Below are 56,371 nucleotides of genomic sequence, written 5' to 3' on the forward strand. Positions count from 1 at the left end.
GAAGGCCAGGAGAGCTGTGCTCGACTGGCTGCTCGAATGGCGGGGCAACGTGTACCGCAAATTCGCCAGGCGATACCTCTCCCTTTGGGGAGAGGTCGACGGCGCAGCCGGCGGGTGAGGGGGCCTTGGCCGCGCACTCGCAACACCACCGGTCTCGCCTCCCTTCCCATCCTCAATCCAGCGTCTGCCGATAGCGCAGCATGGCCATCAGGCTGATCACCAGCACGATCACGCCCAGCGCCACCAGTTCTGCCGACACGTCTATGGTGCCGGCACCCTTGAGCATCACCTTGCGGATCAATCGGATGAAATGGGTGGCCGGAACGCCGGTGCCCAGGGTCTGCGCCCAGCCTGGCATGCCGGCAAAGGGGAACATGAAGCCCGAGAGCAGGATGGACGGCAGGATGGTGAAAAAGCTCAGCTGCATGGCCTGCATCTGGTTGTGGGCCAGCGTCGAGATCAGGAAGCCCAGCGCCAGATTGCCCAGAACGAACAGGTTGAAGCCGTAGAAAAAGGCCATGAATGTGCCGGTAAAGGGCACGTTGAACACCGCAAAGGCGGCCACCATGAACACCGCCGTCTGCACATAGCCCACCAGCACATAGGGCAATATCTTGCCCAGCATCACCTCGGCCGGTCGCACCGGGGTGGAAATCAGCATTTCCATCGTGCCCCGCTCGCGCTCTTTGACGATGGCCACGGCGGTGATCATCACCATGGTCATCGACAGGATGATGGCCAGAAGGCCCGGCACGATATTGGTCGAGGTGCGGCCCTCAGGATTGTACTCGCGATGCACCACCACTTCGAACGGGGCTGGGGTGCCCGCCGCCTGCGCCAGGGGGCCGGTCAGCGTCTGAGCCATGGCATTGCTGACAATGCCGCTCATCGCCGCCGCGGCCCCGGCAACGGCCGATGGATCGGAGGCATCGGCGGCGACCAGCACCGTGGGCCTGAGGCCTCGCACCACATCGCGGGCGAAATCGTCGGGAATGACAATGACGAAATTGGCTTGGCCGCGGCGCAGCGCCTCCTCGCCCGCTGCCGGGCCGCGCACCTGGCCGACAAAGTCGAAATAGCCCGAGGTCTGCATGCCCGCCAGCAGCGCTCGGGTCAGCGGTCCCTCGTCATTGACCTCCACCAGCGTGGGCAGGTGCCGCGGATCGGCATTGATGGCAAAGCCGAACAGCATGAGCTGGATGATCGGCAGGCCGATCATCATGGCGAAGGTCACCCGGTCGCGCCGCATCTGGATGAATTCCTTGAGCAGCACCGCCAGGAACCGGTTTACGGAAAATCCCATGCTCATGCCGCATCGCGCGAGAAATTGTCCCGCGCCCCCGCCATCAGGTGGATAAACGCCTCTTCCAGCCCCGCCGGCACCTTGCTCCAGTGCTGGCCGCCTTCCGCCTCAAACCGGCGCACGGTGGCTTCCAACTGCGTGGCATCGGTCCCCGAGACATGCAGCGCCGAGCCGAACCGCGCCACCTGGGCGACGCCGGGCTGGCCCTGCAGTGCCGCCTCCAGCGCCACCAGATTGGGCCCCTCGGCCCGCCATGTGCTGAGGCCCACAATGGTGGGAATCTGGGTCGCCGGCCCGTCGATCAGCTTCTTGCCATAGGCGATATAGGTGATGAAATCGCACTGAATGGCTTCGTCCATGTAATGGGTCGACACCAGCACCGTGACGCCCGCCTTGCTGAGTCGCCGAATTTCATCCCAGAAATCGCGCCGTGCCTTGGGGTCGACGCCTGCAGTCGGCTCATCGAGCAGCAGCAGCTTGGGGTCGTGGATTAGGCAGGCGGCCAGCGCCAGCCGCTGTTTCCAGCCACCCGAAAGCGTGCCGGCCAATTGTCCCGAACGATCCGCCAGTCCCAGGTCCTCCAGTGCCCGCGTCACCCGCTTGCGCCGGTCGGCCACGCCATACATGCGCGCCACGAAATCGAGGTTTTCCCTTATGGTCAGGTCCTCATAGAGGCTGAACCTCTGCGTCATGTAGCCCACCTGGGTCTTGATGCGGGGCGCCTCGCGCCGCACATCGAATCCCAGGCATTGCCCATCCCCCTCGTCGGGCGTCAGCAGCCCGCACAGCATGCGGATGGTGGTGGTCTTGCCCGAGCCATTGGGGCCGAGAAAGCCATAAATGGCGCCGCGCGGCACCGCGATGTCGAAATGGTCGACCACCGTCTTGTCGCCGAAACGCTTGGTCAACCCCCGCACGTCGATGACCAGCGGCGCGCTCATGGCAGCACCGTTACCGGTTGCCCGGGCTGCAGCGTATTGGCGCTCTCCAGCCGGGCCTTGACCAGGTAGATCAGGCGGCTGCGTTCCTCGCGCGAATAGATCACCGGGGGCGTCGTCTGCGGTTCGCTGGCGATGTGGGTGATCGAGGCCGTCTGCCCGCTAAGGCAGCCATCGCATGTTACCGTCACCTTGGCACCCACCGCCATGGCGGCGCGCTCGACCTCCGGCACGAAGAACCACACCTCGAGCGGCCCCTGGGGCAGCATGGCGATCACGGGCGCGCCGGTCCCCGCAACCTCGCCAACCCGGAAGAACACCTGGTCCACCATGCCCGCCACCGGCGCCTCTATGGTCCGCTCATCCACGTCCTGCCGGGCGCGCTCGGCATCGGCCTCGGCGGCGCTCAGATTGGCTTCTGCGGCCACCTGCTGGGCATTGCGTGCCGGCAGTCCGGCCACCGCCAATTGCGCCCGCAATTGGTTCACCTGCGCCTGGGCCGAGGCCAACGCCGTGCGGTCCTGCTCCAGCCGCACGCTGGGCACGGTGCCGGCTTCCACAAGGCGCTCGCTGCGGCCCAGGTTGGACTGCGCCTGCCCCAGGTCCGCTTCGGCCTTGGCCAGCGTCGCCCGGATCACGTCCAGCTCTTCGCTCCGGCCGCCGGTTTCGAGGTTTTCAAGCGTTGCTCGGGCCGCCGAAACCCGCGCCATGGCCGCGTCGAGCAGGTTCTTCTGCTGCGTTGCATCCAGGGTGAACAGCGCGTCGCCTGCGGCCACCGTCTGTCCTTCCTCGGCGTCGAGCGTCATGATCCGCCCCGCGCTCACCGGCGCCACATAGACATAATCGGCTTCGAGATAGCCGCTATAGCCGACCGGCTCTGCCACAGGGGAAAACACGGACAATACGGCGGCTATCAGCCCTGCAAGAAACTCGTTCATGGCGTACCTTCCGATGGGTTCGCCGAAATCCCGCCAAACAGGATGTCGAGGTGGTTGTCTATGAGCCGCTCGAGCGCCAAACCATCCTCGGGGCGAATGCCGAAAATTTCGCTCAGCGCCACATGGGCGATCAGCGGCCCAATGATCGAGCGCACCGTCAGCTCGGGGTCCACCGCCCGCAGATGTCCCGATGCGACCCCGCGTTCCACCAGGCCCGTCAGCACTGGCATGGCCTTGTCCAGTACGTCGCGGCGGTAGATGTCGGCCATGCCGGGGATATTCATGCCCTCGCGCAGGAACAGGCGCGGAATGGCCAGTCGGGCCGGGTCGCTCAACAGCCCCGCTATGGTCTTGAGCAACATGGTGATGGGCAGGCGCGGATCGCCCTCGAAGGCGGCGAGCTGGGGCAGGGCGCCACTGGCAATGGGCGCTACGGCGCGCTGCACGATGCCCTCGATCAACGCCTCCTTGGAGGCGAAGTAGAGATAGACCGTGCCTTTGGAGATGCCCGCGCGCCGGGCGATATCGTCCATCTTGGCACCGGCAAAGCCCCTCTCCGCGAACACCGCCATGGCCGCGTCGAGCACTTCGTCCGGCCGCGCCTCGGCCCGTCTGCTGAATTTCTTTTCGCTCTTCATGTCGCCACTATAACTGACTGACTGGTCAGTTATCAAGAAGAGTCTGTGCGCCGCTCTGCACAGGCGCATTGCCCCATGGCCCGCAAACTTGTAGATCGGGAGTGTCGTGACCAGATAGGGTCGACCATTATCCCAACAGGGCCTCGCTCATGACCGATCTCAAGCTAATCGCGCTTGATACCGAAGACCTCGAAGTCGTATCCGCCCACGCGCAGGATGCCATTATCCGTGTTGCCGACATGGGCTATGCCCGGCGCGACCGACGCTTTGCCCTGCTGATGAACCGGTTCGACTGGGAAAGCGACAAACCCCGCGCCAAGGGCCTGCGCAAGCGCGCGGCACTGCATTTCAGCGGCGTCAGCCATGCCGCCTTTGCCGGGTTCGATCCCACGGCACCCGAGGGCGTGTTGAACCTGCTCTCGATCAGCTTCCTGCCTGGTGACGCGCCGGCCGGCATTGTCGAGCTGCGCTTTGCCGGCGGGGGCACGGTGCGCCTCACCGTGGATTTCCTCGAAGCCCGCCTCGCCGATATGGGCGCGGCCTGGGCCGCCTCGGCCAAGCCCTCCCATACTCTGGACTGAAAGCCCGCCATGCCTCTTCGCCTCGATAGCGCCCAGGCCGATTTTGAACTGCGCTTTTCTCAACTGCTGGCCGGCAAGCGCGAAGCCAGTCAGGACGTCAATGACACGGTCGCCGGCATCATTGCCGATGTGCGGGCGCGAGGCGATCTGGCCGTTGCCGAGCTGACCAATCGGTTCGACAAGGCCGGTGTCACCCCCACGACGCTGACTTTCTCACCCGACGAAATCGCAGCCGCCGCTGCCCAGGTGCCGGCCAATGTGCGCGCCGCTTTGCAGACCGCGCATGACCGCATCAAGGCGCACCATGAAAAGCAGAAGCCGCAGGACAGCGTCTATACCGACGATCTGGGCGTGACCCTTGGGTCGCGCTGGACGCCGGTTGACGCGGTGGGCATCTATGTTCCGGGAGGCCTGGCCTCCTATCCTTCTTCGGTGCTGATGAACGCCGTGCCCGCCCATGTGGCCGGGGTCAAGCGCATTGCCATGGTCGTGCCCACGCCCAATGGCGAGATCAACCCCACCGTATTGGCCGCCGCCCAGATCGCCGGCATCACCGAAATCTACCGCATTGGCGGCGCCCAGGCCGTGGCCGCGCTCGCCTATGGCACCGATTCCATTGCCCGCGTCGATAAAGTCACCGGTCCCGGCAATGCCTATGTCGCCACCGCCAAGCGTCAGGTCTTCGGCCAGGTCGGCATCGATATGATCGCCGGCCCCTCCGAAGTGCTGGTTATTGCCGATAGCTCAGCCAATCCCGCCTGGGTCGCCGCCGATCTCATCGCCCAGGCCGAACACGGGGCAGGGGCCCAGTCCATTCTCGTCACCACCGATCCCCGGCTTGCCGACGCCGTGGAGCGCGAGGTGGATCGTCAGTTGTCCCTCTTGCCCAAGCAAGCTCTCGCCCGCGATGGTTGGGATGAATTCGGTGCCATCATCACCGTCGCCTCGCTCGACGAGGCCACCGAGCTGGCCAATCGCATCGCCTCCGAACACGTCGAAATCGCCACCGACGACCCGCAAGCGCTGGTCTCGAAAATCCGCCATGCCGGCGCGATCTTTCTTGGTCATCACACCCCCGAGGCCATTGGCGATTATGTCGGCGGCTCCAACCATGTGCTGCCCACCGCCCGCTCGGCGCGCTTCGCCTCGGGCCTGGGCGTGCTCGATTTCATGAAGCGCACCTCGCTCCTGGGCTGCACGCCATCCGCGCTGGCGGCGCTGGCCGAACCCGCGGTGACCATTGCCGGGGTCGAAGACCTCGACGGCCATGGCCGCTCGATTTCCATCCGGCTCAATCGGTGAGCATAACCATGGGCACAGAGCCGGTGACGACCGACAGCAATAGACTGGTCACCGTCACGCTCGACCCCAATACCATCACCTCGATCAATCCCGACGAGGTGCATGAATGGCGCATCGCCATTTATGATCTGCTTGAGGACAATGAGTTCAGGCCCGCCCGCGTCAGCGCCACCGGGCCATTTGCGCTGCATATCTCGATCATCGGCAATTACATCCTGCTCGATGTGCGCCACCCCGAGACCTTCCAGCCCATTGCCGCGCACTATCTTTCGCTCACCCCGTTCCGCCGGCTGATCCGCGATTATTTCCGCATCCGCGACGCCTATTACGAGGCCATCCGCTCGGCCCAGCCGTTCCAGATCGAAACCGTCGACATGGCCCGGCGCGGCATGCACAACGAGGCCGCCGAACTTTTGCGCTCGCGGCTGACCAATAAGATCATCATCGACCTCAACACCGCCCGGCGCCTGTTCACCCTGATCTGCGCCGTCCAGCCCTATGCCTCCCGCATCGACGAGGCGACCAGTCAATTGCCCACGGTGCTCTTCGTGTGCTCGATGAATTCGGTGCGCTCACCCATGGCCGCGGCCCTGGCCCGCCAGGCTTTTCCCGGCCGTGTCATCGCCCGTTCGGTGGGCGTCAATGGCGGCAAGGCCGACCAGTTCGTGCATGAGGTGATGGAGGAGGTGGGTATTGATATGAGCGTCCACACGCCCCACATTCTCGATGAGCTGGTGGCCAACCATTTTGACCTTGTCATCACCCTGTCGGACGACGCCCCCGAGGCGGTCGAACGCAAGGGGCTCGAGGCCGGGGCCATCGAGCAATGGCAGGTGGACGACCCTTCGCTGGTCGAGGGCAATCGCGAGCTGGTGCTCAATGCCTATCGCGACCTGCGCGACAGCTTGCGCAAGCGCGTCCGCGCCCGTTTGGAGCCACTGGTCGCCTGAGCCTTGGCCGGTTCAGGCTCTGACAAAACAATCACTTGCGCCTGCCTGCCGTCACTTTATGACAGCGCATGGGGCAAGTGGTTCACAAAACCAATGAATTGAAGTAGGTTCCGCCCGATTTTGCGGTCTCGGCCAGCCAATGATGGCGCACGAGACCTTCTCAGGAGAAAGTATGGCCAAGGAAGAAGTGCTCGAGTTTCCGGGCGTGGTCACCGAATTGCTACCCAACGCGACGTTCCGTGTGAAGCTTGAAAACGAACACGAGATCATCGCGCATACCGCCGGCCGCATGCGCAAGAACCGCATTCGTGTTCTCGCTGGCGACAAGGTGCTGTGCGAAATGACCCCCTACGACCTCACCAAGGGTCGCATTACCTATCGATTCAAGTAAGGCGCGACCGCCCTTCGGGGCGGGCAAAACAATCCAGTGGATCGTTTTGAGCAACGAACGCCCTGAGCCATGCGAAGGGCCGGGGTTATCCAGGAGCATGATCTAGATGGCCGGACGTCCCGACCTGATTCTGGCCTCCGCTTCGCCGCGTCGGCTGGCCCTGTTGAACCAGATTGGCATCGAGCCTGAACATCTGGTGCCGGCCCATGTCGATGAAACTCCTGAAAAAGGCGAACTGCCGCGCAAGCTGGCGCAGCGTCTGGCTGACCTGAAGGCGCTCACCGCGCGCCACAAGGCCAGCGTCGCCGGCTTTGGCGCCAATTCCATGGTGCTGGCCGCCGATACGGTGGTTGCCGTTGGTCGCCGTATCCTGCCCAAGGCCGAGACCATGGAAGAGGCATCCGATTGCCTCCGCCTGCTCTCGGGCCGGGCCCATCGCGTCTATACCGGGGTGACCCTTATTACCCCCTCGGGCGCCCGCCGCCACCGCCTGGTCGAAACCCGCATCCGCTTCAAGCGCCTCTCCTCGCGCGAGATGGAAGCCTATCTCGCCAGCGCCGAATGGCGCGACAAGGCTGGCGGCTATGCCATCCAGGGCATCGCCGGCGCCTTTGTCGTCAAGCTCTCGGGCTCCTATTCGGCCGTCGTCGGCCTGCCGCTGCACGAAACCACCCAGCTCCTCGCTGGCGAGGGCTATCCGGTGCATTTCAACTGGCTCAACCAGTCGAGCCTGTCGGGCGTCTGATGTCCCAGTCTCCAAAAAAATGCCCGATCTGCGGCAAACCCATGGTGGAAGAGTTCAAGCCTTTCTGCTCGAAGCGCTGCGCCGATGTCGACCTCAACCGCTGGCTCACCGGCAATTACGTCATCCCCGCCCGGGACGACGAACCGCTCCCGGACACGGACGAAGAAAACTAGATCATTTCGCAGTCAGGCGGACGCGGTTCCATCGCCTCCCTCCCCCTTGTGGGCTTCGACCCGTCCCGAAGGGCAAACCTCTCCGGTGGAGAGGTTTGAGAAGAGAAGGACCGAGGGTGGGGGTGTCGGCATGCCCTCTTGCTCGGAGCCTTTGGAGGTCGCGTCACCCCCACCCCAGCTCTGCTATGGCCTGTCGGCCTAGCGTCGCTACCATCCCCACAAGGGGGAGGGAGGAAAGAGGGCAGCGCGTTCAGCTAAACGTGAAACGGTCTAGCCTTCACCTCTCCCTCTGGGGGAGAGGTCGGCGCAGCGCGCCGGGTGGGGGGGCTTCCTGCAGTCTGCGAACTCCCTTTATCCACACCACCTTTTCCCGCTTGCGCGGCAAAAACCGTTCCCCTATAAGGCCCGTGGCTCGCGGCCAAAGTTCGCGAAAGCCCTGATGCCCAGATAGCTCAGTTGGTAGAGCAGCGGATTGAAAATCCGCGTGTCGCTGGTTCGATTCCGGCTCTGGGCACCACCACTTCCCCAATGAAATCAGTAACTTGATTGTAGGCCTCTGCTGTCTCGGTCGCGTTCCATGTCGCGCATGTTGCGTCCAGCTAAGTCATTGAGAATCCAGCGCCGTCCGCTATCGTACGGCTGCGCCACGCGACAACGGCGCGACCTGGGAGAACCAGAGTGCGGCTGAATACGATATGATCAACCCTGCTCTTCACGCCTTTCCGAGTGAAGCATCTCTCATCGGCCAAATGGTGGTCGGTTACGGGGAGATCGACATCTCCATGGTCTCAGCTGTTGGCAAGGCCATGGGCATGATGTTCCAGCTGCTTGACGCGCTTGAGGAAGTGCAGTCGGAAATGCGGCGCATCGTCGTGGTTCAAAAGCTTGCACGCGGTAAATTCGTGGCATTGGGGCTTGCAGACGAATTCGACCAGGCGATCAGCGCTATGGAGTTCTGTCGCGAGACCAGAAACTATTTTGCTCATTGCCACTACGGAGACTTTGGGGACGGCGTGTTGGTCACCGTTAAGGCCAAGGACATGTTCGCGATGCCTGGAAGCATCGACGATCTCAATTGGCGACGGCACACGGTCGAAACGCTCACAGCGCTAGAGCAGTATTTTACGCACTGTCGCGCCTATTGGCTCTGGCTGGATCAAAAGATCACGCACCCTGATCACTTCTCCATACTCTGGCCGGGCGCCGTTGCAAGGCCGCCAAGGGATGGCGGGCGATGGGAACGGCAATCCCGGAAGCGGGAGGCCTCTATGGTCAGAGTGCCCAGCGGCGAGTGAGGCCAACTGACAGGACTAGGTTTTGCAGTTCGCACCCCGGTTCGCAGTGCGAACTCGATCATGAAGCCGCCCTGCCCACCTTCTGAAGCCATGTCCCAGAACAGCCGCTGCGCGTATGCCCCAGAAACATCATTTTTCGATTTGAACCAATTGGCCGCCGAACTCTTGTCCTTGTGTTCAAAGGCAGGAGGCCGCCATGACCAAAGAGAAACCGAAACCAGCGCCGCTCGAAACCGGCACCGGCGAACAGCAGGACGACAACATCGATGATCTGGGCCGCAAACAGGATGGCTCCAAGCAGGAACAGCCCGGTACGACTAAGCCTTCGAAACCCTGATCCTCGCTCCTGGCATCGGCGCAATGGCAGGCCTTTGGGACGCCACGAGGACATTTGATGCTTTTGGAGGCCGAATAGTGGAGACGTTCAAAAGCCAATAGGCATGCCGGAAAGCGCTCATCATGACCGCGGTCCGAACCTCGCGCGAAATATTTCGTCAAATTGTCGAAAATTTTATTCGTCTGCAAACACTCCCTTTACATGGCCAAGTCTAGATTGACCGCTCTGCACTTTGGGGGCGGACTATGTTGGCGGGCGATACAGAACTATTGCTCCGCGTTCAGACGGAAGTCTTGGAGGCCGTTGCGCGTGGAGAACAACTGGGCGAAGTCGGTGCCATCTTGTGCCGTCGCGTCGAAAGTTTTGTCCCCGGGGTCACCTGCTCCATTCTGCTCATAGACGACAATGGAAAGGTCCGCCCGCTGGCTGGCCCCAGCTTGCCGCCCCAGTTTTCGAGCGCCGTTGACGGCCTGTCCATCGGCCCCAAGGCGGGGTCCTGCGGCACTGCGGCCTGGCGCAAAGAGCCGGTTATCGTCACCGATATCGCCACCGATCCGCTCTGGGAGGATTACAAGGGCCTGGCCCTGCCGCTTGGCCTGCTCGCCAGCTGGTCGAGCCCCATCCGCAATGCCGATGGCCAGGTGATCGGCACCTTCGCCTTCTACTATGGCACCAAACGCGGCCCCACCGATCTCGAACGCCAGATCGTCGAGACCTGCGTGCAGCTCTGTGCCCTCGCCATCGAACACGAGCGGGTTCAGGCCAGGAACCATCACCTCGCCTATTTCGATGTCCTGACAGACCTGCCCAACCGCGCCCATTTCAACGCCAAGCTGGCCGAGCGGACCCTGCTGGGCGAGCCCTTTGGCCTCATCCTCCTCGACATCGACCATCTCAAGCTGGTCAACGACAGCATTGGTCATGCCGCCGGCGATGCGCTGATCCGCACCATCGCCGCGCGCCTGTCTGCCTGCCGCCCGGAAATCCTGCCCTGTCGCCTGGGTGGCGACGAAATTGCCATGCTGGTCGATGGCTGCGCCGATCATGCCGCGCTTGAGGCGGTGGCCAACAGGGCGCTGGCGGCGGTGTCGGGCATGGTCCTGGTGGGCGACCAGAGCATCGATGCCCATGTGACGCTGGGCGGCGCGCTATATGGCGTCGATGGCCGCGACGCCGACACCATCAGCCAGAATGCCGATTTCGCGCTCTACCAGGCCAAGCAGACCCATCGCGGTGGCTATGTGGGCTTCCGGCCCGGCCTGCGCACCGCCATGGTTGAGCGCATCTCCATGGTGCGCCGGCTCGATGCTGCCATGGCCGAGGGCAGCGTTGTGCCGCACTACCAGCCCATCGTGCGGCTCGAAACGGCCGAGATCGTCGGTCTCGAGGCCCTGGCGCGGCTGGTCCTGCCCGATGGCACCGTGGTGCCTGCCGGTGCTTTCCACGCCGCGCTCGATGACCCGCGCATCGCCTACCAACTGACCGGGCAGATGCTCGATCACGTCGCCCGCGACGTCCGTGCCTGGCTCGATCAGGGCATTCCCTTCCAGCATGTGGGCGTCAATGTCACCACCGGCGATTTCCAGCGCGGCGATCTGGCCGAACGCGTCGGTTCGCTCTTTGCCGCCCATAATGTGCCCCTGAGCCATGTGGTGCTTGAGGTCAACGAATCGGTATTCATGGGCGGCAGCGATCAGGCCGTGCCGCGCGCCGTCGAGTGTCTGCGCGATCAGGGGATCCTGGTGGCCCTGGACGATTTCGGCACCGGCTTTGCCTCGCTCACCCATCTGCTCAGCTTCCCCGTCGACGTCATCAAGATTGACCGGTCCTTCGTCGAAAAGCTGGGCTCCGACCAGCCGAGCGAAGTCGTGGTGCGTGCGCTCCTCGATATTGCCAGCCGGCTCGATATGCGGGTCATTGCCGAGGGTATCGAAACCGCCCAGCAGGCCGCGGTGCTGCGCCAGTTCGGTTGCCTCATGGGGCAGGGTTACCTCTTCTCCCGTCCGGTGCCGGCCGACGATGTCACCCAGATGCTGCGCCTGTTTGGCCAGAAACACCCCGTGCCGCGTCACGCCCGGGCCATCGCCTGATCAGGTCATCCACCATGAAAAAGGCCCGGATACCGCCATTTGGGGTATCCGGGCCTATGAGCTCTGGCACTGTGCTGCGCGGGTCGTCGAGGGAGGGACCGCGCCCCACGCGCATGTTATGTGCCGAGCGGTTGGGAAGCGCATTGGGGGGAGTGCTGCTTCCTTGCCCTTCTAGATAGGTCGGTGCGCAGCCGGTTCAAGGGCTGGCCATCGCGCATCCGCTTGGGGCAGGCAGGTTAGATCAGATACGCCAGCACGGTGGCCATCACCGCGACCATGCCGAACGCGCAAGCCCCCGAGGCCACCAGCATGATCCGCACCCGCTGGGCCCTGGCACTGCGGCCAAGGGTCCGTTTCAACGTCACGAGGTCTGCGCCGAACTGCTCTGGATAAAGGTTTGCCATGGGTCCGCCCTACCACATCCGGCGTTCGCCTGAACGCCCCTGGTCTTGCCGGGCAGCCGCCTTGCTGGGCCGTTTCTCACCCTTTTCAGCCCAAGCCTACGTCCATTCACACCCATGCTGAACGACTGCCTTGCAACGCAGTTAATTTGTTTCAAACGCTATCCGTCTGCATCTTGTATGGAAGATATTGAAACCGCCGGGCGAACATGCCACAACCACGCCCATGACCCAGCCAAGCCATTTGCACCCCGAGCGTCTCTTCCCCGCCTCCGAGCCGGCGCGTTCCATCGCGCGCGATCTCTATCCGGCGGTCCGCGACCTGCCCCTCATCAGTCCCCATGGCCACACCGATCCGTCCTGGTTCGCCCAGAATGGTCGCTTTGCCAGCCCCACGGCGCTGTTCCTCACGCCTGACCATTATGTGCTGCGCATGCTCAAAAGCCGCGGCATCAGCTATGACGCCCTCGGCATTCCCCGCAAGGATGGCCAGTGGTTCGAGCCCGACCAGCGCAAGGCCTGGCGCCTGTTTGCCGAGAACTATTATCTGTTTGCCGGCACGCCCTCAAAAACCTGGGTCGATCACTCGCTGCACGCCGTCTTCGGCATCACCGAAGAACTTTCCGGCGCCACGGCCGACAGCATTTTCGATGCCATCGACGCCAAGCTCGGCACCCCCGAGCTGCTGCCCCGGGCGATCCTCGAGCGCTTCAAGGTCGAGGTCATCGCCACCACCGAATTCGCCCTCGACCCGCTGGTCCATCACCAGTCCATGGCCGATCAGGGCCTCATCGGCCAGGTGCGCACCACCTATCGCCCCGATGACGTCACCGACCCCAGCCGCCCCGCCATTGTCGACAATCTCAAAAAATTCGGCGACCTGACTGGCGAGGACATCAGCAAATGGGATGGCCTGATCAACGCCCACCGCAAGCGCCGCGAATACTTCCGCCGCTTCGGCGCTGTCGCCACCGATCATGGTGTGCCCACCGCCAACACCGCCGATCTGCCGCTTGTCGAAAAGCAGGCCCTGCTCGACAAGGTGCTCGCCGGCAAGCACGACGCGCATGATGCCGAGTTGTTCCGCGCCCAGATGATGACCGAAATGGCGCTGCTCTCGGTCGAAGATGGCATGGTCATGCAGATCCACGCCGGCTCCCGCCGCAACACCGATCCGCTTCTGTTCACCGAGCGTGGCGCTGACCTTGGCGCCGACATTCCCGGCCCCACCGATTATGTCGGGGGCATGAAGGCACTGCTGAGCCGTTGCGGCAACGAGCCGAACCTCAAGCTCATCATGTTTGTCCTCGACGAAACCACTTATGCCCGCGAACTGGCCCCCATGGCCGGCTATTGGCCAAGCCTGATGATTGGCCCGCCCTGGTGGTTCCACGATAGCCCGCAGGGCATCCGCCGCTACCTCGACCAGGTGGTGGAAACCGCTGGCTTTTACAATCTCGCCGGCTTCAACGACGACACCCGCGCCTTGCTCTCCATTCCGGCGCGCCACGACGTCTGGCGCCGCGAAGTCTGCGGCTTCCTCGCCAATTGGGTCGCCGAACACCGCCTCAGCAAGTCTTCGGCCGAAGACATCGCCAGGCACCTCAGCTACCAGGCCGCCAAGGACGCCTACAAGCTCAAGTAGGCGAAGCGCGCCCCACCCGGCCTCCCCCTGACAGGGGGAGGGGGAGCCTTGAGATGGGCTTGATATCGAAGCCAAGCGCGATCGGTCCCTCCCCCCTATCAGGGGGAGGTTAGGTGAGGGTATCCAACGAAATGATTCCCGCCTCACTTCCATCACCTTTGCGCGCCACCTCACGGAACCCGTCGAATCCCGCTCCGGCTTCTGCTTTAATGGCGCCATGGTGAATCACTCTCCCGTCGAAACGGCCTTGAGCCGTGCCATGATCCGCTGGTCTCTGACCAAGTCCACGCCGGTTGCCGAAACCGATCGCAGCTGGATTTTTCGCGTCGAGCAGAACGGCCGCAATTTCGCGGCGCTGAAAATCCTCAAATCCGTCGTGGCCGAGGAAGAGGGCAGGGGCGCCCGCCTCCTGCAATGGTATTCCGGCGATGGCGCCGCCACGGTTTTTGATATCCACGGCGATACCATTTTCATGGAATGGCTCGATGGCGGCACCCTGGGTGATGCGGCGCGCGCCGGTCGCGACGACGAGGCCACCATCGCCATCGCGACCTTGGTTGCCAATCTCCACCGGCCCCGGCCAGATCAGCCCGAGGGCTTGCAGGACCTGCGCCAGCGCTTCGAGGCGCTGTTCAAGACCGACGTGCGCGCCTGGCCGCACACGGCGCGCGATCTTTACGCGCGCTCTGCCGGTATTGCGCTCAAACTCTTCGACAAGCCCATGCCCGAAACCCCGCTGCATGGTGATCTGCACCATGACAACATCCTCTCCTCGGATCGCGGCTGGCTGGCCATTGATCCCAAGGGGTTGATCGGTGATCCGCATTACGAATTGGCCAATGCCTTCCGCAACCCGTTCGGCGCCACCAAATTGGTTGCCGATCCCAAGCGCATCAACGCCATGGCCGATGTGTTTTCGGCGCGGCTGGGGCTCAATCGCAAGCGCCTGCTGGGCTTTGCCGCAGCCCATTCGGGCCTCTCGGTCTGCTGGGATCTGGCCGCCGGCAATCCCATAACCGCCGATCTTGCCATCCTGCCCAATCTGTTGAGCGCATATGATCAGGCCTGACCGAATGCCAAGTTACACCCGCCGTGCTGTTCTGGCTTTGGGGGCGACCGCGCTGCTTTCGGCCTGCGCGTCCACCATTCCACCGCTCCCGGCAAAAACGTCGGATCGCCCCGAGGACTTGACCCGGGACCAGATCATTTCGACCATCAACGCGGTGCGCCGGGCCAATGGCGCCGGCGCCTGGTCTTATAACGGACAGCTCGAAGCCGCTGCCCGCTCCCAGGCGCGCCTCATGGCCAGCAAGGATACGCTCAGCCACAATCTCGGCGTCACCCTGCGCCAGCGCGTCACTGAAGCCGGCTATGTCTACGCCGTCGGCGAAAACGTCGCCAAGGGCTACAAGACCCTGCCCACCACCATCGAAGGCTGGCTGGCCTCCCAGGGCCACCGCAACACCCTGCTCTCCAACCGCTTCACCGAATTCGGCCTCGCCTTCGCCCGCACCAATTCAGGCAAACTCTACTGGGCCCTCATCGCCGGCGGACCATTCGAGGCCTGGGCACAGGCTTGACGCCGGCCCGCAGGCACCAGGACGCAGACTGGCCAAAACCCCATGTTCATCGTCTCCCTCCCCTGGATGGGGAGGGACCAAGGGTAGGGTGGGGCAAAGGGCTCAACGGCCCGATTCACACCCACTTTCTGGACTTCCCACAAGGGGGAGGGAGGCGCTGTTGCATTTCCTCCGCCGCTCTGGACGGTCAATTTCGCGGAAGCGGATGTTCATCGTCTCCCTCCCCTGGATAGGGAGGGACCAAGGGTGGGGTGGGGCAAAGGGCTCAACGGCCCCTCCCTTCATCCCCGTCCAAACACCAGCACCGTCTCCACATTGCCGTCGCCCCCGGCGATCGGTGACACCACCTGGGTGCGCAGCGAAAGTCCGGTGCTCTCGACAAACGCCACGACCTCGGCCATGGCCCGCTCCATCGCCGCCCGGTCGGTAACGATGCCGCCCTTGCCGACATGCTCGCGCCCGACCTCGAACTGCGGCTTGAACAGCACGACGGCCTCCGCCACGGGCCCGCAGAGCGCCAGCGGCGCTTCGAGCACCTTGGTCACTGACACAAAGCTGACGTCAGAGACGACCAGATCAATGATCTGAGGGATCTTACCCCGGTCCAGCGCCCGCGCATTGGTGCCTTCAAGGCTCACCACGCGCGAATCCCCCCGCAGGCTCTCGTGCAATTGGTCATGCCCCACATCGACCGCAAACACCCGTGCCGCGCCCCGCTCCAGCAGCACCTGGGTGAACCCACCGGTGGACGATCCCACATCAAGGCAGATCTTGCCCGCAACATCGATTCCGCCGGCATCAAGGCCCGCGATCAGCTTGAGTGCAGCACGGGATACATAGCCCGCCGCCGGATCGTCCAGCGTCAGCACATCGTCGTCACCCACCATCTGATTGGGCTTCTTGGCCGGCTCCCCATTGACCTGCACCGTGCCGCGCAGGATGGCGTCGCGAGCGCGCGCCCGGCTGGGCATCAGCCCGCGCTGTTCCAGCGCCAGGTCGAGCCGGATGCGGGTCACCCCTTAACCAGCCGCTCGATCTTGGCGCGTGCGGTTTCGCTGGCCTCTTCATAGGCAATCGTGCCCTCAAAGCGCCCGTCAGCGCCGATCAGGAAGGTCAGCGCGGTGTGGTCGACCAGATAGAACTCGCTCTCGACGTCTCCCGACTTTTGCGAGAACACGCCGAACGATGCCTTGGCCTTTTCGGTTTCCTCGACAGAACCGACCAGGCCAATGACGCTGGGATCGAAGCCCTCGACATAGCTTTTGACCATTTCGGCGGTGTCCCGCTCGGGGTCGACCGTCACGAAGATGATCCGCAGATCGTCAGCACTCAATCCCAGCTGTTCGCGCCATGCCGTGGTCTCGGCCAGCGTCGTCGGGCACACATCCGGGCAGAACGTATAGCCAAAGAAAACCAGGCTCGGTTTTCCCACCAGATCGCTCTGGGTAAACGTGCCACCCTTGGTCGAGGCCAGGGCAAATTCCTGCCCCGTCACGCCCAGCGGGCGCTGCGGTGGCCTGAACACATAAAGCGCCGTCGCCCCAATGGCCGCCACCGCCACCAGCACCCACAGCACGATGCGAAAATTGCGAAGCGTTGAGTTGGTCGTCATCTCACATCCTGTTCGAGGCAGTGTGCCGCCTCATCCACCGGAGCGGTCCCTCCCCCTATCAGGGGGAGGCTAGGTGGGGGTATCCGGCAAACGGTTAGTTCGCGTCCAGCGGCTCGGTGCCGGTGGCCTTGCCCTCGCGATTGAGCGTGATCTTTTCGATCCGCGCCTCGGCGGTCTTGAGCAGCGTCTCGCAATGCGCCTTCAGCGCCTCGCCGCGCTCATAGATGGCGATGGATTCGGCCAGCGGCGCCTTGCCGCTTTCGAGCTTGGCGACGATCTGCTCGAGCTGTTCCAGCGCGGCCTCAAAGCTCAGCGTTTTGACATCGTCATGTGCAGTATCGGCCATTGTCGTTCCGCTCGTCAGAATATGTTCATTTCGCTACCCCAGGAGGGCAGCCAGGTGTTGCCGCACGCCCCCGGCGAGGCCCCTGAGGTCATAGCCACCTTCGAGCAGCGACACAATCCGATTGCCGCAGCGCCTTCCGGCGACCTCCATCAACTTTGCCGTGACCCAGGCGAAATCCTCGTCCACCCACTCCAGCTGCGCCAGCGGATCGCGGATATGCGCGTCAAATCCAGCCGAGATCAGCAACAGGTCGGGGGCGAAATTATCCAGTGCGGGCAATATGATATCAAGATAAGCCGCCCGCATCGCCGCGCCGCCCGAATGGGGTGGGAGTGCCGCGTTGACCACATTGCCGACCCCGGTTTCACTCGGATCGCCGGTACCCGGATAGAGCGGCATCTGGTGGCTCGAGGCATAGAATACGCTTGGATCATCCTTGAAAATGTCCTGCGTTCCATTGCCGTGATGCACGTCGAAATCAACGATGGCCACCCGCTCCGCCCCATATTTCCGCTGCGCCTCCCGCGCCACGATGGCGATGGTATTGATGAGGCAAAAGCCCATGGGCGTTGAGATTTCTGCGTGGTGGCCCGGTGGCCGGATGGCGCAAAAGGCGTTGTCGACCTCCCCCAGCAGCACTGCATCCAGCCCCGCCAAGGCGCCGCCTAGACCGGTGGCAATCACGTCCATCGAGCCATCCGATATGAACGTGTCCGCGTCGACCTGCCCGATCCCCTCGGCCGGGCGCGCATCACGCAGCCGGCCGAGATAGGCGCCATCATGCACAAGTTCTGCCAGCATCAGGTCCCCAAAGGGGGCATTGCGGCGCTTCAGCGATGCGAACCGCCCGCCCGCCAGCGCCTCCTCGACCACCCTGATGCGGTCGGGCCGCTCGGGATGACCCTGTGGGGTTTGATGGTCGGCGTAATTGGGCTGGCTGACCAGTAGCGTCGACACCATTTGCCTCCGTGGCACTCACCCCGTCTTGACGCGGGCAGGGCCTGTTGTCAAACACCCCCTCATGACCACGCTCGATCTCAAGGCCATTGCCGATGCCGCAGCTTTGCTGCGCGCCGGAAAACTGTGCGCATTTCCCACCGAAACCGTTTATGGCCTGGGCGCCGACGCCACCAATGCCGATGCAGTGCTTTCGATCTACGAAACCAAGGGACGTCCGCGCTTCAATCCGCTGATTGTCCATTGCGCAGATCTCGCCATGGCCGAGCGTCTGGCGCAGTTTTCGCCCTTGGCCCGGCGCCTGGCCAATACCTTCTGGCCCGGTCCGCTCAGTCTGGTTCTGCCGCTGCGGGAAGGGCATGGTCTGGCCGATGTCGCGACCGCAGGCCTGGATACCGTAGCCCTGCGCATGCCCGATCATCCGGTTGCACTGGCCCTGCTGCGGGAAACCGGCCTGCCATTGGCCGCCCCTTCGGCCAATCCATCGGGAAAACTGTCGCCCACCACTGCCGAACAGGTGCGGCGCGGCTTTGGTGATGTGGTGCCGGTGCTCGATGGTGGGCCCTGCAAATCCGGCGTGGAATCCACCATTTTGGCCATCGATGGTGATCGGCTTATTCAACTTCGCGCCGGAGCCCTGGCGCGTGACGCCATCGAAGAGGCGATGGGCCAGCCGGTCGAACTGGCAGCCGAAGGCGCGGCCATTTCCGCACCCGGCATGCTGCTCAGCCACTACGCGCCCAATGCCCACATGCGGCTCGATACCACGCCCCGGCCTGGCGAGGCCTATCTCGCCTTTGGCCCCAAGGCGCCCCACAACAGCCTCATCCGCAACCTCTCGGAAACCGGTGATCTGCACGAGGCGGCGCGCAATCTTTTTTCCATGCTGCATGAGCTGGACGCAGCCGGCGTCAGCGTCATTGCGGTGGCGCCCATTCCCGAAACCGGGCTGGGCGAGGCGATCAACGACCGCCTGCGCCGCGCTGCAGCACCGCGCTAATCGCGCACCTTGTAGGGCTTCTGGTCACGCATGAAACGAGCCAGGGCTTCGAGATCCGCATCGCCGCCGGGCGGCAGCACCACGCGGATGTTCACATAAAGATCGCCGTCGCCGTAAAGCCCCTTGCCCTTGAGGCGCAGTGCCTTGGCGGTGTCGACGCCGGGCGGCAGGGTGAGTTCCACCGATCCATCCAGGGTCGGCACTCGCACTTTTGCACCCAGCACCGCTTCATAAAGCGTCACGGGCACGTCGGTGCGGACATCATTGCCATCCTTGCGGAAGCTCTTTGACTTTTCAAAGCGCACGGTCACCAGCGCATCGCCCGGCTCGCCAAACGGGCTCGGGGCGCCCTGGCCTTTGAGGCGGATTTGCTGGCCTTCCTCGACCTTGTCCGGCAGCTTGACCGACAGCACCTTGCCCGAAGGCATGCGTACGGGCACCGACGCGCCCTTGTGCGCGTCTTCGAGCGATATGGCGACGGTGACCACAATGTCATCGCCCTTGCCACTGCGCGGTCCGCCGCCAGCCGCGGTGCCGGTGAAGGGGTCCCATTGGGCACCACCGGCTGGCCCGCGCGCGCCGGCGCCCGGACCACCGCGTGGCTGGCCGCCAAAGCCGCTCATGAACTCCTTGAGGATGTCCTCGGCCGAAAAGCCGCCAGCACCCGCGCCGGGCCGTGCACCACGGCTGGCGCCGCCATTGCCGAAGCCGGCGAAGCGCGGATTGCCCTCGGCGTCGATTTCGCCACGGTCGAACTGTCCGCGCTTGGCTTTGTCGTTCAAAAGGTCATAGGCGTGCGTGGCCTCGGCAAACTTGCCGTGGGCCGTGGGGTCGTCAGGATTCTGGTCGGGATGGTATTGCTTGGCCAGCTTGCGATAAGCGGACTTGATGTCCTTGTCGCTTGCGGACCGCGACACCCCGAGTACGGTGTATGGATCGCGCATTAGGTCCGATCTTTGCTTTGGGGCAAGGCCCGCGATTATTCGGGCATTGTTTGGCCCATCATTGCTGTCCTATATGGCGATGGCCCCCGCGCTTGTCCAGTTTTGCCGGCCGCGGGCAAGGGAAAATGAACATGTTGCAAACGCTGACCGAACGCCTTTTCAACGATAGCGACCGATCCGACCTCGATCCTTATGCGGTGTTCGAGGAATGGTTCGCGCTGGCAGAAGATAGCGAGCCCAACGATCCCCATGCCATGGCGCTGGCGACGGTCGATGAAAATGGGGTCCCCGATGTGCGCATGGTGCTGCTCAATCGGCGCGACGCCCGGGGCATCTGCTTTTTCACCAATTTCGAAAGCGACAAGGGGCGCCAACTGGTCGCCAACCCGCAGGCGGCCATGGTCATGCACTGGAAGAGCCTGCGCCGGCAGGTGCGGATGCGCGGCCCGGTCGAGCGTGTCACCGAGGCAGAGGCCGACGAATACTTTGCCTCTCGGGCAAAAGGCAGCCGGATCGCCTCGGCAACGTCGAAACAGTCCCGCCCGCTGACCAACCGGCAGCAGATGATGGACGAGGTCGCGGCGCTCACCGCAATGGTCGGCGATGGAGACATGCCGCGCCCCACACATTGGTCGGGGTTCCGCCTCATGCCCACGTCCATCGAATTCTGGAAGGACGGCGAGTTTCGCCTGCACGACCGCGTCCGCTTCACCCGCGATACCCAAGCCAGCGGCTGGACCAGCGAACGGCTTTATCCCTGAAGGCATGCACCGCGACATTGTTCAAACAAGCGCAATACCTTGCCGCTATTGTTTGCGCAGGTCTGGGGAATGAGTCTTCGTGCGGATACTGATCAGAACCTCGAAATGGGCGGTCCTGGCGCGTCGTTTGGGCGGGCTTGCGGTCCCGCTGACGCTGGTGCCGGTGATCATGCACCGCGAGCGCTTCCTCGATTCGAGTGCTTTTCTCACCGTCGCGCTATTTGCCTGCCTTGTCGCCGGCCTGGCGGTATTGGCTGCCCTCGTCGCCCTGGTGCGGCTCTGGTACACCGGCGATCAGGGTTGGGGCCGGGCGCTGGCGGGCCTGTTTCTGGGGCTGCTGTGCCTCGCGCCCTTTGCCTATTACGGCTCGCTGGCGCTGCGCTATCCAATCGTCACCGATATCGCCACTGCGCCCCGCGGCCAGCTGCCCCTGATCTTTGAGCCTGACACGGCCAACATGCCACCACCGCGCTTGCTGACGGCCGACGAGCAGCAGCGCTATTTCCCCAACGCCACGACCCGCAGCTATCCGCTCGATCCGCTGCAACTGTTCGCCCTGGTCGAACATCTGGTCCAGGAACAGGGCTGGGACATCCGGCAGCGGCGCGAACCTGGGCCGGGCAACGCCCCCGGTGGGATCAACGCCCGCGTCCTGACCCTGGTCGGTTGGCGTGAGGAGGCCGTGTTGCGCGTTTCGGCAGTGGCCAATGGCGCCGCTGTGGACATGCGGTCAGCATCCATCGGCGCCCTGCACGACCTTGGCTCCAACGGTGAGCGCATCAGTGACTTTCTGGTGGCGCTGGACAACAAGGTGACCGCCTTCCTGCGCGACAATCCCAATATCAACCAGCCCAGTGCCGCCGCGCCCGACGAGCCGGCTCCAGCGGTCGAAACCGGCAACGGCGGTTAAGCGCTCCACCCGACGCGGTTCCGTCGCCTCCCTTTCCCTTGTGGGCTTTGGCCCGTCCCGAAGGCCAAGCCTCTCCGATGGAGAAGTCTGAGGAGAGAAGGACCGAGGGCGGGGCGTTGGCTTGCCCATTGCCTCGGACCTTGGGGAATGCACTAGATCATTTCACACTCAGGCGGACGCGGTTCCATCGCCTCCCTCCCCCGTGTGGGCTTCGACCCGTCCCGACGGGCAAACCTCTCCGGTGGAGAGGTGTGAGGAGAGCAGGACCGAGGGTGGGGGTGTCGGCAGGTCCTCTGGCTCGGAGCCTTTGGAGGTCGCGTCGCCCCCACCCCCGCTCTGCTATGGCCTGTCGGCCTAGCGTCGCGACCCTCCCCACAAGGGGGAGGGAGGAAAAAGGGGCAGCGCGTTCAGCTAAACGTGAAACGGTTTAGGAACTGAGCGTGCGGCGTACGGCATCGTCCCAGCCGGCAATCTTGGTCTTGCGTGTCGCCTCGTCCATGGCCGGCTCAAAGCGCCGGTCGCGGGCCCAGCCATCGGCAAAGTCGGCCATGCCGGGCCACACCCCGGCCTTCATTCCCGCCAGCCAGGCCGCGCCCAGGGCCGTGGTTTCGAGAATAGTCGGGCGATCCACCGGCGCGTTGAGGATGTCGGCCAGAAATTGCATGGTCCAGTCCGAGGCCACCATGCCGCCATCCACGCGCAACACCGTCTCGCTCCCGCCCCCGGTCCAATCCTTGCGCATGGCCTCAAGCAGGTCGCGCGTCTGGTAGCAAACCGCCTCCAGCGCCGCCTTGGCGATTTCTGCGGGACCCGAATTGCGCGTCAGCCCATAGATGGCCCCGCGGGCCTCGGCGTCCCACCAGGGTGCGCCCAGCCCGACGAAGGCGGGGACCATATAGACATTCTGGCTCGGGTCGGCTGTGCGCGCCAGCGGCCCGGTTTCGATTGCGTGTTTGACCAGCTTCAGCCCGTCGCGGATCCACTGCACCGCAGCCCCGGCAATAAAAATCGAGCCCTCGAGCGCATAGGTGGTTTTGCCGTCGAGCCGATAGGCAATGGTCGTCAGCAGCCGGTTTTGCGAAGGCACCATGTCGGCACCCGTATTGAGCAGGGCGAAGCACCCGGTGCCATAGGTCGATTTGACCATGCCCGGCGCGAAACAGGCCTGGCCGATGGTCGCGGCATGCTGGTCCCCGGCCACGCCCAGGATGGGAATGGCGGCGCCAAACAAGCCGGCCTCGGCCATGCCGAAATCGTCCGCGCAATCCTTGACCTCGGGCAGGATCGCCATGGGCACGTCGAGCAGGGCGCAAAGCTCTTCGTCCCATTGGTTGCGTCCGATGTCGAAGAGCAGCGTGCGCCCGGCATTGGTGGCGTCAGTGGCGTGCATTTTGCCCCCGGTCAGCCGCCAGATGAGGAAACTGTCCACCGTGCCAAAGGCCAATTCACCCTTGTCGGCCCGTGCCCGCGCGCCCTCCACAGTGTCGAGCAGCCATTTCACCTTGGTGCCGGAAAAATAGGGGTCGAGCAGCAGTCCGGTGCGCTGGGTTACCAGCGGTTCATGTCCGTCTTTTTTCAGTGCGGCGCAGAAGGCCGCGGTGCGCCGGTCCTGCCAGACAATGGCATTGTGGATGGGCTTGCCGGTGGCCTTGTCCCAGATGACCACGGTTTCGCGCTGATTGGTGATGCCGATGGCAGCAATATCGCCGGCAGAAACCTTGGCATCGGCAAGTGCCGTCTTCACTGACCAGACGACGCTGTCCCAGATTTCGTCCGGGTCATGCTCCACCCAGCCGTCCTGCGGAAAGTGCTGGGTAAATTCCTTCTGGCCGACCCCGGCAATTTTGCGGTTGCCATCGAACACAATGGCCCGGCTCGAGGTTGTGCCCTGATCAATCGCCAGAATGAATTTTTGCATGCGGTCCTCCGGCCGTTCTTTCTTTTTACCCGCCCCTACTCAGCCAGGTACGCGTCCAGTCGCGCCACATCCTCGGCGCTGACTTTCAACCCCAGCTTGGTGCGTCGCCACAGCACATCTTGTGCCGTCCGTGCCCATTCGCTCGCAACCAGATAATCCACTTCAGCCCCATAAAGATCAGCGCCAAAATTGGTCCCAAGATCGGCTTCGCTCCGTGCCGAGCCGAGTATGGCGCTGGTCCGGGTGCCGTAAAGCCGCATCAATCGGCGCAACAGGGAAGGGGCAAACCCCGGATAATCCTTGCCCAGCCGGCGCACTTCCGCGTCAAAGCTCTTGGGGCCAAAATCGCCGCCGGGCAGGGTGCTTTTCTCCGTCCAGGCCGCGCCCTTCTTGCCCAGCACCGCTTCGATCTTTTCGAGCACCGATTCTGCCAGCCGCCGCGATGTCGTCAGCTTGCCGCCAAACACATTGACCACAGCGCCACTGGTCGCGTCGCCGTCAACTTTGAGCACATAATCGCGCGTTGCCTCCTGGGCCGCGCTGGCGCCATCGTCGAACAGTGGCCTGACCCCGGAATAGCTCCAGACAATGTCGTCGCTGGTAATGCCCTGGGCAAAATATTCGCTGGCCGCCTTGAGCAGATAGTCGGTCTCCTCGGGCGTGATTTTCACATCCTTGGGGTCGCCATGATAATCCCGGTCAGTCGTGCCGATCAGGGTGAAGTCGTCCTCATAGGGAATGGCAAAGAAGATGCGACCGTCGCTATTCTGGAAGAAGTAGCAGCGGTCGTGTTCGTAGAGCTTCTTCACCACGATATGGCTGCCCTGGACCAGCCGCACATTGTGCGATCCATTCTTGCCCATGACGCCGTTGATAACCTCGTCCACCCAGGGCCCTGCGGCATTGATCAGCATGCGCGCGGAAACGGTCTGCCTGCCAGCCTCGCCATCGAGCTCTATGGTCCAGGCGCCATTCTCGCGACGGGCCGAAACCACCTTGGTTCGCACATGGATCTGGGCCCCGCGATCCGCCGCGTCACGGGCGTTGAGCACCACAAAGCGTGCGTCATTTACCCAGCAGTCGGAATATTCAAAGGCCAGTTTATAGCCGGGCTTGAGCGGCTTGCCGGCCTCGTCCCGTGTCAGGTCCAGCGTCTTGGTCGGTGGCAACAGGCGTCGCCCACCCATGTAGTCGTAGAGCGCCAGGCCCGCCCGCAATACCGCTGCCGGGCGCAGGCCTTTGTGATGCGGCAGCACGAAACGCAGCGGCCAGATAATATGCGGTGCAGCGGCCCACAAAATCTCGCGCTCGGCCAGCGCCTCATGCACCAGCCGGAACTCATAGTGCTCGAGGTAGCGCAACCCGCCATGGATCAGCTTGGTGGCCGCTGAACTGGTGCCCGAGGCGAGGTCGTTCATTTCCGCCAGCGCCACCGAATAGCCGCGCCCCGCAGCGTCCCGCGCGACGCTGGCGCCATTGATGCCGCCGCCAATCACGAAAATATCCAGCATTGCGCCGCCCTGCCTCATGTGTTGGTTCGTTTGTAAGCGAAATGCTTTCGTTTGTGAATGAAATATGTTTCGTTTCAACTACCATACAAGATGGCAATTGACCTGGCTGCCCGCGAGGGCTAGGGCAGGGTATCTCCTCTCCAGGCCCGGATCGCTGGCCGATGCTCTCCATTCTTGCCGTCATCGCGCCGATCTTTGCGCTCATCGCCCTCGGCTATGGCGCCGTGCGGTTTCGACTTTACCCCGCCGAGGGCGTGAAGGCGCTGATTGCCTTCGTCAATAATTTCGCCACGCCCTGCCTGCTGTTCTATTCGATCGGCACCAGCGATTTCCGCTCCGCCTTCAATATCGGCATTATCGGCCCGTTCTATATCGGCGCCATCATCTGCTTTGCCCTGGGCATCGTGGTCGCCCGGCAGGCGTTCAGGAATCGACCGGGCGAAAGCGTTTCGGTCGGGTTTTCGGGCACCTTTTCCAACACGGTCCTGGTCGGCCTGCCGCTGATGAGCCGGGCCTATGGTGAGGGCGCCTTGCCGGTGACGCTCTCGATTATCGGCCTGCATGGCGCCATCCTGCTCACCCTGGGCATGGTGACCATGGAACTAACCAAGCGCGGGGGCCAACCCTTGGGGCCGACCTTGGTTCTGGCCGTGCGCCGCGTCGGCTCGAATCCCCTCATCTGGGGCATCCTTGGCGGCATCGCCGCATCGCTGATGGGTCTTGAACTCATCGAACCCGTGGCAGCCTTCTTCCGCATGATCGGCCAGGCCGTGGTGCCGGCGGCACTGTTCGGCATCGGCGGCGCGCTCAACGAATTCAAGCTCAGCGAAAACTGGAAGCAGGCCCTCGTCGCCTCGCTCATCAAGCTGATCGTGCACCCGGCGCTGGCCTATGCGCTGATGATTTGGGTGTTCCATGTCCCCATGGAAATCGCCCGCTATGGCATACTGCTTTCGGCCATGCCGGCCGGCATCAACATCTATGTCTTCGCCACCTTCTATGATCGAGGCGTCAGCGTCGCCGCCAATACCATTCTCATCGCCACCGTGCTTTCGGCAGTGACCATCACCGGCTGGCTCTATGTGCTCAGTCTCTAGAGCGCTTCGAGCAAAAGTGGTGACGGTTTTGCGGTGCGGAAGCGCGACAAAACAAGGGCCTGGAGCGGTTTAGCGTTTCAACGAAGCGGTGAAGTGCTCTAAACGGCTTTGACCACGGCCTTCTGGGTGATGTCGCCCACCGGCACCGTGCGCAGCGGCAGCGCCGACTCGGCGTCGAGTCCAACGGCCAGGCGCACGTAGCGCTCGGTGGGGCAGAGCTGGTGGCTGGCGTCGAACCCGATCCAGCCCAGGCGATCATCAAAAGCTTCGGCCCAGGCATGCAGGCCCGCCGCGGGACCATCGCCCTCCGCCACATAGCCACAGACAAACCGCGCTGGAATATCCAGCGCCCGCGCGGCCCCGATGAACAGATGCGCATAATCCGCCGCGGGGGGAAGCTCCGGCGCTTCGCCACTGCTTTGGCTCTGGGCCTGTTCGCCAGTCGCCTGCATCTGTGTCGGCGCGTCCTCGGTCTCGGGTTGCCCCAGCGTTTCCCCGATCCGGCCCATCAAGGCATGCAAAACGTCGAGCCGGCTTTCCTTGGCGTTGCGAAATTTGCCGTAAAGTGTCACCGGCGCCTTGGTCAGTGGCGTCACGCGCCTGTAAAGGCTCGGCACCGGTTCACCACCCGGCTTGCCCAGCACCCCATTGGTGTCGCGGGTGCTGATCACGCCCCGCGCGGCAACCAGAATGTCGCCCTCGGGGCGGCTCTGGTTCACCAGATGCACGGCATTGCCATAGGCATCGCTGAACCGTCCGGCATTGCCGATCCCGGCAATCTCGACGCTCCAGCTTTCCACGGTCTGCGATGGACCCGACGGGGGCGTCAGCAGCAGATGCAGCACCGCATGCACCGTGCCGGGTTGCAGCGAAAGGGTCAGCTTATGTTCGATGTCGATGCGCATGCCGGTCAGTAGAAATTGTAGGATTCGGACAGAGCGTCGGTCACCCGGTTGTTGCGGGCAATGAACTCGTTGAGGAACTCATGCAACCCATCGGTGAAAATGGCTTCCATATTCGTGTCCTTCACCAGCGACAGCAGGCTTTCAGCCGCCTCGTGGCACTGTTCCTTGCGGCCATAGATCTTGGCCAGCGCATCCACGTTCTGCTGCACGAAATTGGCGCAGTAAACGAGGCTGCGGGGCATTTCAGGCCTGAGGATCAGGAAGTCCGCAATATTATGGGCCTTGTAGCGGTCGTGATAGACGTGCCGATAGGCCCGATGCGCCGAAGCCGCCCGCAGGATCAGGGTCCATTGCTGGATGTCGAGGTCCCCGCCCACCTGTGTGGCGCGCGGCAGCAGCACGTAATATTTCATGTCGAGAATGCGGGCGGTATTGTCTGCTCTTTCGACGAAATTACCCGCCTGCAGGAACGAGAACCCATCATCGCGCAGGATCGTGCCAAGCAGGGCGCCGCGGAATTCATGGCTGCGCTGTTTGACCCATTGCAACAGGCCCAGCAGCTTGGCCCCGCGCACGTCGCGCGGCTTGATCTGCGAGAATTCGAGCCAGGCCCCGTTCATGCTTTCCCACATGTCGGTGGTGATCGCGGTGCGGACCGATCGCGCATTGGTGCGCGCCGCTTGCAGGCATGAATAGACCGAGGAGGCATTGTCGGGGTCAAACATCATGTAGTGGGCGACGGTGTCGACATCGGCCAGCTCATGCTTGGCGTCGAACCCCTCGTCCACCTCGGCAGCCTGCATCATCGAGATCAGATGTTCGCTGGCTCCGCCCTCGCGGCGGCTGGTGAGCGACATGCGATAGCCAACCTCGAGCAGCCGCGCCATGTTTTCGGCGCGCTCCACATAGCGGCTGAGCCAGAAAAGGTTTGCGGCGGTGCGTCCGAGCATTCTCATGCTGTTGCACCCCCACCCTTGATCCTTCCCCACAAGGGGGAGGGAGACGATGAACACCGGCGTCTCAGCCCTGCGCCTCCCTCCCCTCGACGGGCTTCGATCCATCCCGAAGGGAGCCGCTCATGAGACTGAACAAAAATCATGGTCATCAATCTTCCAGCACCCAGGTATCCTTGGTGCCGCCACCCTGTGACGAGTTCACCACCAGCGACCCCTTCTTCAGCGCCACACGGGTCAGCCCGCCCGGCGTGATCCGCACCTCGTCGCCAATCAGCACATAGGGCCGCAGATCAACGTGCCGGGGCGCCACGTCACCCGAAATATGGGTGGGGCAGGTGGAGAGGTCGAGCGTCGGTTGCACGATGTAATTGTCCGGCCGCGCCTCGATCTTCTTCCTGAATTCGGCGTGCTGGGCCTTGGTCGCCGTCGGCCCGACCATCATGCCATACCCGCCGGAACCATGAACTTCCTTGACCACGAGGTCGGCTATGTTTTCCAGCACCCAGGCGCGCTGGTCCTCGTCGGTGCAATTATAGGTCGGCACGTTCTGCAACAGCGCCTTCTCGCCGAGATAGAACTCGATGATGTCCGGCACATAGGTATAGACCGCCTTGTCGTCGGCAATGCCGGTGCCCGGCGCGTTGACCAGTGTCACATTGCCGGCCCGATAGGCATCAAACAGGCCCGGCACGCCCAGCATGGAATCGGGCCGGAAGGTCAGCGGGTCGAGATAATCATCTTCGATGCGGCGATAGATCACGTCCACCTGTTCAGGGCCCGTGGTGGTGCGCATGTAGACCTTGCCACCATCGACAAAAAGGTCCGGCCCCTCGCAGAGCTGCGCGCCCATCTGGTCGGCCAGGAACGAATGCTCGAAATAGGCCGAGTTGTGGATGCCAGGCGTCAGCACCGCAATATTGGGCGAGCCGCGCACAGTGTCGGGTGCCACGCTTTCCAGCGTCCGCCGCAGATTTTCGGGGTAGTTCTCCACCGGCGCCACCTTGGAGCGGTGGAACAGGTCCGGCGCCAACAACATCATCGCCTCGCGGTCTTCCAGCATATAGCTGACCCCCGAGGGCGTGCGCAGATTGTCTTCGAGCACGTAGAAGTCGTCTGGTCCGACCCGCACGATGTCCACGCCGATGATATGGGCATACACGCCCTTGGCCGGGTTCAACCCCATCATCTGCGGGCAGAAGGCCGCGTTGTTGAGAATGAGTTTTTCCGGCACCCGCCCGGCCTTCAAAATCTCCTGGCGGTGATAGATATCATAGAGGAAGGCATTGAGCGCCTTGACCCGCTGCTCGATCCCCTTGGACAGTCGCCGCCACTCATTGGCGGCAATAATGCGCGGGATCACGTCGAAGGGGATGACCTTTTCGGTCCCCTCGTCCGATCCGTAGACGGCAAAGGTGATACCCAGCCTGCGGAAGATTGCTTCCGCATCGGTCTGCATCAGCGCCAGCGCCTTGTCCGGCTGTTCCGCCAGCCATCCGGCGAGCGCCCGGTAGGGTTCGCGGACGGACCCGTCGGGATTGTACATTTCGTCAAATGGCGTTTTGTCGGCCATTATACTCCGCTGGGTGAATACGGCGTTCCCATCGCTCCTCACATTGCTACACGTTTGAAATCTGCCGTCCAGACACTCAAGACCCTGACATGCCGCTTTTTCGTGCAGGTCTGGCTTGCGTCGGGCGTCTCGTCGTTTAAGCTTCGCGCGACCAAAGGTTGCGGCACCCATGACCATCGAAATCCTCCAGACCCATCCCCTTCTCGCGTCGTGCGAACAGGCGCTCGCGGCCCGTTACACCGTCCACAAACTCCATGAGATGGCTGACAAGGCCGCCTGGCTGGCCGAAAATGGCGCCCGCATCCGCGCCCATGCCGGCTCGGGCGTGCAGGCTGACCTTATGGATCAGTTGCCCAATCTCGAAATCATCGCCAGCTTCGGCGTGGGCTATGACAATATCGACACCGCCGGCGCCAAGGCCCGCAATATCCGCGTCACCAACACGCCCGATGTGCTCAATGACGCGGTGGCCGAATTGACCATAGGCCTCATGATTTCGCTCGCCCGCCGCATTCCGCAAGGCCATCAGTTCGTGGGGCAGGGCAAATGGCCGGGTGGCAATTTCGGCCTTTTCTCCGAATTGACCGGCAAGACCGTCGGCATTCTAGGGCTTGGCCGCATCGGCAAGGAAATTGCCACCCGCGCCCAGGCCATGAAGATGCGCGTCGTCTATTACGGCCGCCACCATCAGCCGAGCGTGCCCTATATCTACTACGACAAGCTCGAAGACATGGCCCGCGACAGCGATTGGCTGGTCGTCATAGCCCCCGGCGGCAAGGGCACGGAGAAGATCGTGTCCCGCAGGGTGCTCGAGGCCCTTGGCCCCGAAGGCCGCATCGTCAATGTCGCACGCGGCACCCTGATCGATGAGCCTGCAATGGTCGATCTATTGGTCAATGGTGGCCTCGGCGGCGCGGCCCTCGACGTCTTTGAGAATGAACCGCAGGTCCCCGCTGAACTCCTCACCCTCGACAATGTCGTGCTCTCACCCCACCAGGGCAGCGCCACCCACCAGACCCGCGACGCCATGGGCGCGCTGCTCGTCGCCAATCTCGAAAAGCATTTTGCTGGTGAACCTCTGATCAGCGCGGTGGTGTGAGCTTTTTCACCTCGCCCCTTTGGGGAGAGGTCGACGCGAAGCGTCGGGTGAGGGGGCCTTTATATTCCTCTCCCCCTCGGGGAGAGGTGGCTCGGCGAAGCCGAGTCGGTGAGGGGGATATTTCCACGACTACAGGGTTTGCTGCCGTCTCCCCCTCATCGGGCGCATAGCGACCCGTGGGCGCCACCTTCTCCCCGATGGGGAGAAGAACGGAGACAGCCTCCCACAGCCAGTGTCGTCACTCCAGGTCCACCTGCTCCATCACCCCCGCCGCGTGAATGCACACGATATCCAGCCGCTCCGGCCCCAGATTGGTGAATCTGTGCGGTACGCCCGCGGGCGCCACGGCGATATCGCCCGGCCCGACCTCGAACCTCTCCGCGCCAATGATGACTTCGGCCCGCCCCCGCCGCACTACCCAGGTCTCGGGGTAGGGATGGGTGTGCAGGGCTGGCCCCTGGCCCGGCTCATTGTCCACGGCAAAGAACGAAATCGGCGTGCCATAGGCCTCGCCCTCGAAGCGGATTGTCCGGCTATTGCTCGGCGGCCGGTCGGCCGCGCGCAGAACATGGGCCATGGTTGAACTCCTCTTTGCCAGGATGACGAGCGGGTGCGACCCCATTCGACAACGCGCTTCTCAATTGAGCGCTCATCTTTGACCTCAAAGATATCCCCGCCCTCAAAATCTGCGACACAATCCCTCCCGTTCCCGCACATGCTGCGCGGTCGCGACGAACGGGCGGTGCGGGGGCGACGGATGGTCCTGGGGGCGCCCAGGATCCGTCGGTATTTGGATGATCCGGGACCGCTCTGATCCCCCGGTCTGGGAGCGAAGCTTCCGCGTTTGGCACGGGATGTAGCCACGGACGGTCCAACCCGAAGAGTCTCCGCCAGTCTGGGGCGAGGTTTTCCTCACCTTCTAATTTTGCCGGACGACCGGCACCGAGGCGAAGCTCGCCCCAGACCGCACGTTGCGGCCGGAAACCGGAGGCGCCCGCGTCGTCCGGCAAAACATGCTGTCCGGTTCCCGCCTGGGCACCAAGCCCCATTAACACCAGGTTGCGAACCCGATAGCCTGAGTGCCGAATCCGGCTTTGGCCAAGGGAGCGACGTGAATGACCGAATGGTGGCGCGGCGGAGTGATCTATCAGGTCTATCCCCGCTCGTTTCAGGACAGCAATGGCGACGGTATCGGTGACCTGCCGGGCATTATCGACCGGCTCGATCATATCGCCAGCCTCGGCGTGGATTGCATCTGGCTCTCGCCCATCACCATGTCGCCACAGGCCGATATGGGCTATGACGTCTCCGATTATATGCAGGTCGATCCGCTTTTTGGCTCACTGCGCGATTTCGACGTGCTGATGGATCGCGCCCACGCCCTGGGTCTCAAGGTCATCATGGACCAGGTGGTCAGCCACACCTCGGACCAGCACCCCTGGTTCGCCGAATCCAGCGTCTCGCACGACAATGCCCGCGCCGATTGGTATGTCTGGGCCGACGCCAAGCCGGACGGCTCGCCGCCGAACAACTGGCTCTCGGTCTTTGGCGGCTCGGCCTGGGAATGGCACACGGCGCGCAAGCAATATTACCTGCACAATTTTCTAACGTCCCAGCCCGACCTCAACTTCCACAATCCGGCCGTGCAGGATGCGGTGATCGAGGTCATGCGCTTCTGGCTCGACCGAGGGCTCGATGGCTTCCGCCTCGACACGGTCAATTACTACTTCCATGACGCCCAGCTGCGCTCCAATCCCCCGCTGAAATCCTTGAAGGGCAAGGCGGTCACCAATCCCTATGACATGCAGAGCCACAAGTATTCCAAGAGCCAGCCCGAGAACATCGCTTGGCTGAGGAAACTGCGCGCCCTGCTCGACCAATATCCCGGCGCCACCAGCGTTGGTGAGGTGGGTGACGATGAGCGGGGCGTCGAACTGATGGCGCAGTACACCTCGGGCAGCGATATGCTGCACATGTGCTATTCCTTCGATTTCCTCGGGCCCAAATTCACTGCGAAACACTTCCGTTCCAAGGTGGAATCCTTCTTTTCGGCCGGCGAAACCGGGTGGCCCTGTTGGAGTTTTTCCAATCACGACGTCATCCGCCATATGACCCGCTGGGCGCCTCATAGCGCCTCCCCGGCCGATCTCTCACGCCAGGCCGCCGCCCTCGTGCTGACGCTCAAGGGCTCTGCCGGTCTCTATCAGGGCGAAGAGCTGGGCCTGCCCGAAGCCGATATTCTCTATGAGGAATTGACCGATCCGCGCGGCATCCGCTTCTGGCCCGGTGACAAGGGACGCGATGGCTGCCGTACGCCCATCCCCTGGCAGCATGGCATGACCCATGCCGGCTTTACCACCGGCACCCCGTGGCTGCCGGTCAAGCACGCGGCAGCGGCTTTAAGCGTTGAAGTCCAGAATGCCGACCCAGACTCGACGCTGAACTACTATCGAAAGTTCCTCGCCTGGCGCAAAACCCATCCGGCGCTGGTGACTGGCGACATCACCTTTTTCAACACCGCCGAACCCGTCCTCGCCTACCGCCGCTCTGCCGGCAACAAGGACGTGATCTGCGTTTTCAACCTTTCGGCCGAACCGCTCACCGTCAAACTTTCCAAGGTGGAATTGACCCTCGAACCGGTCAGCAACAACGCCACTCTCGATGGCGCCACCCTGACCCTCGGCCCCAACGGCTTCGCCATCCTCCCGGCCCCCGCCGGCGAGGGCAAGGTCAGCTACAAGCAGAGCTGACCCCCACCCTTGGTCCCTCCCCACAAAGGGGAGGGAGACGATGAACACAAGCATCTCAGCCTGCGCCTCCTCCCCTTGATGGGGAGGGAGTGAGGGTGGGGTGATCGGGCTATTCGTTGATCGTCGCCCGCCGCTCCTGCCAGCGGATCAGCATGACCACGGCGGGAATGGCAAAGCTCAGCATCAGCAGCCGGATCACATGGTGGGCGGCAATGAAGGCGGTGTCATAGCCCAGGGCAATACCCAGCGCGCCCATGCCCTCAAGCGCGCCCGGCGACAGGCCCAGCCAGATCTGCCCAAAGGGCATGTCGACCAGTTGTGCCACGCCCAGCGCCATCAGGGTAACGATGCTCACGGTCATCGCCGTGGCGATCAACCCGCCCGTGGCCGCAGCCATGAATTCCTTGCGCGTGATCCCCACAAAGCGCGATCCGATCAGCGCCCCGGTGAGAATGAACGTCGCGACCACCAATGGTGTTGGCATGGCCTCGGTATAGAGCCCGCCCAGCTTGGCCGCCGTTGCCGCAGCCATGGCGCCCAGCACCATGCCCGCGGGCACCTTCAAGCGCATGAACACCAGCCCCACCGCAATGCAGCCTGCCGCCAGCAGGACCAGTTGCAGCGGGTTCAGGTAGGCTCCTTTCACCGGCGCCGCGAAATGGTCGATCGGCAGGAACACCGAGCCAATCGGCACGGCAATGGTCAGCATCAGGATGCGGATCACCTGGATGATAACGATCTGTCGTGAATTGCCGACGCCGGTGGCTGCAATGCCCAGAACGAAGGACAGGTGTCCGGGAAATGAGCTGAGGTAGGCCGTGCCCGGATCGAGCTTGAACACCTTGGTGAGCATCCATCCCGTGGCGGCAACGATGATGACAAGCTCCACGGCCAGCGCGGCCAGCGAAATCGGCCAGCTGCTCAAAAGCGTCAGGCTATCCGGAGCGACGCTGGCGCCCATCGACATGCCGATCAGCACGAACACGACATTGCGCAAGCCATCGGGCATGGCCACCGGCGCACCCATCATCGCGGCGACCGTCACTGCCAGCGCCCCGCCCATCAGCCAACCCGCCGGCAGGCCCATCAGCATGGCGATGCCCCCACCCGCGGCAGAAATGGCGAGGGTGAGAACAACTGGCAAAATGTTGGTCGGAGACAGTCGGAAGGCAGGCATTGTGACACGAGCCTTAGCCGATCAGGCCAAGAGGCAAAAGGTTGATTTGAAACATCAATGTCCAACTGGTGAGAGGAACTTAACCGGCCGGTAGGGCCTTCTCCACCAGCCGCACCCAATAGCTCACCCCCACCGGAATGGCTTCGTCGTTGAAGTCATAGGTATCGGTGTGCAATTCGGTCGAGTCGCCATTGCCGAGGAAAATATAGGCCCCCGGCCGCTCGTTGAGCATGAAGGAGAAATCCTCGCCGCCCATCGAGGGGGCGGTGTCGTCATCCACCTGGCCGGCGCCGACGATATCGCGGGCCACCGAGGCGGCAAATTCGGTCTGCTCGGGCGCATTGACCGTCACCGGATAGCCGCGGGCATAGCGGACGCTGGCCTCGGCGCCAAAGCTCTGGGCGAACTGGGGGACAAACTCGCCCAGCCGGGTCTCGATGAAGTCCTGTACGTCGCCGTCCAGTGTGCGCACCGTGCCGGTGATCTTGGCGGTGCGGGAAATCACATTGTCCGCCTCGCCGGCCTCGACCATGGTGACGCTCAGAACGGCATTGGCCAACGGATCGAGATTGCGCGACACAATGGTCTGGAGCGCGCTCACCATCTGCGCGGCCACAATGATTGGGTCGATCGTCACATGCGGACGCGCCGCATGGCCGCCCTTGCCGATGATGTCGATATAGAACCGGTCGGTGGCCGCCATGATGCCGCCGGCACGAATGCCGAATGTGCCCACCGGCATGCCCGGCCAATTGTGCATGCCATAGACTTCAGCAATGTCGAATTTCTCGATAAGCCCGTCGTCCAGCATCACCTTGCCGCCACCGCCGCCCTCCTCGGCGGGCTGGAAAATCAGCGCCACGCGACCATCGAAATTGCGCGTCTCGGCCAGATATTTCGCCGCGCCCAGAAGCATGGCGGTGTGCCCGTCATGCCCACAGGCATGCATCTTCCCCTCGCTGGTCGAGGCATGCGGCAGACCGGTCTTTTCGGTCATGGGCAGGGCATCCATGTCGGCGCGCAGGCCAATGGTCTTGCCGCCCTTGCCGCGCCCCTGGATGATGCCGACCACGCCCGTCCGGCCCAGACCCGTCACCACCTCGTCGCAGCCGAAGGCCCTCAACTTCTCCGCCACAAAGTCCGCCGTCCGATGCACCTCGAACAGCACTTCGGGATGCGCGTGCAGGTCGCGCCGCCAGGCAGCGATCTCGGGTTGAAACTCGGCAACGCGGTTGAGAACAGGCATACAATAGTCCGGGAGTCGGGAAACAAAGGCGCAATGTCTCCGTCTGAGCGGGCGCCGTCAACCACCGGCCTTGCGGCCGCCGTCGTCTGCCACCGAACACCTGAACGGTAAACAGTACCGCTTTCCAACAATTCGCCCGGCGCTGGACCGAATTTCCCCATCTGCGCCTTGCCCGTCTCCGGGGATTTTGCCAGAAAGCCGCCAAGTTCCGGGAGTTGTCCAAAAAGGCGCGCTATGAAAATCCTCGTCGCGGTAAAGCGCGTGGTCGATCACAATGTCCGCATTCGGGTTCGCCCCGACGGTTCGGGCGTCGAGACCAATGGCGTGCGCATGTCGATGAACCCGTTCTGCAAGCATGCGGTGGAAGCCGCCGTGCAATTGGCCGAGGCGGGGCAGGCGAGCGAGATCGTCGTCGTCTCCATCGGCCCCAAGGCCTCCAATGACGTGATCCTGACCGCCTTGGCCATGGGCGCGCACCGCGGCATTCTCGTTGAAACCGACGCGGCGCTCGAAACCTTGGCCATCGCCAAGCTACTGGCCAAAGTGGTGGATGAAGAACAGCCCGATCTGGTCTTGCTCGGCAAGCAAGCCGTCGATGACGACAGCAATCACGTCGGCCAGATGCTGGCTGCGCTGACCAACCGTCCGCAGGCGACATTCGCTTCGGAAATCAAGCTCGATGGCCATACGCTCGAAGTCACCCGCGAGGTTGATTATGGTCGCGAAACCATCGATTTGGCATTGCCTGCAATCGTCACTGCCGATCTGCGCCTCAACACTCCGCGCAATGCCGCGCTGCCGATGGTGATGAAGGCGCGATCCAAGCCCTTGGCCGTGCGCCCCGCTGCCGAGTTCGGCGTCGATCTCACCCCGCGCCTGGTTGTCGAAAGCGTCGCGCCGCCAGCCGAACGCGCCGCCGGCACCACGGTGGCCTCTGCCATCGACCTGGCCGATATCATCGTCGCTGACGTCAACGAGATGGAGGCGATCTGATGGGCGTTCTGGTTCTGGCCGAACTTGACAACGGCACGCTGTCGCCTGCCACTGCGCGCGTCGTTGCCGCTGCCGCTAAACTCGGTGCTATCGACCTGTTGGTTGCCGGCCCCCGCGCCGCCGCCGAGGCTGGCGCGACCCTCGCAGGGGTCGCCAAGGTTATTCTTGCGACGGAAACCGTGCTCGCCGATGGCCTGGCAAACCTGCTCGCTGGGTTGGCGCCGGGCTATGAGCATATCGCCGCCGCCGCCTCGACCACCGGCAAGGACGTGATGCCGCGCCTTGCGGCCCAGCTCGATATTCAGCCGGTTACCGACATTGTTGCCATCCTCGGCGCCAACCGCTTCACCCGCCCCATCTACGCCGGCAATGCCCTGCAGACGCTTACTGACGCGCAGGCCAGGCATGTGCTCACCTTCCGCGCTTCGGCCTTCCGTCCGGCGGCAGGCGGCAATGCCGCCCCTATCGAAACTCTGGATGCGACAGTGGCTTCTGCCGCTCGCTTCATCGCCGCGCACCGCACCGAAAGCGACATCCCTGACCTCGCCACGGCGCAAATCGTGGTCGGCGGTGGTGTATCGGTTGGTTCCGCTGAAGGCTTCAAGCTGATTGAGGCTTTGGGCCGCTCGCTCGGCGCCGCTATTGGCGCCACCCGGGCCGCCGTGGACGCCGGATATGCGCCCAATGATTGGCAAGTCGGCCAGACCGGCAAGATCATCGCGCCGGATTTATACATTGCCGTCGGCATCTCCGGCGCGCTTCAGCACATTGCCGGTATCCAGGGCGCCAAGAAGATCATCGCCATCAACACCGACGCCGAAGCTCCCATCGTCAAGATTGCCGACGTGGCGCTGATTGGCGACCTCTTCGATATCCTGCCGCAATTGACGGCCGAACTGGAAAAACGCGGCCTTAAAGGCTGATTGTCTCGACCCCCGGCAAGGCCCTCGCCTTGCCGGATATCATTGCAAAAATCCCCGCCCGGCCTATAAAGACCGCGCCTTTCCACCGGACCTCCCGCAAATGTTCGAAATCCTGACCAAGGCCCCTGGCGACAAGATTCTCGCGCTCATGGGCGAATATGCCGCCGACCCCCGTTCCACCAAGGTCGACCTCGGCGTCGGCGTTTACAAGGACGAGAAGGGCGTGACCCCGGTTATGACCTCGGTGCGCAAGGCCGAAGAGCGCATGCTTTCGAACGCGAAAACCAAGACCTATCTCGGCATCGCTGGCAACAAGGGCTATGGCAATGCCGTGCTCGACCTCGTGCTGGCTGATAGCGTTGACCGCGCCCGCGTCCGCATTGCCCAGGCCCCTGGCGGCACCGGCTCGCTCTGGGTGTTGATGCAGCTGATCAACCGTGCCCGTCCCGGCGCAACCATCTATGTGTCGGACCCGACCTGGGCCAATCACAACCCCATCGCCATCGGCGCCGGCCTCAAGGTAGCGACCTATCCCTATTTTGATCCGGCGACGCGCGGCGTGAAGTTCGCTCAAATGCTGTCCGCGCTCGATGCGTTGGGGGCGGGCGATGTGGTGCTGCTGCACGGCTGCTGCCACAACCCGACTGGCGCCAACCTCAACAATGATCAGTGGGACCAGGTCGCGGCAAGCCTTGCACGCACCGGTGCGCTGCCGTTCATCGATCTGGCCTATCTCGGCTTTGGCGATGGCATCGAGGCAGACGCCTATGGCACCCGCAAGGTGCTGGCGAGCGTGCCCGAAGCATTGATTGCCTTCTCCGGCTCGAAGAATTTCGGTCTCTATCGCGAGCGCGTCGGCGCCGCCATCCTCGTCGCCCGCAATGCCGACGAAGCTGACGTGACCAATTCCCAGCTGCTCAATATCATCCGTGGTGCCTATTCCCAGCCACCCGATCATGGCGCCGAAATTATCCGCACCATTCTCGAGGACGCAGCCTTGCGCGCCGAATGGGAGACTGAACTGGCCGCAATGCGCAATCGCATGATCGCCCTGCGCATCAAGCTGGCCGAAGCCATTCGCGAGCGCTCGAATTCGACCGATTTCGACTTCGTTGCCGACCACCGCGGCATGTTCTCGCTGCTGGGGCTCAGCAATGACGCCGTCGAACATCTTAAGGCCGAAAACGGGGTTTATATGACTGGAGACAGTCGCATCAATGTCGCCGGCATCCCGGAGGATCGCGTTGGCGATCTGGCGGACGCGTTTTTGGGCGCCACTCGCTGATCCACGCCTTGCGGCTCTGCGCCGCCATGGCTACATCTGGATTAACAGCCGGACACAAAGTTACTAGGAGGGAACGATGAAGTTCTTCGTCGACACTGCAGATACCGCCGCCATCAAGGACCTTCACGATACGGGCCTTCTGGACGGTGTCACCACCAATCCATCGCTGATTGCCAAGTCCGGCCGTGACTTCAAGGAAGTCATCAAGGAAATCTGCGGCATTGTTCCCGGCCCGGTTTCCGCTGAAGTCGCCAGCCTCGAATATGACGGCATGGTCGCCGAGGGCGAGCACCTCGCCAAGATCGCCTCCAATGTCGTGATCAAGCTGCCCCTGACCCTGGCTGGCCTCAAGGCCACAAAGTACTTCAAGGAAAAGGGCGTGCAGACCAATGTCACGCTCTGCTTCTCGGCCAATCAGGCGCTGCTCGCAGCAAAGGCTGGCGCCACCTATATTTCGCCCTTCATCGGTCGCCTCGACGACATCAATCTCGATGGCATGGAGCTGATCGAGAATATTCGTCAGATCTATGACAACTACCAGTTCGAGACCCAGATCCTGGCCGCCTCGATCCGTTCGGCCAATCACGTCACCCAGGCCGCGCTGGCCGGTGCCGATGTCGCCACCATTCCGCCCGACGTCATCAAGAAGCTGGCCCTGCACCCGCTGACCGATAAGGGCATCGAAGGCTTCCTCAAGGATTGGAAGGCCACCGGCCAGTCGATCCTCTAGCATTCGATATTTCTGCAAACGCGATGTCGCCCCGGCGCAGGCCGGGGCCCATCCTGAGATGCGCCTGCGGAAATAGTTCTCAGGATGGATGCCGGCCTGCGCCTGCATGACAGCGGAGTTGCGGCACATCCGTGCCCAAAACTTCATGGCCGATACCGATCTCGCCGCCCAGATAAAAGCCGCGCTTGCCGACGTCGAAATCCCTGGCGGCGGTGATCTCGCCACTTATGGCGGCCTCTCCGACATCATCGTCACGCCTGGCGCCATTGCCTTTGCCATCGCTGTCGCGACAGGCATGGAGGCCGCTTTTGGCCCCGCTCGCGATGAGGCGCAGAAGCGCGCCCAAGCGCTTGGCGGCGCTCGCAAGGTTATGGTTTCGCTGACCGCTGAAAAGTCTAACACTGCCAAATTCGGCCATGGCGCACCACAGCCCCAGGGCAAGACCCGCGTCAAAGGCGTCAAGCGCATCATTGCGGTCGGCTCGGGAAAGGGCGGGGTCGGCAAATCCACCACCGCCGTCAATATCGCGCTGTCCCTTGCCGCCGAAGGCCTCAAGGTCGGGGTGCTCGATGCCGATCTCTATGGCCCCTCGGTGCCCAAGCTGCTTGGCATCGAAGGCAGGCCTGCCATCCGCGATGACGGCATCTTCACCCCGCACGAGGCCTTTGGTTTGAAGGTCATGTCCATCGGCTCCATGCTGGTCCCCGGCCAAGCCGTGGTTTGGCGCGGCCCCATGGCCACTTCGGGTCTCAGGCAATTGTTGCGCGAGACCGATTGGGGTGGTCTCGATGTGCTGGTTATCGATCTGCCGCCCGGCACGGGCGACATTCACATTGCCCTCTTCCAGCAGACCGTGGTCGATGGCGTCGTCATCGTCTCCACGCCGCAAGATCTGGCGCTGATCGACGCGCAAAAGGCCATCGACATGCTCCGCCGCATGTCGGTGCCCGTGCTTGGCCTCGTCGAAAACATGAGCTTCTTCATCGCCCCCGACACCGGCCACCGCTATGACATATTCGGCACTGGTGGCGCCGAGCGGGCAGCAGCGCGCCTCGAAATTCCTTTCCTTGGCGCCATTCCGCTGGTCATGTCCATTCGCGAAGGATCGGACGCGGGCACGCCGCCGGTGGCCAGCGCTCCTGACGGACATGAAGCCACCGCCTACCGTGCTATCGCCCGGAATTTGCTTGCCACCACGCCTTGATACAAATCGAGCGTTCTGAGGCACGTACACCATTTATATCGATTGCTGAAATCGATTGCATAAACTCCCGCCTGAATGTTATCCGCCTTCCCCACTAGGGCGAAAAGCTCAATTGGAGGGGATATGTTCTCGTTTGATCGCCGGGATTTCGGTTCCGACTTCACCTTTGGCGTGGCAACGGCCGCCTATCAAATCGAAGGCGGGCAGGGCCACGGTCGCGGCTCGTCCATCTGGGATACGTTTTCGGCCACGCCCGGTAATGTCCACAATGGGGATACCGGCCTCAATGCCTGCAATCATTACGAATTGTGGCCTCAGGATCTCGATCTGATCCGCGACGGCGGGTTCGACGCCTACCGCTTTTCTTTCGCCTGGCCGCGCCTCATTCCCGAGGGCACAGGTGCGGTCAATCAGGCCGGGCTTGATTTCTATGACCGGCTGATCGACGGCATGCTGGAGCGCGGCCTCAAGCCCTATGCCACGCTCTATCACTGGGACCTTCCCTCGACCTTGCAGGATCGCGGCGGTTGGATGAACCGCGATATCGCCAGCTGGTTTGCAGATTATGCAACCCTGGTTGCACGCAAATTCGGGGACCGGCTCCAAGCCACCGCGACCATCAACGAACCCTGGTGCGTTGCTTTCCTTAGCCATTTCCTCGGCATTCACGCGCCGGGCTACCGAGACCTGCGCGCTGCTGCGCGCGCCATGCACCACGTGCTCTTTGCCCATGGCACCGCCGTGGATGCGCTGCGCGCCGAGGGCACCAAAAACCTCGGTATCGTGCTCAATCTTGAAAAGTCTGAACCGGCCAGCGACAGCGAAGCCGACAAGGCCGCCTGCAATTTCGGCGATGCATTGTTCAACCGCTGGTATCTGGGCGGGGTCCTCAAGGGCCAGTACCCGGACGAGATGACTGAATGGTTGGGGCCGCATCTGCCCACCAATTATCAGGACGACATGGCGGTTGTCAGCCGCCCGCTCGATTGGCTGGGCATCAACTACTATACGCGGGGCCTCTATAAGGCGTCCTCCGAACCAGGCCGCCCGGCCGAAATGGTCAAGGGTCCACTCGAAAAGACCGATATCGGTTGGGAAATCTATCCCCAGGGCCTTACGGACCTGCTGGTGCGCGTTTCGAATGACTACACCAAACTGCCGCTCTACGTCACCGAAAACGGCATGGCGGAGGTCGAGGGCGACAACGATCCGCGCCGTACCAAATATTATGAGGATCACCTCAAGGCCGTGCTCGCAGCCAAGGCTCAAGGTGCCGATGTCCGGGGCTATTTCGCCTGGTCGCTGCTCGACAATTACGAATGGGCCGAAGGTTACAACAAGCGCTTCGGTCTGGTTCATGTCGACTACCAAACCCAGAAGCGCACCCCTAAGGCCAGCTTCCGGGCCTTCCAAGGCCTGCTGCACAATTCGCGCTGAGTATGTATGGTCGGGCTCTGTGTGATCACGTGAGCCCGACCCCCATCATGACTTCGGATTTCAGCGAACTGCCCCCATCCCTGCAGCGCCTTGACGACATCCTGGCCGATGCTGGCGACGAGGCCATGCTGCTGACTGAGCTTGATGGCTTCCTCTGTGCGCTGGTCGTCAGTCCCTCGCCCGTATCCAAAAGCGAGTATTGGCCCTTCGACTGGGCCGCCGACCAGCGCGGCCTGCCTGCACCAGGCTTTGAGGACTTTGAGGCCTTGGTCGATGCGCGCCTCTCGGCCATTGAGGAGGAACTCAGCGAAGGCGCTTATGGTCCGCTGTTCGAGGTGGATGAGGAAACCGACGACGTCATCTGGCAGGCCTGGATGTCCGGTTTCCAGCAGGCCATGCTGCTTCGCTTTGACGCCTGGGACGATCTGCTGCGCGACACCGGCGGCACGGCGCGGGGCGAGGCGGCTATGGGCCTGGCGTCCGGGCTCATGCTGGTCGATCCGGCCAATCACCCGGACGACACGGCCAGCACCGATGAGTGGGCCCAGTATGACGCGGCGATGGACGCCATGCCTGAAATTCTGGCCCAGGTTGCCGTGCTGCTTTACCGGCTGCACCGCCAAGACTAGGCGACATCGGGCAGACGAGCCGCCATCAGTGCCCGGGTCAACCGGTGTTGCGGTGCGGCAAAGAGATGCTCCGGCGTACCCTCTTCGACAATCCGGCCCTTTTCCATCACCAGCACCCGGTCGGCCATGGCTGCGACCATATCGAGGTCGTGGCTGATGATCAGGTAGCTCAATCCATGCTCGGCCCGCAGCCGCGACAACAGGTGCAACACCTCGCCGCGCAGCGAAACATCAAGCGCCGACACCGGCTCGTCCAGCACCACCAGGCGCGGTCGCGTCACCAGGGCCCTGGCAATCGCCAGGCGCTGCCGCTGCCCGCCAGAAAATTCGTGCGGATAGCGTTTCAGCATCCCCGTTTCGAGGCCCACTGCCTCCACCGCTTCGCGTAATCGCGCTGCCTGTTCCTCACCCGAGAGGCGGCCCAGGAGGTGCAGCGGTTCGGCCAGCGAGTCTCCCATGCTCATGCGCGGATCAAAGCTGCTGAACGGGTCCTGGAACACCAGTGATAGCCCGGCCCGCAGCAGTGGCGGCAGGTCGCGCCCGCGATAGGGTGAGCCATCGAGCACCATGTGCCCTTCGCTGGCACTGTCTAGGCCCACGATCATCCGCGCCAGCGTGGTCTTGCCGCAACCCGATGGACCGACCAGTGCCACGCATTCGCCTGCACCGATCTCGAAGCTCACCTCGTCCACCGCCCGCAGCGGGGGATTGCGCCAGAACCAGAACCCGGCCTGCTGATAGACGCGGCTGAGATTCTTGACGGCCAGCAAGGGCCTGTCATGAGGCTTGATCAACGCGGCTTGCCGGTCCATCCGGCTGGCCGCCAGCAAGCGACGCGTATAGTCGGCCTTGGGCGCGCCCAACACCGCCTCGGTATCGCCCTGTTCCACCAGCTTGCCTGCCCGCATCACGCCGACGCGAGAACAAAGGGCAGCGACGGCGCGAATATCATGGCTGATGAACAACAGCGTCATGTGTCGCCGCGTGCAGATTTCCGTGATCAGGTCGAGCACCGTGCGCTGGGTGATGACATCGAGCGCCGATGTCGGCTCATCGGCAATCATCAGCTCCGGCTGGCTCACCAAAGCCATGGCAATCATTGCCCGCTGCCGCTGCCCGCCCGAAAGCTGGTGCGGAAACCGCGCGGCGTGGCCTGGCTCCAGCCCCACTTCGCCCAAGAGGCCGGGCAGCAGAGTCTGCGCTGCCTCGCTTAGCTCGGCCAGGGCGATTGCCTCCTCGATCTGCTCGCCAATTCGCATCAGCGGATTGAGGGCGGTCATCGGCTCCTGAAACACCATGCCAATGCGCTTGCCCCGCATCCGCGCCAGCGCCCGCTCATCGGCGGGCAGGGGGACTCCATCGAACTGCACTTCGCCTGAAACTGTTGCCGTCTCAGGCAGGAGGCCGGCAATGGCCAGCGCTGTCAGTGATTTGCCCGAACCGCTTTCCCCAATGATGCCAAAACGATCACCGCGTTCGATGCGCAGCGACAAGCCAGACACCGCCGGGCGCCCGCCAAAGGCGATGGTCAGATCGGCGAGTTCAACCAGCGCCATGGGCCAATCCCTCCCGTCTGAGACGCGGGTCCATGGCATCGCGCAACCCGTCGCCGGCAATGTTGAGCGCAATGACGACGAAAACGATGGTCAGCCCCGGCACGACGCTGAGCCAGGGGTGGATGAGAAACAGGCTCTGCGCGTCCCGCAGCATCAGCCCCAGGCTTGTGGCCGGCGGCTGGGTCCCCAGCCCGATGTAGGAAAGGCCCGCCTCGGCCAGAATGCCCAGCGACAGCTGGATGGTGCCTTGCACGATCAGGAGGCTCATGATGTTGGGCAGCAGGTGTCTGACGGCGATTGCCCAATTACCCAGTCCCGCAAGACGCGCCGCCGCCACGAAATCCTGCGTGGCCACCGCCAGCGCGCCGCCGCGGGCAACGCGAGCAAACACCGGGATGTTGAACACGCCGATGGCGATGATGGCGTTGGTTTCGCCCGGTCCTGCCAGCGCCGCGATGAGAATTGCGACGACAATGGCCGGGAATGCAAAGGTCAGGTCCGACAGGCGCAGCACCAGCCATTCCAAAGCCCCGCCCCAGGCCACGGCTGCAAGGCCCATCGGCACGCCCAGCCCAACCCCGATCAGCACGCCCAGTGCCGCCACGACAAAGCTGGTCAGCGTTCCGCTCATGACCAGCGACAGCATGTCCCGGCCCAGGTGGTCTGTGCCCAGCCAATGCTCGGCCATCGGTCCATGAAAGCGCCGCGCAATGGCAATCTGCTCGATGGGATAGGGCGTCCACCACAGCGAAATCAGCCCCAATAGGGCAAACGCGGCCGCCGCGATGAGGCCGATATATAGGCTCGGATGCTGCCGGATCGCCCCCCAGGTCATGCGTCGCGCCCCTTGAGGCGCGGATCGACCAGCGCATAGGTCAGGTCCACCACCAGCATGGTTAGCGTCGTCACCAGGACCAGTGCAATGGTGGCGCCGCGTACCAGCACCAGGTCGCGCTCGGAAATCGCAGTGAAAATTAGCCGGCCAAGTCCTGGCAGATAAAAAACATTCTCGACAATGATGGTACCCGCTATGAGATAGGCGAACTGCAGCCCGAGGATGGTGAGCACCGGCAAAAGGGCATTGCGCACGCCATGCCGCCAGATCGCCTCGCTTTTGGTCAGTCCCTTGGCCCGCGCGGTGCGGATGAAGTCCTGCTCGGTAATGTCGACCAGCGCCGTGCGCATCACCCGCGCCAGGATCGAGGCCTGCGGCAGCGCCAGCGCCAATCCGGGCAGGATCAGCCCGCGCAGCGTCGCGCCGGGGTCTTCGTCCCAGGGAATGAAACCGCCTGTCGGCAGCCAGCGCAGGGTGACGGAGAAAAGCAGCGTCAGCAGCATTCCGAACCAGAAATTGGGAATGGCAACGCCGGTCTGGGCCAGAACCATAAGGGCCGTATCCGTCGCCTTCCCGCGCCGCATGGCAGCCAGAATGCCCATGGGCAAACCCACAGCGATCGATACGACCATGGCTATCAGAGACAGCGGCAAGGTCACCGCCATACGTTCGGCGATCAACTGGCTCACAGGCAGGCGCTGGGTGGTCGAAATCCCGAAATCACCCGTCAGCATGCCCCCGATCCAGCCGAAAAATCGCTCATGGGCCGGTGCATCCAGACCCATCTGGTCGCGCAGGGCTGCCACGGCCTCCGGCGTGGCATTGATGCCGAGGATGAACCGCGCCGGATCACCCGGCAGCAGGTCAAGCAAGAGAAATATGATCAGCGCCGCCACGAACAGCGTAACGGCAAATCCGGCAAAGCGGCGGAAGAAGTAGAGGGCCAAAAAGGTCACCCCCACCCTTGATCCCTCCCCACAGCGGGGAGGGAGACATCGAGCACCACCGCCTCGGACCTGCGCCTCCCTCCCCTTGATGGGGAGGGAAAGAGGGTGGGGTGGAGCAAAGAGAGCTGCTCTTTCAGTCGTCGGGGTGTGGGGACATCACTCCACCCAGTGAATATCCCGCAGCACCACGCCTTCGACCGGTGCATTCTGCCACATGCCGTCGAGCTTGGCGTTCCAAACGCCGGTCTGGGCCAGCTCGAACAGGTAGCCATTGACGGCGTCGACCGCGATGACGGTCTGGATTTCCTGGGCCAGCGCCTGGCGTTCGGCCTCATCGGTTGTGGCATTGAGCGTCTCGTTGAGGGCCTGAACGTCCGCGTTGTCATAGCCGAAGTAGTAGTCGGGGTTGGCGTAGATGCCAATATCGAACGGCTCGACATGGCTGATGATGGTCAGGTCGAAGTCCTTGTTGGCAAACACGTCTTCCAGCCATTGGGCCCATTCGGCATTGATCAGCTCGAGCTTGATGCCCACCTCGGCGAACTGGCTGGCAATGATCTGCCCGGAAAGCCGAGCATAAGCCACCGGCGGCAGTTTCAGCGTTGCCGAAAACCCGTCGGGGTAACCAGCCTCGGCCAGCAATGCCTTGGCCTTCTCCAGGTCGTGCGGATAGGTGCCGACCAGGTCGAGATAATAGGGATGGTGCGGGGCAAAATGGGTGCCGATGGGCACGCCATAGCCATAGGTTGCGCCGTCGATGATTTCCTGCCGGTCCAGCGCATGGGCCATCGCCTGGCGCACGCGCAGGTCGTCAAATGGCGCCTTGCGGTTATTGGTCGAAAGGATCGTCTCGCCTTCGGTCGATCCCACCAGCACCTTGAACTGAGGATTGCCCTCGAATACGGCCAGCGCTTCGGGCGCAAAATTATTGGTCCCGTCCACATCGCCGGCCAGAAGCGCATTGGTCATGGTCGCGGTGTCGGAAATGAAGAGATAGGTTGCCTTGGTCAGCGCCGGCAGGTCGCCCCAATACGGACCATATTGCTCCAGCACCACGCGGCTGCCCCGGTCCCATTGCACAAAGGCAAATGGTCCCGTGCCGATGGGCTCGGTGCCATTGCTGTCGGCGCTTTCCGGCGCCACGATCACCGCATCGCCACGCCCGAGATTGAACAGGAACAATCCATCTGGCCGCGACAGTGTGAATTCCACCGTCGCCGGGTCGATCACGCTCACCGCGGAGATCGGCGCATAAAGTGCCTTCTGCGCATTGACGCTGTCCTCGGCCAGCAACCGGTCGAAGGTGAATTTCACATCCTCGGCGTCAAAGCTGGTGCCGTCATGGAAGGTAATCCCTTCATGCAGCACAAAGCGATAGGTGAGGCCGTCTTCGGAAATGCTCCAGCTGTCGGCAAGCCCCGGCTGCACCGCGCCGCTCTGGTCGATGCGCACCAGCCCTTCGAAAATGTTCTGATAAACCACGACATCGATGGCTTCGGCGGCGCCCGCTGTCGGGTCTAGTGCCGGCGGCTCCAGCGCTACGCCGATACGGATTTCGTTCGACTGCGCCAAGGCAGTTCCCGACGCCAGCATGAGGCCGAACAGTGCCAGGGCCAGGGACTTGCGTGAAATCATCGTGGTTTCCTCCAGCGGCGTGCCGATACGCCTTGCAACAACATATAGGCAATGCCGCGCCCTTGCGCAGCCACCAACTATTCGGCTTCCTGCGCCGCAGGCTGGTCATCGACCAGATCGGCCGGAATGCGCAATGTGAACAGCATGCCCTCAGGGCCGGCGGGGTCAACCGATAGCGACACGGCGTTGACCGCCAGCAGTGATCGGGTCAGCGCCAGCCCGACGCTGGAGCGTACCGGCGCCAGCATCTGGCCATTGCGTCCCACGCCATCGCGGAACACCACAAAGCGCTCGGCCATGTCGACGGCATGGGCAGAACTGTCGCGCACGTGAATGGCGATGGACCGATCCTCATGACGCTGCGCCGAAATCACCACGGCGCCCCCCATGGGTGTCTGATCTATGGCGCTGGCGAGCAGATTAAGCACTGCCTGGGCCAGCGATGCCCGGTCGGCGGTGACGCGCGGCAGCATTTCGGAAATGGCATTGCGCACGATCACCCGCGCGCCATTGGCCTGGTCGCGGATGCGGATCACGCAATGTTCGAGCAGGTCGGTCAGGTCCAGGCTCGCCCGCTGCGGAAGATAGCGACCATCGCGCAGCCGCGCATAATCGTCCAGTTCGTCCACCAGCGCGGCGATTTCCTGTCCGGCCTGGGCAATGTCGTCGGCATAGGCCTCGTACCGCTCATTCGCCAGCGCCCCGAAGGCCTTGGAGCGAATGATGTCCGAGAACCCGATGACCGTATTGAGCGGGCGGCGCACGCCACGGCTGATCCGCCCCAACAGGGCCGGGTCGATATCGACCGGGGCGCTAAGCCGGGCAGGGGTGGTCTCGCGAGCATTGACCAGCGCGAAATAGCCCGACACGATCCCGGCCTGTCCGAGGGCGAACAGCAACAGATCGGCCTTGCCGTCAGCCGAGCGCAGCGGCAGGCAGGGGCGGGCGGTTTCGGCAAAACGGGCCGGCCGTTCCAGAAACGCCCGCAGCGCTACGGAATCATCCTCGCTCACCAGCGACGTCAGCGAACGGCCCGTCAGCGGCTTGCTGCCAGACAAGAGCGTGACGGCCGGCGCATTGGCCGAGCTCACCACGCCATTACGGCTGGCCTCGACAAAGCCATCGCCGCGAATGTCGGCAAAGGTCTGGGCAAAGGCCTTGACCGCATCTTCATGGCCGGTGCGCACCTCGGTGGTGCTGGCCGACAGCATCAGTGCAGGGCGCCCATGCCAGGAAATGGATTGCAGCCGAGCCGTTACCGGCACCAGCGTACCGTCGCGCTGCACCAGATGGTTCACCGGGCCGGCGTCGTGCCCTTCCGTGCCCATGACCGGGAAAATGGCCGCCAGCCCGGCCTGCCGCAGGCTCTCCACCGAACCATAACCAATCATCTCGGTAATGGCCCGATTGGCGAATAGCACCTGCTGGTCACGAAACACCATGATACCAAGCGGCAGCCGGTTCAGCACCAGTGTCTCGCCGCCAAGATTGACCAGCGCACCCGAGCCGCTTGGGCTGGCTGCGGGCAGCGATGTCAGCGAACGGGTTTCCGACTCCCGGTCTGGTTCCGGCAGCTCCTGCTTTCTCTCGCCCACCCGGTCTGTCAGGATGCGGCTCAATTCGTCGAAGTTATAGCGCGAGACGCGCTCGACAATTTCAGGGTCAGCCTCTGCGTCGGCCGGAATGGATTCCTCCGCCGCCGTTTCCTGTTCGTCGTCACCGACGCTCAAGTCTCGAAACCCCCGCCCGGTGATCGTGAACAGCCCTTGCGCGGTCGAAACGTCCTCCGGCTCGCTCGGCTCGGTTCCGGGCGGCGGCACATCGTCCGCGTCGGTCAACGGCGCATAAAGCGCCTCATCGGCCGCAAGGCGATCCACCAGGTCACTGAGGCGGTGCGAGACTTCACTGAGGTCGTTATCGGCTGTTTGAGGCTCGGCTGCGTCACCGCCCTCGGCCTCGGCAGAGGCCATCTCCTCAACAGCTGGTTCCACGGCGGCGTTTTCTGGCGCCCCTGTGATTGTGGTCGGTGTGTCCCCCAGAGCCTCAACCCAGTCATCGGGATTGTCCTCGCCTGGCTCCACTGTGGCCGCATGAACCTGGGCATAGGCCGCTTCGGCATCGGCATCCTGCCAGCTCCGCAGCTCCCGGCCATAGGCATCATCGGCCGCAATCGGGTCAACGCTCACCGGCTGGGCGACGGCATCGTCGCCTTCGATGATCGCGGCCTGATCCCCCGGCGCCGAGGCATCTGTAGCCACCTCGGGCTCTGCCACCGTCTCCGCAGCCGCTTCGGTCGCCGGCTGATCAGCGTTGAGGATATCATCGGCAATGGCGTCAACGCCAACGATCAGCAACACCGGCTCGCCATCTGCCCGCATCAGGGGCGTGGTCGCGCAGGTTGCCGATACCGGCTTCTCGCCGGCCAGGAATTGGATGCGTGCCAGGCTGGTACGCCCGACGGACCCGAGGCGGATGATCCGCGCGGCCTGTCCTTTGATCGGAACGGCAGGGGCGGCGCGCTTGAGGCCATGCTTTTTCAGCTTGGCGCCGAACAGGCTCGCCGCCGCATTGGACCAGATCAGCGTCTGTCCATCTTGTGACCAGAGCCAGGCCGGACGTGAGTCATCCTCATGCTGCAGCACGCGGCGCGCATCCGGCAAAATGTTCCAGCGGTCATCCATGGACTGCCTTTGTCTGGTCGCGACCCCGTTGGTCTGTGCCAATACGGCACAGAGGTCCGAAGTTCCTTAAGTGTTCTTCAATATAGTGCCGGGCCGAGCGAATCCAGCCCGCCCCGAGCAGGCGCTCACCTGCATCGCGTCCAATGGTTAAGTGCCTTTTCCTAAAGATTGGTCACGCAGGCGCCCGAAAAATGGCTTTGTCGCTGGCAAAATCGTCCACTGTCCACAGCCCAAAATCGGGCCTTGTCATGGCGGCCATCTCGACCTATGTTCCGCCCGCTTTCGGATGCCAGCTTGATGCGGCACTCCGATGCGGTCCTGCCGCCTTAGCTCAGTTGGTTAGAGCGCTAGATTGTGGATCTAGAGGTCCTCGGTTCGATCCCGAGAGGTGGTACCACTCCTTCCCCGTTCATGATCTCACCGCGCCAGACGCAGGGCTGACAGGTCGTTGGCAATGGCTTCAAAGGTTGCTTTCAATTCGCTCGGGCTTGCGGGGAAACGCGCATTCTCGGGCGCTGTGGCGCAACTGGTCAACATGGCGCGGACCACTTCCGGCGTGCTCTGCACCACGGTGTCGGTAGCCAGCCCGATTGTATAGACCGAAATGCCGGCTGACTTGGCATTGCTGCAGGTGTCCATGGTCCGCTGGTTCATGTCGGTGACCAGCGCGGCATTGGCGACATTGCTCGGATTGCCCATGCGCGGAATATTGCCGCCGCTGCTGGTCGTGGTCGAGCTGTTGTTCGAATTGTACTGGAAGCCATAGGCCGAGTGGTAGCAATTGCCATTCAGGCTTCCTTGCGGGTCACCGCAGAAATTGTAAGCGGTGTTTTCGCCGTCCGTCATGATGATCATGACCTTGCTGGTCGCCTGATCATAGGGGCCACCCTCGGTGAAGGGCGCCGTTGGCGAAAGCGCCCGAAACCCCCACACAGCGCCCATATGGATATTGGTGCCGCCGTCGGCCTGCATGCTGTTAATCGTGTTGAGCACCGTGGTCGGGTTGTCGGTCAGGGGAAGAATAGCCGTGCGCGTGCAGTCTGCATTCGGGCCCCAGGAAAAAGTGGTGCCGCTCACGCCCGCGTAATACTTGCACACCCGCTCCTGCAATTCGCGGTTGCTGAGCCCCTGCGGAATGTAACCGCCGCCCGCACAGGTGCGGGTGCGGGTCTCTGTGCCCCCGCTCGTCCAGCCGCTCCAGCTGTTCCACGCCCGGCACGAACAGCTCGGCGAATGGGCGCCATAGATTCCCTTGGCGAACTTGGCCGTGCTGGTGAAATTGGTAGGCCCGCTTGGCGCACTGGTCGTGCCGCCCGACGAGCATCCCCACCAGTTGCAGTACCGGGTTTCGGTCTGTGTACAGGTGGTCGTTCCCTGCGCCGGCCGATCGCACACCGCCGGGCTGTCATTGACATAGCTGTTGGAGCCCACGCCGTCGACCATGTCCGGCGAGAACAGCGGCACGAACAGGGTATTGGCGCCAGTCGGCGGCGTGTCGTCGGTGTCCAGATATTCCGATGCCGCCGTGCCTGTCTTGATATGCGGTCGCGCCACCACGCAGCCGCGCCAGCTTTCGCCGGTCGCGGTAAACAGGTTCCACGATGTGGGGAAAGTATACCCCGACGCGGTCATGATCCCGGTCGTGTCGTCGTCGTCATTGTCCATGTTGTCATTGGCAATGGCGGAATTATTGAGCCGGTCCATCCAGGTGGCATTGGCATTGCCGGTGCCCACGTTCACATACATGGTGAAGGGCACTATGCTCACCTTCACATCGGCGACCAGCGTCGCGCCGGGCGCCGCCACGCAGGTATCTCCGCTGTCCACGACATCCGAATACATCAAGATATTGGTGGCGCATTTGGCCGCCGCCACAAGGTTGGTCATCCGGTTGTCGGCTTTCATCGAGCCGGAATTGTCCAACACCATCACCACTTCCAGGGCCAACTTCTTGCGGGTTGCCTCCGCCTCGATGCCTGCACTCAACTGCGGCACACCCACCAGCGACACGAACAGCGTCGGCATGGTGAATTGCGCCCGAAAATAGAGCGAGCCATCCGTCTGGTTGGCTATCACATGGGAAATCTGGATACTGTCCACGATCCGCGGGTCGCCCACGCGCTCGCGCAAGATGGCCAGCGCCGACGCCTTGACCGCGTCGTCGGTATAGCCCGGTTCAAAGATCTCCGGCTGCAGCGCCAGGGCGGCGGCATCCAACGCCGTCTGGGCCCGCTGCCGGGTTTGCTCCAACGTCACATAGTCCACCACTGCGCCACCCAGCGCGATGAGCACAATGGCCATCAGCCCGAACAACACGGCGAAGACGCCGCTTTCGTCTTTGGCGAAGCGCCGCAGAAGCGGGACGAATATGGACATGCGGTTACCTGACTTGCGCTGGTCGTGAGTCGACCGGGCGCAATTCTGACGCAAACTTGTTAGGAAAGAACAACCACCTTGGTGTTCAATTGCACCCGTCCGTAAAGATCGATCACATCCGCGTTAGTCATACGGATGCAGCCCGAGGACACATTCTGGCCGATGGACCAGGGCTCGGTGGTGCCGTGGATGCGATAGAGCGTCGAGCCGATATAGAGCGCCCGCGCGCCGAGCGGATTGTCCGGCCCACCCTCCATGCGCAGCGGCAGGCCAGGTTGGCGACGGCGCATTTCGGCAGGCGGCGTCCAGCTTGGCCATTCAGCCTTGCGGGTAATCCGGTGGGTGCCGTTCCACTCGAAGCCATCGCGCGCCACCCCGATGCCATAGCGCAGCGCGCGCCCGTCCCCGAGTACGAAATAAAGGAAATGCTGGCGTGTATCGACCACCAATGTGCCGCTGCGCTCGGTGGTGGCATAGGGCACCACCTGCCGGAGGTAAACCGGCGATACATAGGCATTGGCTTGCAGCGCCAGGGCGTGGCGCGGCCGGCTGTCGGTAATGGTCACGCCCGGCGGTGGCGCCGCACGCCAGCCGGGGCGGACGCCCTCGGCCTGCGCCGGTAGCAGCATTGAACTGATCGCCAGGGCAGCAATCAGCAAGCGCGTCATTTGATGTTTCATGGCCTGCATTCCCCAAAATGCCTTTGGCCTACTGTCCCGCAGAAGCACCAAGGAGAGGTCAAGCGGCGTGGTTAAATTCCGCCCTATGGGAAAGGTTAACCGCCCCTTGCCATCGGCCGGTCAGACATAGACCACGTCATCGGGCACGCCCTGCGGCGCCAGCACCCGCGTCAGCACCGCGCCCAGATGCTGGGTGGTGAACGGCTTGGGCAGGACATCGTTGAAGCCAATCCGGCGGCCACGGAGCAGGTTTTCGGGTGAGGGATAGGCCGTCATCAGCACCACTTTGATGTCCGGTGATGCGCCAAATCGCGGATCGCGCAGCACCTGCATCACGCCGGGGCCGCCGATGTCGGGCATGTACCAATCCATCAGCACCAGTTCATAGGGCGCGACCAGGAGCTTCAGGATCGCCTCGGCGCCATCGGCCGCTTCGTCCACGGCGCCGATGCCGAACTGTCTCAGTCCCCGCGTGCAAACGGCCCGCGCATAGGCATTGTCGTCCACGACAAGTGCCCTTGTTTGCGCTGCACTGACCATGTCGCCCGCCCTCTCGATCGCGCCGATGCAGCAGGATCGGCTGGGGCGGCGAAACGGGGCGTTAGCCGCGTGCTCCGGGAAAATACGCGCGCGAGGGCTTCATGCACCGTGGCATGGATGCAACAGCTGGCGGGCGCTGCGACATGCTGCCACATCCGGGCTTGCGGCTCACGGCTTCGTGAGCTATCCAAGCTGCATTCGCAACGCCAACCGAGGGAGGCATTACATGTTCAATCTGATGACCCGCCACTCGGGGCCCACTCTCCATCATTGGACCCGAGCGTAAGCTCGTTTCCCTGAGAGTTCTTCGGCCGCAGCGCGGCCCGCGGATACCCCACCTTCAAAACTGAAACGCTGAATCCGGGTCGTATTGCGTCCTGATTCCCGCTTTCTCCAACCTTCTTCAACCAGAGGCCGGCAGAGTATTTCTGCCGGAAACAGCAATGTCATCGAATGTACTCGATGGGCGCGGCGTTGTGCTGCGTCTTGAATTCTCCATCGCCGATGCCGTCCGCCAGCGCGGTCTGGTGCCGGTCATCGGGGCGGCCGTTCGCGCCTGGTGGGCCCTGCGGCCGATCAACTACGGGCAGGTCCCTGCTTACCTGCGCGCAGACGTCGGCCTGCCACCTGCAGAAGACGCCGCTCATTGGAGTGGCATCGACCTGCACAGCTACCGCCTGCATCCGCCCGACCGGAACTGGCCGTGAGGACCAAAGGCAGCCGGGGACCTCCCCCGGCTGCCGCCATCCCGCCATTGTCTCTCCGGCCTTGATCGTCTAACAACGGGCCGACTTTCCTGGGGCCGAAAAATGACCGAAAAAACCAAGCTCATCACGCCCCGTCTGCCGCGCGGCTTTGAAGACCGCACGCCCGGCGAAATCGCCGCTGTCGGCGCCATGGTCGAGAAGATCAAGCAGGTGTATGAGCGCTACGGGTTCGATCCGGTCGAAACCCCGCTGTTCGAATTCACCGAAACGCTTGGCAAATTCCTGCCCGACACCGACCGGCCCAATGCCGGTGTGTTCTCGCTGCAGGACGACGACGAACAGTGGATGAGCCTGCGCTACGACCTGACGGCGCCGCTCGCCCGCTTCTTTGCCGAGAATTTCGAGACCCTGCCCAAGCCCTATCGCTCCTATCGGCAGGGCTATGTGTTCCGCAATGAAAAGCCCGGTCCCGGCCGCTTCCGCCAGTTCATGCAGTTCGACGCCGACACGGTGGGGGCAGGCGGCCCCGAAGCCGACGCCGAAATGTGCATGATGATGGCCGATGTCATGGACGCGTTGGGATTGGCGGGCAAGTACGTCGTCCGGGTCAATAACCGCAAGGTGCTCGATGGGGTGCTTGAGGCCGCTGGTGTTACCACCGACGCTCAGAAGCTCACTGTGCTTCGCGCGATCGACAAGCTCGACAAGTTCGGGCCCGAAGGCGTTAGGCTTCTCCTCGGCGCCGGTCGCAAGGACGAAAGCGGCGACTTCACCAAGGGCGCCGGGCTGACTGACATACAGGCCTCTATCGTGCTCGACTATATCGACGGCAAGCCACCTGCTGACAACGACGGTGTTGCCGAATTGGCCGCCATGCAGTCGCTGTTTGACGCGGCCGGTTATGGCGCGGAAAAGATCAAGATCGACCCATCGGTCGTCCGCGGCCTCGAATATTACACCGGCCCGGTCTTCGAGATCGAACTGACCTTCAAGGTGCAGAACGAAAAGGGCCAGGACGTCGTGTTCGGCTCCGTCGGCGGCGGTGGCCGTTATGATGGCCTCGTCTCCCGCTTCCGCCGCGAGCCTGTGCCCGCCACCGGCTTTTCCATCGGCGTCTCGCGCCTCGCCAATGCCTTGAAGCTCACCG

At 63.1% G+C, this 56,371-nt stretch carries 53 protein-coding genes, 2 tRNA genes and 1 pseudogene (1 of these 56 cut by a window edge); 30 read left to right on the forward strand and 26 right to left on the reverse strand.

Annotated features, from left to right (window positions below; genetic code table 11):
* Window positions 1–172: 172 nt before the first annotated feature.
* From NIM87_RS15035 to NIM87_RS15050, 4 genes are read right to left on the reverse strand one after another with little or no spacing between them, the layout of a single operon-like run.
* Window positions 173–1,309: an ABC transporter permease gene (locus NIM87_RS15035; RefSeq protein WP_332017530.1), complete on the reverse strand. Its 1,137-nt coding sequence runs from the start codon at window positions 1,307–1,309 to the stop codon at window positions 173–175.
* On the reverse strand, window positions 1,306–2,244 hold the full coding sequence (locus NIM87_RS15040) for an ABC transporter ATP-binding protein (protein WP_254675522.1): 939 nt from the start codon (window positions 2,242–2,244) through the stop codon (window positions 1,306–1,308). The genes NIM87_RS15035 and NIM87_RS15040 overlap by 4 nt, the downstream gene beginning before the upstream one ends.
* Window positions 2,241–3,179: an HlyD family secretion protein gene (locus tag NIM87_RS15045; RefSeq protein WP_254675523.1), complete on the reverse strand. Its 939-nt coding sequence runs from the start codon at window positions 3,177–3,179 to the stop codon at window positions 2,241–2,243. The genes NIM87_RS15040 and NIM87_RS15045 overlap by 4 nt, the downstream gene beginning before the upstream one ends.
* Window positions 3,176–3,817: a TetR/AcrR family transcriptional regulator gene (locus NIM87_RS15050; RefSeq protein ID WP_254675524.1), complete on the reverse strand. Its 642-nt coding sequence runs from the start codon at window positions 3,815–3,817 to the stop codon at window positions 3,176–3,178. Before NIM87_RS15050 ends, NIM87_RS15045 begins: the two co-directional genes overlap by 4 nt.
* A 149-nt stretch (window positions 3,818–3,966) precedes the next feature.
* Here NIM87_RS15050 and NIM87_RS15055 point away from each other — a divergent pair, with 149 nt between their 5' ends.
* From NIM87_RS15055 to NIM87_RS15105, 11 genes and pseudogenes are all read left to right on the forward strand, one after another.
* Window positions 3,967–4,398, forward strand: coding sequence for a DUF2948 family protein (locus NIM87_RS15055; protein WP_254675525.1), 432 nt, complete (start codon window positions 3,967–3,969; stop codon window positions 4,396–4,398).
* 9 nt (window positions 4,399–4,407) lie between these two features.
* Window positions 4,408–5,700, forward strand: a complete 1,293-nt coding sequence (gene hisD / locus NIM87_RS15060) for a histidinol dehydrogenase (RefSeq protein WP_254675526.1) — start codon at window positions 4,408–4,410, stop codon at window positions 5,698–5,700.
* 8 nt (window positions 5,701–5,708) lie between these two features.
* A pseudogene (locus NIM87_RS15065) lies at window positions 5,709–6,182 on the forward strand (UPF0262 family protein); the annotation flags it as partial.
* A 66-nt stretch (window positions 6,183–6,248) separates the two neighbouring features.
* Complete coding sequence (locus NIM87_RS15070) at window positions 6,249–6,650, forward strand: arsenate reductase/protein-tyrosine-phosphatase family protein (RefSeq protein ID WP_332017534.1); 402 nt, start codon at window positions 6,249–6,251, stop codon at window positions 6,648–6,650.
* A gap of 172 nt (window positions 6,651–6,822) precedes the next feature.
* Entirely contained in the window at window positions 6,823–7,041 is a 219-nt protein-coding gene (gene infA, locus NIM87_RS15075) for a translation initiation factor IF-1 (protein ID WP_035082742.1), read from the forward strand.
* 106 nt (window positions 7,042–7,147) lie between these two features.
* Window positions 7,148–7,786 (forward strand): Maf-like protein, encoded by a 639-nt coding sequence (locus NIM87_RS15080; protein ID WP_254675527.1) that lies wholly within the window; start codon window positions 7,148–7,150, stop codon window positions 7,784–7,786.
* Window positions 7,786–7,959, forward strand: a complete 174-nt coding sequence (gene yacG / locus NIM87_RS15085) for a DNA gyrase inhibitor YacG (protein WP_254675528.1) — start codon at window positions 7,786–7,788, stop codon at window positions 7,957–7,959. Before NIM87_RS15080 ends, yacG begins: the two co-directional genes overlap by 1 nt.
* A 441-nt stretch (window positions 7,960–8,400) precedes the next feature.
* A tRNA-Phe gene (locus tag NIM87_RS15090) sits at window positions 8,401–8,476 on the forward strand.
* 178 nt (window positions 8,477–8,654) lie between these two features.
* Window positions 8,655–9,254 carry a hypothetical protein gene (locus tag NIM87_RS15095; RefSeq protein WP_254675529.1) on the forward strand — a complete coding sequence of 200 codons (600 nt, stop codon included), beginning with the start codon at window positions 8,655–8,657 and terminating at the stop codon, window positions 9,252–9,254.
* A gap of 196 nt (window positions 9,255–9,450) precedes the next feature.
* Window positions 9,451–9,591: a hypothetical protein gene (locus NIM87_RS15100; protein WP_254675530.1), complete on the forward strand. Its 141-nt coding sequence runs from the start codon at window positions 9,451–9,453 to the stop codon at window positions 9,589–9,591.
* Window positions 9,592–9,836: 245 nt separating this feature from the next.
* Complete coding sequence (locus NIM87_RS15105; RefSeq protein WP_254675531.1) at window positions 9,837–11,681, forward strand: bifunctional diguanylate cyclase/phosphodiesterase; 1,845 nt, start codon at window positions 9,837–9,839, stop codon at window positions 11,679–11,681.
* A 236-nt stretch (window positions 11,682–11,917) separates the two neighbouring features.
* On the opposite strand, the gene NIM87_RS15110 is transcribed toward NIM87_RS15105, so the two are convergent.
* Complete coding sequence (locus tag NIM87_RS15110; protein WP_254675532.1) at window positions 11,918–12,085, reverse strand: hypothetical protein; 168 nt, start codon at window positions 12,083–12,085, stop codon at window positions 11,918–11,920.
* A 223-nt stretch (window positions 12,086–12,308) separates the two neighbouring features.
* Here NIM87_RS15110 and uxaC point away from each other — a divergent pair, with 223 nt between their 5' ends.
* The 3 genes from uxaC to NIM87_RS15125 all read left to right on the forward strand — a co-directional run bounded on the left by uxaC (window position 12,309) and on the right by NIM87_RS15125 (window position 15,307).
* Complete coding sequence (gene uxaC, locus NIM87_RS15115) at window positions 12,309–13,727, forward strand: glucuronate isomerase (RefSeq protein WP_254675533.1); 1,419 nt, start codon at window positions 12,309–12,311, stop codon at window positions 13,725–13,727.
* A 259-nt stretch (window positions 13,728–13,986) separates the two neighbouring features.
* Complete coding sequence (locus tag NIM87_RS15120; protein WP_254675534.1) at window positions 13,987–14,796, forward strand: aminoglycoside phosphotransferase family protein; 810 nt, start codon at window positions 13,987–13,989, stop codon at window positions 14,794–14,796.
* A gap of 4 nt (window positions 14,797–14,800) precedes the next feature.
* On the forward strand, window positions 14,801–15,307 hold the full coding sequence (locus tag NIM87_RS15125) for a CAP domain-containing protein (protein WP_254675535.1): 507 nt from the start codon (window positions 14,801–14,803) through the stop codon (window positions 15,305–15,307).
* Window positions 15,308–15,588: 281 nt separating this feature from the next.
* Here the strand turns inward: NIM87_RS15125 and NIM87_RS15130 are convergent, their stop codons facing one another.
* From NIM87_RS15130 to NIM87_RS15145, 4 genes are all read right to left on the reverse strand, one after another.
* A complete protein-coding gene (locus tag NIM87_RS15130) occupies window positions 15,589–16,323 on the reverse strand; it encodes a TlyA family RNA methyltransferase (protein WP_332017531.1) in 735 nt (244 codons plus the stop codon).
* Window positions 16,320–16,919 carry an SCO family protein gene (locus tag NIM87_RS15135; RefSeq protein ID WP_254675536.1) on the reverse strand — a complete coding sequence of 200 codons (600 nt, stop codon included), beginning with the start codon at window positions 16,917–16,919 and terminating at the stop codon, window positions 16,320–16,322. Before NIM87_RS15135 ends, NIM87_RS15130 begins: the two co-directional genes overlap by 4 nt.
* A gap of 94 nt (window positions 16,920–17,013) precedes the next feature.
* The gene (locus NIM87_RS15140; protein ID WP_254675537.1) at window positions 17,014–17,265 is read right to left on the reverse strand and encodes an exodeoxyribonuclease VII small subunit; all 252 of its coding nucleotides are present in this window, start codon (window positions 17,263–17,265) and stop codon (window positions 17,014–17,016) included.
* Window positions 17,266–17,298: 33 nt separating this feature from the next.
* A complete protein-coding gene (locus NIM87_RS15145; protein WP_254675538.1) occupies window positions 17,299–18,222 on the reverse strand; it encodes a histone deacetylase family protein in 924 nt (307 codons plus the stop codon).
* Between the two features lie 64 nt (window positions 18,223–18,286).
* Between NIM87_RS15145 and NIM87_RS15150 the strand changes: the two genes are divergently transcribed.
* A complete protein-coding gene (locus tag NIM87_RS15150; RefSeq protein ID WP_254675539.1) occupies window positions 18,287–19,222 on the forward strand; it encodes an L-threonylcarbamoyladenylate synthase in 936 nt (311 codons plus the stop codon).
* Here the strand turns inward: NIM87_RS15150 and NIM87_RS15155 are convergent.
* On the reverse strand, window positions 19,219–20,166 hold the full coding sequence (locus NIM87_RS15155; RefSeq protein ID WP_254675540.1) for a DnaJ C-terminal domain-containing protein: 948 nt from the start codon (window positions 20,164–20,166) through the stop codon (window positions 19,219–19,221). The two genes, NIM87_RS15150 and NIM87_RS15155, sit on opposite strands and share 4 nt — an antisense overlap.
* Window positions 20,167–20,291: 125 nt before the next feature.
* On the opposite strand from NIM87_RS15155, the gene pdxH reads away from it, so the two are divergent.
* Window positions 20,292–20,927 carry a pyridoxamine 5'-phosphate oxidase gene (pdxH, locus tag NIM87_RS15160; protein ID WP_254675541.1) on the forward strand — a complete coding sequence of 212 codons (636 nt, stop codon included), beginning with the start codon at window positions 20,292–20,294 and terminating at the stop codon, window positions 20,925–20,927.
* Window positions 20,928–21,006: 79 nt separating this feature from the next.
* On the forward strand, window positions 21,007–21,837 hold the full coding sequence (locus NIM87_RS15165) for a DUF1499 domain-containing protein (RefSeq protein WP_254675542.1): 831 nt from the start codon (window positions 21,007–21,009) through the stop codon (window positions 21,835–21,837).
* Between the two features lie 427 nt (window positions 21,838–22,264).
* On the opposite strand, the gene glpK is transcribed toward NIM87_RS15165, so the two are convergent.
* Together glpK and glpD are read right to left on the reverse strand one after the other, a co-directional pair.
* Window positions 22,265–23,755, reverse strand: coding sequence for a glycerol kinase GlpK (glpK, locus tag NIM87_RS15170; RefSeq protein WP_254675543.1), 1,491 nt, complete (start codon window positions 23,753–23,755; stop codon window positions 22,265–22,267).
* A gap of 35 nt (window positions 23,756–23,790) precedes the next feature.
* Window positions 23,791–25,266 (reverse strand): glycerol-3-phosphate dehydrogenase, encoded by a 1,476-nt coding sequence (glpD, locus tag NIM87_RS15175; RefSeq protein WP_254675544.1) that lies wholly within the window; start codon window positions 25,264–25,266, stop codon window positions 23,791–23,793.
* A 161-nt stretch (window positions 25,267–25,427) separates the two neighbouring features.
* Between glpD and NIM87_RS15180 the strand changes: the two genes are divergently transcribed.
* On the forward strand, window positions 25,428–26,363 hold the full coding sequence (locus NIM87_RS15180) for an AEC family transporter (RefSeq protein WP_254675545.1): 936 nt from the start codon (window positions 25,428–25,430) through the stop codon (window positions 26,361–26,363).
* A gap of 98 nt (window positions 26,364–26,461) precedes the next feature.
* Here the strand turns inward: NIM87_RS15180 and NIM87_RS15185 are convergent, their stop codons facing one another.
* The 3 genes from NIM87_RS15185 to NIM87_RS15195 form a co-directional block, all read right to left on the reverse strand.
* Entirely contained in the window at window positions 26,462–27,268 is an 807-nt protein-coding gene (locus tag NIM87_RS15185) for a transglutaminase family protein (protein ID WP_254675546.1), read from the reverse strand.
* Window positions 27,269–27,273: 5 nt separating this feature from the next.
* Window positions 27,274–28,224, reverse strand: a complete 951-nt coding sequence (locus NIM87_RS15190; RefSeq protein ID WP_254675547.1) for an alpha-E domain-containing protein — start codon at window positions 28,222–28,224, stop codon at window positions 27,274–27,276.
* Window positions 28,225–28,372: 148 nt separating this feature from the next.
* Window positions 28,373–29,794: a circularly permuted type 2 ATP-grasp protein gene (locus tag NIM87_RS15195; protein ID WP_254675548.1), complete on the reverse strand. Its 1,422-nt coding sequence runs from the start codon at window positions 29,792–29,794 to the stop codon at window positions 28,373–28,375.
* 169 nt (window positions 29,795–29,963) lie between these two features.
* Between NIM87_RS15195 and NIM87_RS15200 the strand changes: the two genes are divergently transcribed.
* On the forward strand, window positions 29,964–30,893 hold the full coding sequence (locus NIM87_RS15200; RefSeq protein WP_254675549.1) for a 2-hydroxyacid dehydrogenase: 930 nt from the start codon (window positions 29,964–29,966) through the stop codon (window positions 30,891–30,893).
* A 238-nt stretch (window positions 30,894–31,131) separates the two neighbouring features.
* Here NIM87_RS15200 and NIM87_RS15205 read toward each other — a convergent pair whose 3' ends face one another.
* Entirely contained in the window at window positions 31,132–31,470 is a 339-nt protein-coding gene (locus tag NIM87_RS15205; RefSeq protein WP_254675550.1) for a cupin domain-containing protein, read from the reverse strand.
* Window positions 31,471–32,008: 538 nt separating this feature from the next.
* Here NIM87_RS15205 and NIM87_RS15210 point away from each other — a divergent pair.
* Window positions 32,009–33,643: an alpha-glucosidase family protein gene (locus NIM87_RS15210; protein ID WP_254675551.1), complete on the forward strand. Its 1,635-nt coding sequence runs from the start codon at window positions 32,009–32,011 to the stop codon at window positions 33,641–33,643.
* A gap of 109 nt (window positions 33,644–33,752) precedes the next feature.
* Here the strand turns inward: NIM87_RS15210 and NIM87_RS15215 are convergent, their stop codons facing one another.
* Together NIM87_RS15215 and NIM87_RS15220 are read right to left on the reverse strand one after the other, a co-directional pair.
* On the reverse strand, window positions 33,753–34,787 hold the full coding sequence (locus NIM87_RS15215; RefSeq protein WP_254675552.1) for an AbrB family transcriptional regulator: 1,035 nt from the start codon (window positions 34,785–34,787) through the stop codon (window positions 33,753–33,755).
* Between the two features lie 112 nt (window positions 34,788–34,899).
* The gene (locus NIM87_RS15220; protein WP_254675553.1) at window positions 34,900–36,066 is read right to left on the reverse strand and encodes a M20 aminoacylase family protein; all 1,167 of its coding nucleotides are present in this window, start codon (window positions 36,064–36,066) and stop codon (window positions 34,900–34,902) included.
* A gap of 234 nt (window positions 36,067–36,300) precedes the next feature.
* Between NIM87_RS15220 and NIM87_RS15225 the strand changes: the two genes are divergently transcribed.
* The 7 genes from NIM87_RS15225 (at window position 36,301) to NIM87_RS15255 (ending at window position 43,267) form a co-directional block, all read left to right on the forward strand.
* Window positions 36,301–37,059, forward strand: a complete 759-nt coding sequence (locus tag NIM87_RS15225; RefSeq protein WP_254675554.1) for an electron transfer flavoprotein subunit beta/FixA family protein — start codon at window positions 36,301–36,303, stop codon at window positions 37,057–37,059.
* A complete protein-coding gene (locus tag NIM87_RS15230) occupies window positions 37,059–37,982 on the forward strand; it encodes an electron transfer flavoprotein subunit alpha/FixB family protein (RefSeq protein WP_254675555.1) in 924 nt (307 codons plus the stop codon). The genes NIM87_RS15225 and NIM87_RS15230 overlap by 1 nt, the downstream gene beginning before the upstream one ends.
* Window positions 37,983–38,082: 100 nt before the next feature.
* On the forward strand, window positions 38,083–39,267 hold the full coding sequence (locus NIM87_RS15235; RefSeq protein WP_254675556.1) for an amino acid aminotransferase: 1,185 nt from the start codon (window positions 38,083–38,085) through the stop codon (window positions 39,265–39,267).
* A 76-nt stretch (window positions 39,268–39,343) separates the two neighbouring features.
* Window positions 39,344–39,997, forward strand: a complete 654-nt coding sequence (fsa, locus tag NIM87_RS15240) for a fructose-6-phosphate aldolase (RefSeq protein ID WP_254675557.1) — start codon at window positions 39,344–39,346, stop codon at window positions 39,995–39,997.
* A gap of 145 nt (window positions 39,998–40,142) precedes the next feature.
* On the forward strand, window positions 40,143–41,201 hold the full coding sequence (locus NIM87_RS15245; RefSeq protein ID WP_254675558.1) for an Mrp/NBP35 family ATP-binding protein: 1,059 nt from the start codon (window positions 40,143–40,145) through the stop codon (window positions 41,199–41,201).
* 123 nt (window positions 41,202–41,324) lie between these two features.
* Window positions 41,325–42,638, forward strand: a complete 1,314-nt coding sequence (locus tag NIM87_RS15250; RefSeq protein ID WP_254675559.1) for a GH1 family beta-glucosidase — start codon at window positions 41,325–41,327, stop codon at window positions 42,636–42,638.
* A gap of 47 nt (window positions 42,639–42,685) precedes the next feature.
* Entirely contained in the window at window positions 42,686–43,267 is a 582-nt protein-coding gene (locus NIM87_RS15255; RefSeq protein WP_254675560.1) for a UPF0149 family protein, read from the forward strand.
* On the opposite strand, the gene NIM87_RS15260 is transcribed toward NIM87_RS15255, so the two are convergent.
* The 5 genes from NIM87_RS15260 to NIM87_RS15280 form a co-directional block, all read right to left on the reverse strand.
* Complete coding sequence (locus NIM87_RS15260; protein WP_254675561.1) at window positions 43,264–44,823, reverse strand: dipeptide ABC transporter ATP-binding protein; 1,560 nt, start codon at window positions 44,821–44,823, stop codon at window positions 43,264–43,266. The genes NIM87_RS15255 and NIM87_RS15260 overlap by 4 nt on opposite strands.
* Window positions 44,810–45,658: an ABC transporter permease gene (locus tag NIM87_RS15265; protein WP_254675562.1), complete on the reverse strand. Its 849-nt coding sequence runs from the start codon at window positions 45,656–45,658 to the stop codon at window positions 44,810–44,812. Before NIM87_RS15265 ends, NIM87_RS15260 begins: the two co-directional genes overlap by 14 nt.
* Entirely contained in the window at window positions 45,655–46,614 is a 960-nt protein-coding gene (locus tag NIM87_RS15270) for an ABC transporter permease (RefSeq protein ID WP_254675563.1), read from the reverse strand. Before NIM87_RS15270 ends, NIM87_RS15265 begins: the two co-directional genes overlap by 4 nt.
* A gap of 147 nt (window positions 46,615–46,761) precedes the next feature.
* Window positions 46,762–48,240 (reverse strand): ABC transporter substrate-binding protein, encoded by a 1,479-nt coding sequence (locus tag NIM87_RS15275; protein ID WP_254675564.1) that lies wholly within the window; start codon window positions 48,238–48,240, stop codon window positions 46,762–46,764.
* A gap of 77 nt (window positions 48,241–48,317) precedes the next feature.
* Window positions 48,318–50,921, reverse strand: coding sequence for a sensor histidine kinase (locus tag NIM87_RS15280; RefSeq protein WP_254675565.1), 2,604 nt, complete (start codon window positions 50,919–50,921; stop codon window positions 48,318–48,320).
* Between the two features lie 320 nt (window positions 50,922–51,241).
* Between NIM87_RS15280 and NIM87_RS15285 the strand changes: the two genes are divergently transcribed.
* Window positions 51,242–51,318 (forward strand) — tRNA-His (locus NIM87_RS15285).
* Between the two features lie 20 nt (window positions 51,319–51,338).
* On the opposite strand, the gene NIM87_RS15290 is transcribed toward NIM87_RS15285, so the two are convergent.
* From NIM87_RS15290 to NIM87_RS15300, 3 genes are all read right to left on the reverse strand, one after another.
* Window positions 51,339–53,297: a TadE/TadG family type IV pilus assembly protein gene (locus tag NIM87_RS15290; protein WP_254675566.1), complete on the reverse strand. Its 1,959-nt coding sequence runs from the start codon at window positions 53,295–53,297 to the stop codon at window positions 51,339–51,341.
* A gap of 59 nt (window positions 53,298–53,356) precedes the next feature.
* Window positions 53,357–53,986 (reverse strand): L,D-transpeptidase, encoded by a 630-nt coding sequence (locus NIM87_RS15295; RefSeq protein ID WP_254675567.1) that lies wholly within the window; start codon window positions 53,984–53,986, stop codon window positions 53,357–53,359.
* Window positions 53,987–54,097: 111 nt separating this feature from the next.
* A complete protein-coding gene (locus NIM87_RS15300) occupies window positions 54,098–54,517 on the reverse strand; it encodes a response regulator (RefSeq protein WP_254675568.1) in 420 nt (139 codons plus the stop codon).
* Window positions 54,518–54,960: 443 nt separating this feature from the next.
* Here NIM87_RS15300 and NIM87_RS15305 point away from each other — a divergent pair, with 443 nt between their 5' ends.
* Both NIM87_RS15305 and hisS read left to right on the forward strand, forming a co-directional pair.
* On the forward strand, window positions 54,961–55,224 hold the full coding sequence (locus tag NIM87_RS15305) for a hypothetical protein (RefSeq protein WP_254675569.1): 264 nt from the start codon (window positions 54,961–54,963) through the stop codon (window positions 55,222–55,224).
* 102 nt (window positions 55,225–55,326) lie between these two features.
* A protein-coding gene (gene hisS, locus NIM87_RS15310; RefSeq protein ID WP_254675570.1) for a histidine--tRNA ligase crosses the window boundary here: on the forward strand, window positions 55,327–56,371 show its 5' portion. It continues 377 nt past the right edge of the window; only the first 1,045 of its 1,422 coding nucleotides appear in the window; it begins with the start codon at window positions 55,327–55,329; the stop codon falls past the right edge of the window.

The sequence above is a fragment of the Devosia ureilytica genome (assembly GCF_024273195.1).
Lineage (GTDB): Bacteria > Pseudomonadota > Alphaproteobacteria > Rhizobiales > Devosiaceae > Devosia > Devosia ureilytica.

Excerpts from the sequence above, each read along its gene's own strand:
- NIM87_RS15035 (WP_332017530.1), bottom strand. The coding sequence starts at position 1,309 with ATGAGCATGGGATTTTCCGTAAACCGGTTCCTGGCGGTGCTGCTCAAG.
- NIM87_RS15040 (WP_254675522.1), bottom strand. The coding sequence starts at position 2,244 with ATGAGCGCGCCGCTGGTCATCGACGTGCGGGGGTTGACCAAGCGTTTC.
- NIM87_RS15045 (WP_254675523.1), bottom strand. The coding sequence starts at position 3,179 with ATGAACGAGTTTCTTGCAGGGCTGATAGCCGCCGTATTGTCCGTGTTT.
- NIM87_RS15050 (WP_254675524.1), bottom strand. The coding sequence starts at position 3,817 with ATGAAGAGCGAAAAGAAATTCAGCAGACGGGCCGAGGCGCGGCCGGAC.
- NIM87_RS15055 (WP_254675525.1), top strand. The coding sequence starts at position 3,967 with ATGACCGATCTCAAGCTAATCGCGCTTGATACCGAAGACCTCGAAGTC.
- hisD (WP_254675526.1), top strand. The coding sequence starts at position 4,408 with ATGCCTCTTCGCCTCGATAGCGCCCAGGCCGATTTTGAACTGCGCTTT.
- infA (WP_035082742.1), top strand. The coding sequence starts at position 6,823 with ATGGCCAAGGAAGAAGTGCTCGAGTTTCCGGGCGTGGTCACCGAATTG.
- NIM87_RS15080 (WP_254675527.1), top strand. The coding sequence starts at position 7,148 with ATGGCCGGACGTCCCGACCTGATTCTGGCCTCCGCTTCGCCGCGTCGG.
- yacG (WP_254675528.1), top strand. The coding sequence starts at position 7,786 with ATGTCCCAGTCTCCAAAAAAATGCCCGATCTGCGGCAAACCCATGGTG.
- NIM87_RS15095 (WP_254675529.1), top strand. The coding sequence starts at position 8,655 with ATGATCAACCCTGCTCTTCACGCCTTTCCGAGTGAAGCATCTCTCATC.
- NIM87_RS15100 (WP_254675530.1), top strand. The coding sequence starts at position 9,451 with ATGACCAAAGAGAAACCGAAACCAGCGCCGCTCGAAACCGGCACCGGC.
- NIM87_RS15105 (WP_254675531.1), top strand. The coding sequence starts at position 9,837 with ATGTTGGCGGGCGATACAGAACTATTGCTCCGCGTTCAGACGGAAGTC.
- NIM87_RS15110 (WP_254675532.1), bottom strand. The coding sequence starts at position 12,085 with ATGGCAAACCTTTATCCAGAGCAGTTCGGCGCAGACCTCGTGACGTTG.
- uxaC (WP_254675533.1), top strand. The coding sequence starts at position 12,309 with ATGACCCAGCCAAGCCATTTGCACCCCGAGCGTCTCTTCCCCGCCTCC.
- NIM87_RS15120 (WP_254675534.1), top strand. The coding sequence starts at position 13,987 with ATGATCCGCTGGTCTCTGACCAAGTCCACGCCGGTTGCCGAAACCGAT.
- NIM87_RS15125 (WP_254675535.1), top strand. The coding sequence starts at position 14,801 with ATGCCAAGTTACACCCGCCGTGCTGTTCTGGCTTTGGGGGCGACCGCG.
- NIM87_RS15135 (WP_254675536.1), bottom strand. The coding sequence starts at position 16,919 with ATGACGACCAACTCAACGCTTCGCAATTTTCGCATCGTGCTGTGGGTG.
- NIM87_RS15140 (WP_254675537.1), bottom strand. The coding sequence starts at position 17,265 with ATGGCCGATACTGCACATGACGATGTCAAAACGCTGAGCTTTGAGGCC.
- NIM87_RS15150 (WP_254675539.1), top strand. The coding sequence starts at position 18,287 with ATGACCACGCTCGATCTCAAGGCCATTGCCGATGCCGCAGCTTTGCTG.
- NIM87_RS15155 (WP_254675540.1), bottom strand. The coding sequence starts at position 20,166 with ATGCGCGATCCATACACCGTACTCGGGGTGTCGCGGTCCGCAAGCGAC.
- pdxH (WP_254675541.1), top strand. The coding sequence starts at position 20,292 with ATGAACATGTTGCAAACGCTGACCGAACGCCTTTTCAACGATAGCGAC.
- glpK (WP_254675543.1), bottom strand. The coding sequence starts at position 23,755 with ATGCAAAAATTCATTCTGGCGATTGATCAGGGCACAACCTCGAGCCGG.
- glpD (WP_254675544.1), bottom strand. The coding sequence starts at position 25,266 with ATGCTGGATATTTTCGTGATTGGCGGCGGCATCAATGGCGCCAGCGTC.
- NIM87_RS15180 (WP_254675545.1), top strand. The coding sequence starts at position 25,428 with ATGCTCTCCATTCTTGCCGTCATCGCGCCGATCTTTGCGCTCATCGCC.
- NIM87_RS15185 (WP_254675546.1), bottom strand. The coding sequence starts at position 27,268 with ATGCGCATCGACATCGAACATAAGCTGACCCTTTCGCTGCAACCCGGC.
- NIM87_RS15190 (WP_254675547.1), bottom strand. The coding sequence starts at position 28,224 with ATGAGAATGCTCGGACGCACCGCCGCAAACCTTTTCTGGCTCAGCCGC.
- NIM87_RS15195 (WP_254675548.1), bottom strand. The coding sequence starts at position 29,794 with ATGGCCGACAAAACGCCATTTGACGAAATGTACAATCCCGACGGGTCC.
- NIM87_RS15200 (WP_254675549.1), top strand. The coding sequence starts at position 29,964 with ATGACCATCGAAATCCTCCAGACCCATCCCCTTCTCGCGTCGTGCGAA.
- NIM87_RS15205 (WP_254675550.1), bottom strand. The coding sequence starts at position 31,470 with ATGGCCCATGTTCTGCGCGCGGCCGACCGGCCGCCGAGCAATAGCCGG.
- NIM87_RS15210 (WP_254675551.1), top strand. The coding sequence starts at position 32,009 with ATGACCGAATGGTGGCGCGGCGGAGTGATCTATCAGGTCTATCCCCGC.
- NIM87_RS15220 (WP_254675553.1), bottom strand. The coding sequence starts at position 36,066 with ATGCCTGTTCTCAACCGCGTTGCCGAGTTTCAACCCGAGATCGCTGCC.
- NIM87_RS15225 (WP_254675554.1), top strand. The coding sequence starts at position 36,301 with ATGAAAATCCTCGTCGCGGTAAAGCGCGTGGTCGATCACAATGTCCGC.
- NIM87_RS15230 (WP_254675555.1), top strand. The coding sequence starts at position 37,059 with ATGGGCGTTCTGGTTCTGGCCGAACTTGACAACGGCACGCTGTCGCCT.
- NIM87_RS15235 (WP_254675556.1), top strand. The coding sequence starts at position 38,083 with ATGTTCGAAATCCTGACCAAGGCCCCTGGCGACAAGATTCTCGCGCTC.
- fsa (WP_254675557.1), top strand. The coding sequence starts at position 39,344 with ATGAAGTTCTTCGTCGACACTGCAGATACCGCCGCCATCAAGGACCTT.
- NIM87_RS15245 (WP_254675558.1), top strand. The coding sequence starts at position 40,143 with ATGGCCGATACCGATCTCGCCGCCCAGATAAAAGCCGCGCTTGCCGAC.
- NIM87_RS15250 (WP_254675559.1), top strand. The coding sequence starts at position 41,325 with ATGTTCTCGTTTGATCGCCGGGATTTCGGTTCCGACTTCACCTTTGGC.
- NIM87_RS15255 (WP_254675560.1), top strand. The coding sequence starts at position 42,686 with ATGACTTCGGATTTCAGCGAACTGCCCCCATCCCTGCAGCGCCTTGAC.
- NIM87_RS15260 (WP_254675561.1), bottom strand. The coding sequence starts at position 44,823 with ATGGCGCTGGTTGAACTCGCCGATCTGACCATCGCCTTTGGCGGGCGC.
- NIM87_RS15265 (WP_254675562.1), bottom strand. The coding sequence starts at position 45,658 with ATGACCTGGGGGGCGATCCGGCAGCATCCGAGCCTATATATCGGCCTC.
- NIM87_RS15275 (WP_254675564.1), bottom strand. The coding sequence starts at position 48,240 with ATGATTTCACGCAAGTCCCTGGCCCTGGCACTGTTCGGCCTCATGCTG.
- NIM87_RS15280 (WP_254675565.1), bottom strand. The coding sequence starts at position 50,921 with ATGGATGACCGCTGGAACATTTTGCCGGATGCGCGCCGCGTGCTGCAG.
- NIM87_RS15290 (WP_254675566.1), bottom strand. The coding sequence starts at position 53,297 with ATGTCCATATTCGTCCCGCTTCTGCGGCGCTTCGCCAAAGACGAAAGC.
- NIM87_RS15295 (WP_254675567.1), bottom strand. The coding sequence starts at position 53,986 with ATGCAGGCCATGAAACATCAAATGACGCGCTTGCTGATTGCTGCCCTG.
- NIM87_RS15300 (WP_254675568.1), bottom strand. The coding sequence starts at position 54,517 with ATGGTCAGTGCAGCGCAAACAAGGGCACTTGTCGTGGACGACAATGCC.
- NIM87_RS15305 (WP_254675569.1), top strand. The coding sequence starts at position 54,961 with ATGTCATCGAATGTACTCGATGGGCGCGGCGTTGTGCTGCGTCTTGAA.